This is a genomic window from Corallococcus terminator, assembly GCF_003611635.1.
Lineage (GTDB): Bacteria > Myxococcota > Myxococcia > Myxococcales > Myxococcaceae > Corallococcus > Corallococcus terminator.
Genome location: NZ_RAVZ01000008.1, coordinates 1 through 57671, shown reverse-complemented (window position 1 = coordinate 57671; position 57671 = coordinate 1). Strand labels below are relative to the sequence as shown.

The following is a 57671-nucleotide window of genomic DNA, read 5'->3' as shown; positions in this document are numbered from 1 at the left end:
CGATGCCCTGCTCGGCCTGCTTGCGGCGCTTGTTGCCTTCGAAGAGGAACGGCTTGGTGACGACGCCGACGGTGAGGCAGCCCAGGCTCTTGGCGATGTCCGCGATGATGGGCGCGGCGCCCGTGCCGGTGCCACCGCCCATGCCGGCCGTCACGAAGACCATGTCGGCGCCTTCCAGCACCGCGGCGATTTGATCGCGCGACTCCAGCGCGGCCTCACGGCCCATCTCCGGGTTGGCGCCGGCGCCCAGCCCCTTCGTGAGGGCCTGGCCAAGCTGCAGACGGGTGGGCGCCTTGCTGGCGGCGAGCGCCTGGACATCGGTGTTGGCGGCGATGAAATCGACGCGATCCAGCTTCGACAGAATCATGGTGTTGACCGCGTTGCAGCCCGCCCCGCCCGCGCCCACGACACGAATCTTCGCGGCCTGCTTGTTCTGCTCGAACTGGTCCATGTCGTTCCTCTTGGCGGAAGCACCCCAGCGCCGTCCGCGATGACTGCCGCCTTCGACAATCATCAGGAAGTCGGGCGCTTTGGCAAGTATTCCGCTACCAGCCTGTAGCGCCCTGCTGCGGTGTCGAGTCCTGACGCCCACTTACGCGCGCGGCGGAAGCGGTCATGCGTGCGCGTCGGTGGGTGAAACGCCCTCTTGACTCGCGCGCATGACTCGCCGTGGTCGGTTGGGCGTGCCTCGCGCGCCTGGGGACGTGTGAAGACGGGGTCCGGATGACGAAAAGGCCCGGCTCCCTCTACGGGAACCGGGCCTTCGCGTTCAAGCACGACGGTGAAGCGCTACGGGGCCGGACGCTCGATTTCGACCTTGCCCAGCTTCAGGATGTTGAACTCCACGCGGCGGTTGTTCTCCCGGCCCGCGGCCGTCTTGTTGGTGTCCACCGGCTTGGTCTCACCGAAGCCCTCGGACTCCAGGCGCTCCGCGGCGATGCCTTCGTTCACCAGGAACGTGCGCACGTTGGCGGCGCGGCGCTTGGACAGGTCCAGGTTGGCGGCGTCCTTGCCCTGGTCGTCCGTGTGACCCTCGATGCGCAGCAGCTCCACCTGCGGGTTGGCGCGCAGCACGGCGGCCACCTGCTTCAGCAGCGGGAACGAGCGCGGCAGGATGATGTCCTTGCTCGTGGCGAAGTAGACCTTCTCCAGGATGAAGATGCGCTCACCCTCGACGGTCACCTTGACCTTGCCCTTGTCCGGGCAGCCGTCCTCGTCATCCACGCCGTTGATGGTCTCCGGCTCCAGCGGGCACTTGTCCGCCGTGTCCGGGATGCCGTCGCGGTCGTTGTCCGGATCCGGGCAGCCGTCCTCGTCCTGGAACCCGTCCTTGTCCTCGGGCGCGTTCGGGCACTTGTCGTCCGGATCCATCAGGCCGTCACCGTCGGTGTCCACCGGCGCGGGCGGAGGCGGCGCGGGCTTCGTGTCCGGGCAACCGTCGGCGTCCTCGTAGCTGTTGAACGTCTCCGGCTCGTTCGGGCACTTGTCCGCCACGTCCGGGATGCCGTCGTTGTCGTTATCCGGGTCCGCGCAGCCATCCGCGTCCTGGAAGCCGTCGAAGTCCTCCGGACCTTCCGGGCACACCGGCCGGGGAGGCGCCGGGGCACGGTCAGGCGTGCTGTAGCTGAGGCCCGCGAGCACGCGGAAGGTGGGCGTGCCATAGCCGTGCGTCAGGCCCGGGCCCGCGCCCACGTGGGCGGCGAGCCCACTGGTGGCGCGGTACTTCAGCGCCGCCAGCAGCTCCAGGGGGATCTCCTCTTCATCCTGCTGCTTGAAGCCCAGCGCGCCCGCCAGCGTGGCTTCCACGGCCAGGGGCACCTTGCCCAGTTCGAACGGCACCTGCGCGCCCAACCCGTACGCCAGCGCGCTGCCGGTGTTCAGGTTGCGCAGTTGCTGCGACTTGCGCAGGTCCACGCCCACGTTGGCCAGCACCCGGAAGCGACGGCCGTACTCGGCCACCAGGCGCGGGTTCACGGACACGCCCGACCCGCCGAGGAAGTCCGAGGCACCGCCGGTGGGCAGTGACACGGGCACCGCCAGCGACAGGCCGTAGCTCTCACCTTCCAGCAGCCGCGCCTTCGGGATGAGGCGCAGGTCGCCGATGCCGCCACCGCTCACCCCGTTGGCGAAGGAGGGGTCCACCGCCGGCGAGTTCTCTGAGCCCTGGATGGTGATGGGCAGCACGACGCCGATTTCGAAGCGGTCGAGGAAGCCCACCGCGCCCATCAGGTCCACGCCCACCTGGCTCTTCACCAGGGAGGTGACGTACTCGTCCTTGCGGGGGTCGAAGAAGTTGAGCGGCTTGTCGGCGTAGTTGACCGAAAGCCCCACGTTCCACCCCAGGTGCCGCTGCACCTTCGCGCCGTGCATGCCGAGCACGTCCGACACGCCCGGACCCGGCTTGTACTGCTGCACGTCGATGGCCTGCGACACCGCCCCGGCCTGGGCCAGGGCTGCCGGGGCCGCGAAGAGCGCGGCCACGAACATGGCGACCGCCCCACCCGCGCGGGCCAGGAGCTGCCCGGCCTTGCGGAAGCGGCGCCCCACCAGGGGCAGGGCCAGCAGCATCAGCGCGAAGGGCGCCAGCGAGCCCGTCCCACCCGTGCTGCAGCCATGGCCCACGACGAGGAAGTCGTCGTTGGCGTCGAGCGGATCGGAGCCGCCCTGCACTTCCGTGCCGTCGTCGATGCCGCCCTGGTCGGTGTCCTTCATCGTCGGATCCGTCTCCGTGGCGTCGCGGCGACCGTCGTGGTTGGCGTCTTCCGCGCCGTCCTTCAGGCCGTCACCGTCCGTGTCCGGGTTCTTCGGATCCGTCTTCGTCGAAGGATCCGCGTCCGGCTTGAAGTTCGGAGACGTCTGGTCGGTGCCCGGAGGCGCGTTCTCGCGGGTGACGCCCAGCTCCGTACCGTCGTTGATGCCGTCGTTATCGCTGTCCGGGTCCAGCGCGTCGATGATGCCGTCGCCGTCCGTGTCGGTCAGGCCGTCGATGCCGTCCGGCACGCCGTCGTCGTCGGAGTCGGCGTCGAACGGATCCGTACCGGCTTCGTTCTCCCGCGCGTTGCTGATGCCGTCGCCGTCCGCGTCGCTGTCATCCGCGGGGTTGTTCGGATCCGTCTCCAGCACGTCCACGCGGCCGTTGTGGTTCGCGTCCTCGATGCCGTCGAACACGCTGCCACCGTCGGTGTCCTTGTTGAGCGGGTTCGTCTTCGTGTCGGGATCCTGGTCCACGACGAACTTCGTCGGGTCGGTGTCCATGCCCTGCGGCGTGGTGAGGCCCAGCTCCAGGCCGTCCGTCAGGCCGTCGCCGTCCGTGTCGATGCTGTTCGGATCCGTCTCCGTGGGGTCCACGAAGCCGTCGTGGTTGGCGTCCTCGTTGCCGTCCGTGAGGCCGTCGTCATCCGAGTCGTCGTCCAGCGGGTTCGTCTTCGTCGCGGGGTCCTTGTCCGCCACGAACTTCGTCGGGTCGGAGTCGTCGCCCTGGGGCTCGGTGAGGCCCAGCTCCACGCCGTCCGTCAGGCCGTCACCGTCGGTGTCCGCCTCGTTCGGGTCCGTCTCGTCCGCATCGACGAGGCCGTCGTGGTCCTTGTCCTCATTGCCGTCGGTGATGCCGTCGTCATCCGAGTCGTCGTCCAGCGGATCCGTCCCGCCGACCTTGACCTCGACGCCGTCGGGGATGCCGTCGCCGTCCGTGTCCGGGTTGTTCGGATCGGTGCCGATGATGGACTCCTCCGCGTCCGGCAGGCCGTCGTTGTCCGTGTCCACGGTTCCCGTCGAATCCACCGTGAAGGAGGTGGTCGCGGTCGAGCTCGTCTCCGTCCCGTCCGTGGACACCGCCGTCACCGTGTACGTGCCGTCAGACAGGGGGCCGGGCAGCGCCTGGCTCCAGTTGCCCGAAGCGTCCACCGGGATGGGGCCGTAGCTGGTCCCCTGGAAGGTAACCGTCACGCTCGTCGCGTTCGCGGACGTGCCCGTCACCGTCACCGTGGTGGCGGTGAGGGTCGAACCATTGGCCGGCGAGGTGATGGCCACCGTCGGCGACGTCACGTTCACCGTGAAGCTGGAGGTCGCGGTGGGGCTGGTGTTGCCCGCCGCGTCCTCGGCCACCGCGGTCACGGTGTACGCGCCGTTGGCCAGCGGGCCCGGGAGCACCTGGCTCCAGTTGCCCGAGGCGTCCACCGCGATGGGGCCGTAGTTGGTGCCCTGGAAGGTGACCGTCACGGACGTGGCGCCCGTGGACGTACCCGTCACCGTCACCGTGTCGGTGCCAACCGTGGAACCATTGGCCGGCGTGGTGATGGCGACCGTCGGCGCGGTCAGGTCCACCGTGAAGGTGGTGCTCTCGGGCGCGCTCTCGTTGCCCGCCGCGTCCACGGCCACCGCGGTCGCGGTGTACGTGGTGCCATCGGTCAGGGTCCCCGGGGTCGTGAAGGTCCAGTTGCCCGCCGCATCCACGGGGACGGAGTAGTCCGTGCCCTCGAAGGTCAGCGTCACGGACGTGGCGCCCGTGGAGGTGCCCGTCACCGTCACCGTGTTCGTGTTGACCACCGCGCCGTCGGCGGGCGCGGTGATGTCGACCGTGGGCGCCGTCAGGTCCACCTCGAAGGTGGTGTCGTCAGGCGAGCTCTCGTTGCCCGCCGCGTCCGTGGACACCGCGGTCACGGTGTACGTGCCATCGGTGAAGCTCAGGGGCAGCAGGTAGCTCCAGTTGCCCGCGCCATCCACCGGGATGGGGCCGTAGTTCGTACCGCCGTAGGTGAGCGTCACGGACGTGGCGCCCGTGGAGGTGCCCGTCACCGTCACGGTGTCGGAGTTGAGGACCGTGCCGTCCACCGGCGTGCTGATGGCCACCGTCGGGGGCGTCAGGTCCACCGTGAAGGTGGAGGTCGCGGGGGGGCTCTCGTTGCCCGAAGCGTCCTCGGCCACCACGGTCACGGTGTACGAGCCCTCGGTCAGGGGGCCGGGCAGCGCCTGGCTCCAGTTGCCGGAGGCATCCACCGCGATGGGGCCGTACTCCGCACCCTCGAAGGTGAGCGTCACGAACGTCGCGCCACCGCCGGTCGTGCCCGTCACCGTCACCGTGTCGGTGCCGACGGACGTGCCATTGGCCGGCGTGCTGATGGCCACCGACGGTCCGGTCAGGTCCACCGTGAAGGTGGAGGTCGCGGGCGTGCTCTCGTTGCCCGCCGCGTCCGCGGACACGGCCGTGACGGTGTACGACTGTTCGGTCAGCGTGACCGGAGGCTGGAAGCTCCAGTTGCCGGACGCATCCACCGCGATGGGGCCGTAGTTGGTGCCCTCGAAGGTCAGCGTCACGGACGTCGCGCCCGTGGACGTACCCGTCACCGTCACGGTGGAGGTACCAATCGTGGAGCCGTCGGCCGGCGTGCTGATGGCGACCGTCGGGGCCGTCAGGTCCAGGGTGAAGTTGGTCGTCGCGGTGGGGCTGGTGTTGCCCGCCGCGTCCGTGGACGTGGCCGTCACGGTGTAGGAGTCCTCGGCCAGCGGACCCGGCAACGTGTAGCTCCAGTTACCCGAGGCATCCACCGCGATGGGGCCGTAGCTCGTGTTGTCGAAGGTGAGCGTCACGAACGAAGCGCCACCGGAGGTCGTGCCCGTCACCGTCACCGTGGGGGTGTTGATGGTGGAGCCGTTGGCCGGCGTGCTGATGGCCACCGCCGGAGCCGTCTGATCCACCGTGAAGGTGGAGGTCGCCGTGGTGCTGTTGGTCGTGCCGTTCGTGGACACCGCCGTCACGGTGTACGTGCCATCGGCCAGGGGGCCGGGCAGCGCCTGGCTCCAGTTGCCGCCGGTCACCGTGATGGGACCGTAGTTGGTGCCCTGGAACGTGACCGTCACGCTCGTCGCGTTCGTGGCCGTGCCTGTCACCGTCACGTTCGGGTTGGTCGTCGTGGAGCCGTTGGCCGGGGTGCTAATGGCTACCGTGGGCGTCGCGGGGACCGCCACCGTGAAGGTGGAGGTCGCCGTGGAGCTGTTCGTCGTGCCGTTCGTGGAGACCGCCGTCACCGTGTACGTGCCGTTGGCCAGCGGGCCCGGGAGCGCCTGGCTCCAGGCGCCGCCCGTCACTGCGATGGGACCGTAGTTGGTGCCCTGGAAGGTGATCGTCACGGAGGTCGCGTTCGCGGCCGTGCCCGTCACCGTCACATTCGGGTTCGTCACCGTCGAGCCGTTCGCCGGGGTGCTGATGGCCACCGTGGGCCCCGCCACAGTGAAGGTGGAGGACGCCGTGGTGCTGTTCGTGCCGTAGGTATTCGTGGAGACCGCCGTCACGGTGTACGTGCCATTGGCCAGCGGGCCCGGGAGCGCCTGGCTCCAGTTACCGCCGGTCACCGTGATGGGGCCGTAGTTCGTGCCCTGGAAGGTCACCGTGACAGTGGTCGCGTTCGCGGCCGTACCCGTCACCGTCACCGTGGGGTTGGTGACCGTCGCGCCGTTGGCCGGCGTGGTGATGGCCACCGTCGGCGCCGGCACGTTCACCGTGAAGGTGGAGGAGGCCGCGGTGCTGTTCGTCGTGCCATTCGTGGAGACCGCCGTCACCGTGTACGTGCCATTGGCCAGCGGGCCCGGGAGCGCCTGGCTCCAGTTACCGCCGGTCACCGTGATGGGGCCGTAGTTGGTGCCCTGGAACGTCACCGTCACGGAGGTCGCGTTCGCGGCCGTACCCGTCACCGTCACGTTCGGGTTCGTCACCGTCGAGCCGTTGGCCGGGGTGCTGATGGCCACCGTCGGGCCCGCCACCGTGAAGGTGGAGGACGCCTGGGTGCTGTTCGTCGTGCCGTTCGTGGAGACCGCCGTCACCGTGTACGTGCCGTTGGCCAGCGGACCCGGGAGCGCCTGGCTCCAAGCGCCGCCGGTCACCGTGATGGGACCGTAGTTGGTGCCCTGGAACGTCACCGTCACGGAGGTCGCGTTCGCGGCCGTACCGCTCACCGTCACCGTGGGGTTGCTAACCGTCGAGCCGTTGGCCGGAGTGGTGATGGCCACCGTCGGCGTCGGCGCGCCCGTCACCGTGAAGGTGTTGGTGTTGCTCGGGGCGCTCTCGACGCCACTGGTCACCGTGACCGCATAAACGGTGTGCGCCGCCAGGCTCAGCGGTGTCGACGGCGTGAAGGTGAAGTTGCCCGCCGCATCGGACGTCACCGTCACGGCCTGCGGCTGGCCGTCGATGTAGATGCGGACGGTCTGATTCGGGCTCGGCGTCGTCCCCGTGATGGGGGGCGTGGTGTTCGACGTGGACGAACCATTGGCCGGCGTCAGCACCGTGGGAGCCGGGCCCATGGTGATGACACCCGGGTTGCCCGGCACCGAGCCGTAGGTCGCACCATCCGGAGCCGAGGCCGTGGGTTGGGTGCCCGCGAGTCCTCCCGCGACGGACGGGGGGCAGGAGTAGGAGCTGGCCTGCAAGTGGATGTTGCCACCACCACCACCGCCGCCTGTGCCGTGTGGCGACGCAACGAAGATGCTGTTACCGCCATTGCCACCCTTCGCGGACAGCGCGCCGGAGCAGGACAGGGCGCCCGTGAACCGCAGGGAAAGGGTACCGCCCGCGCCACCACCACCCGCCGCGTCGTTCTCGGAGGCGAGCGCCCCAACGCCGTCCGCCGTGATGCTGCCCGCTCCCGCGAGCGACGCGCCGCGCACGAACACGATGCCACCCGCATTGCCGCCGCCGGTGCCCGTGCCGTCATTGCCATGACCAGAACCGCCACCGCCTCCGAAGAGGGCGCGCGTCGCCGGGCTGAAGAGCATCCGGCCACCGGGCAGGCCACCCACCGCGCGCGCCGGGCCGGTGTCACCCGTCCACGTCCGACCACCGATGCCACCCGCACCGCCGTTGCCACCACCGCCGCCACCAGAGTTGTGGCACACACCACCACCACCGGCGTTGAGGGTGTTACCCCGGCCCGAGAGGGGCGCGGTCTGCAGGAACACCGTGGGCGGCTTGTAGCGGGCCGGCACGAGCCCCTCGCCCTTCATGGCCCCCTCGGGATTGGCCAGGTCCAATGCGGTGGCGGGGCAGTTATCGCCGTCACCGTTGAAGTAATCCGCGCCGCGGAATCCCGCGCCCGTGGCGGAGATGGTGCCGTTGTTCTGCACCGCCCCCGTGGCGAAGAAGATGGCGATGCCACCCACGTTGTCGTTGATGTCCGCGCTGGACCACGGCCGGGCCACGATGCTCGCGCCCGCGTTGATGGTCACCGTCGTGTACTCGGGCACTCGGATGGCCTGTGCCGACGTTCGAGTGGCCGTCGCGCTCGTGCCACCCGTGAACGCCGCCGTGAGCGGCGTGCCCGTGAAGGTCAGGCGCGTGCCCGTCAGCGCCGTCACACGCACGAATTGCCAGTTGCCCACCGCGTTCGCGTTGAAGTCGAACGGGCCCGCCGCGCCCGAGGTCACCGTGCCGGTGAAGCCCGTGGACTGGTACACCATGACCAGGTCGCCGACGGCGAAGCCCGTGGTGTCCGTCACGGCGACGAACGTCTGGGCCACGGGGGCATTGGCGGTCAGCCGGGCGTACGTGTTGACCACCGTGTTGGCGGCGTTGACGGTCAGCGCGCCGTTGTGGCCGTTGCCCAGGCCGAACGTGTCCGGTTCGGCCATCGCCGGCGGCGCCATGAACACGGCGCACAGCAGGGCCAGGAGGCCCGCGGCGGAGCGGCGAACTCCCGGAAGGGGCGTCAGCAACCGCATCATCTTTTGTGGAGTCATAAGGTCAGGGGCTCGCGGGAACAGCGGGATGGTTCCGAGGGCCTGAAGCCCCCCTAGCAAGCCGGGCGCCATCCTCTGTCGGATTTTCATTCCCACCAAATCCGGGCACTTGCGCGGCTTGCCCAGCGTCCTTACGAGCGGCGTCCGGAAGGTGGATCCAGATTCCAGAATCTGGAACTACTTCCCGCGTCGCTTCCTGACGCGTCAGCGTGCGCCGTTGACGCGTCCGCCCTACCCCCCACGTCCCCCCAGGAACGCGAAAGGGCCCCCCGAAGGGAGCCCTGACTCAGCGCGGCATCACGCCGGGTGTTGCTAGAAGATCTCTTCCAGCCACTCGCGCATCCGGCCCTTCACCTTCTTGTAGACGTTGCTGTCCTCGCGGTTGCGGAACATGCGGCGGTCCATGTGCCGGGCGCCGTAGACGACCAGGCCCACGCCCGTCGCGTACATGGGGCTCTTCACCACGTCCACCAGACCGCCGATGCCGCGCGGCATGCCCCGGCGCACCGGCAGGCCCAGCACCTCTTCGGCCAGCTCCGGCATGCCCGCGAGCAGCGTGGAGCCGCCCGTGATGACGATGCCGGACGCGAGCAGGTCCTCGTAGCCGCACTTCTGGATTTCGCGGTGGACGAGTTGGAAGATCTCCTCCACGCGCGGCTCGAGAATCTCCGAGAGGATCTGCCGGCCCAGGACGCGCGGCTGACGGCCGCCCACGCTGGGCACTTCGATCGTCTCGTCCTTGTTGATCATGGACGCGAGCGCGCAGCCGTACTTCTGCTTGATGCGCTCGGCCTCGTGCGCGGGGGTGCGCAGGCCGATGGCGATGTCGCTCGTCAGGTTGTTGCCGCCCAGGGCAATCACGGCCGTGTGGACAATGGAGCCGCCGGAGAAGATGGCGATGTCCGTGGTGCCGCCGCCGATGTCGACGAGGCACACGCCCAGCTCCTTCTCGTCCTCGCTCAGCACCGCCTCCGCGGAGGCCAGCGGCTGGAGCACGATGTCGGAGACATTGAGCCCCGTGCGGTTCGCGCACTTGACGATGTTCTGCGCGCTGGAGACGGCGCCCGTGACGATGTGCACCTTCGCCTCCAGGCGCACGCCGGCCATGCCCAGGGGCTCCTTGATGCCGCCCTGGTCGTCGATGATGAACTCCTGGGGCAGGACGTGGATGACCTCCCGGTCCAGGGGGATGGCCACCGCCTTCGCGGCGTCGATGACGCGCGCGATGTCCGCCTCGCGGACCTCCTTGTCCTTCACCGCGACGATGCCCTGGGAGTTGAAGCCCTTGATGTGGCCGCCGGCGATCCCCGTGTACACGTGGGAGATCTCCGCCCCGGCCATCAATTCGGCTTCCTCCACGGCGCGCCGGATGGACGACACCGTGGCCTCGATGTTCACCACGACGCCCTTGCGCAATCCCTTCGACGGATGCGTGCCGATGCCGATGATGTCGATCCCGCTATCGGTCAGCTCGCCGACGATGGCGCAGATCTTCGTCGTGCCGATGTCGAGGCCGACGATGATCTCCCCCGACTTCTGCTTCGCCATGAAACCTCCCAGGCCCCTTCACTCTCGTGAAGGAAGCATCCTCACTGCGTCGAGCCCCCGCTCCTGACGGAGTCGGACCCGCTCGAAAGCCTCACCGCCACCCAACCCGGTCGGGCACGGTTATCCAGGCGAATGATCTCGGCCGCAAGCCCCCTTGTGCTGAGCTCGCGACGAACGCGCGCCAGCCGCTGGAGCTTGACTTCCGTATCGCCCGCGCCGAGGCGCACCTCCTGCCCCGTCGCCGTCACCAGCGCAAGCCCGCTGTTCTCCAGGCGCACCTCGGACAGACGCTCGGATCGCCCCGGCAACAGCCGTGCATAAGCACGGGTTACATCCAAAGCCTCGCGGAAGCGCGCACGCACCGCGTCCGCGTCCGCGACGTACGCGTCGCGCTCCAACCCCGTGACGAGCGGCAGGTCCAGCCCGTCCCCCGGGGTGACGCGCTTGAAGGGCTCGCCCTCCTCGTCCAGCACGTACAGGTCGCCCAGCACCACCAGTGCCGCTGGCGCATGCTCCGACACCTCCACCGACACCCCACGCGGAAACCGCCGCGTCACCTCCACCGTGCGCACCCAGGGGTGCTGGCCCATGGCCTTCGCCAGCGCCGCCGCGTCCAGCGACCACAGGTTCTGCCCCGCCGCCAGCCCCGACAGCTTCAACAGCTCCGGGCGCGAGGCCCGCTCCAGCCCGGTGAACGTCACGGACTCCAGCGCGAAGCGCGGAGACACCCGCGCCCAGGCGCGCAGTTCGATGCTGCCCCACACCAGCGCCGCCGTCGCCACCGTCAGCCCCAACGCCTTCGCCACCCGGGGCCCATGCGAGCGCACGGCGCCCTTCACCGCGGTGTTGCGCGATGCGGCGTCCTGGTGCCGGCGTTTCTTGTTCTTACCGAAGGCCATGGGGAGGGATGCGCATGCTGCGTGCGGACACTGCTTGACGCCAGTTTTTGGCTACAGGCACGTCGCTGTAGCGGCCCGGACGGACACCCCGGCCCGCCAAGGGGCCGGAACTCCAGGGGACAGACTGCGACTCAGGCCTTGAGAGACGCGCCCCGGAGCAGCCGCTCACACAGCGCCGGGAAGTCGATGCCCCGCCCCGCCGCGATTTTCGGCAGCAGGCTGGACGCCGTCATTCCGGGCAACGTGTTGATTTCCAGCAGGAAGACGTCGCCCGTTTCCGTGACGATGACGTCCGAGCGGGAGCCGCCCGAACACCCCAGCGCCACGTGCGCGGCGAGCGACACCTCGTTGACGCGCGCATAGAGGTCCGGCGGCAGGGGCGCGGGGAACAGGTACTGGGTGCCGCTGCCGGCCTTGTACTTCGCTTCGTAGTCGTAGAACTCGCGGGCGGCCTTCACTTCGATGACGCCCAGGGCCTCGTTGTCCAGCACGCCGCCCTGCACTTCACGGCCCTTGATGAACTGCTCCACCAGCAGGGTGCCGGCGTGCTTCGAGGCGTCCTCGACGGCGGCCGCGTAGTCCTCGCGCGTCTTGCAGATGTGCACGCCCACGCTGCTGCCCTCGCGGCTGGGCTTCACCACCACCGGGAAGGGGAACGGCAGCCGGTCCGCCTGCGCCAGCGCCGCCTCCGCCGAAGCGAAGGCGCGGTAGGGGGGCGTGGGGATGCCGCGCGAGACGAAGATCTCCTTGGCGTACACCTTGTCCATGCCCACCGCGGAGGCCATCACGCCGCTGCCGGTGTAGGGGATGAACATGGCCTCCAGCAGGCCCTGGATGCAGCCGTCCTCGCCGAAGCGGCCATGCAGCGCGAGCCACGCCACGTCCACCTTCTCCGCGATGAGGCGCGCGGGCAGGTCCTTGCCCACGTCGATGTCCACCACGTCGTAGCCCAGGCCCCGGAGGGCGCCGGCCACCGCGGCGCCGGTGCGCAGGGAGACTTCGCGCTCGGAGGAGAGACCGCCGTACAGCACGCCCACGCGCTTGGCCTTCAACTCTTCCGGGGTGAAGCCACGGGAACCGAGGGTCATGGAAGGAACGCTCCGACGAACTTGACTTCGGGTTGCATTAAAACGCCCGAGGCTTCCAACACCCGCTCCTGCATCAGGGTGATGAGGCCCCGCACGTCGCGAGCGGCAGCGCCGCCCAGGTTGACGATCCAATTGGCGTGCAGCGTGGAAATCTGCGCGCGTCCCAGGGTGTGCCCCTTCAGGCCGACAAGTTCAATCAGCCGCCCGGCGGCGTCGCCCGGCGGGTTGGTGAACACGCTGCCGAAGTTGGGCTGACTCAAGGGCTGCGTGCGCTTGCGGTATCCCAGGTCCGCGTCCATCGCCGCCTTGCTGGCCACGACATCACCCTTGGGAAGCACGAAGCGCACGCGGGTGACGATACCTCCAGGCGGCAGCGTGGCGTGACGGTAGGTGTGGGGCACCTGCGCTTTCGTCAACCACCCCACGCCGTCCGCCGTGGCGACCTCCAGGGCCTCCACCACGCGGAAGCACTCGCCGTTCTTGGTGCCCGCGTTCATGGTCACCGCGCCACCCAGGGTGCCGGGAATGCCCGCGAGGAACTCCGCGCCCACCAATCCCTGCACCCGCATCACGTTGACGAGCCGGGCAATGGCCGCGCCCGTCCCCAGCGTCACCCGCCCCTCGGCCGGGCCGACGTCCAGCACCTCCGGGAACAAATCCGGGGGCAGCTTGAGCGTGATACCGGGCACGCCGCCGTCGCCCACCAGCGTGTTGGCGCCGCCGCCCAGCACCGTGACGGGGACACCCTCGTCGCGGGCGAAGCGCAAGAGGTCCACCAGCGCGTCCGCTGAACGGGGACGCACCAGGGCCTCGGCCGGACCGCCCACGCGCACGCTGATGAGCGGCGCCAGGGGTTCTCCCGGCTTCACGTCCAGGCCCGGCAGCCGCGCCAGGCGCGCCCCGAGCGGTGTGACGACCCCCGCCTCCATCCCCTACCCGCCCTTCGCCGCACCCATCAGGTTGAGCAGGTCCGGGCCCACCTGGGTGATGTCCCCGGCGCCCAGCGTCAGCACCAGGTCGCCTTCGCGCACGCGCTCCTGGAGCGCCTTGGCCACGTCCGCGCGCTTCTCCACGAACGTCACGTCGCGGTGCCCGTGCGCGCGGATGGCCTCCGCCAGCGCGTCCCCGGTGGCGCCCGGGATGGGCTCCTCGCCCGCCGCGTACACGCTGGTGACGAAGAGGACGTCCGCGTCGTTGAACGACGTGGCGAACTCCTTCATCAGGTCATGCGTGCGCGTGTAGCGGTGCGGCTGGAAGGCGGCCACCACCCGGCGCCCGAAGGCCCGGCGCGCGCCCGACAGCGTGGCCATCACCTCCGTGGGGTGGTGCCCGTAGTCGTCCACCACGGTGATGCCGCCCACCTCGCCGCGCACGGTGAAGCGGCGCTGCACGCCACCGAACTCGGCCAGTGCGCCGCGCACCGTCTCCAGCGGGATGTCCATCTCCTCCGCGATGGCCACGACGGCCAGGGCGTTGAAGGCGTTGTGCGCGCCCACCATGCGCACGCGGAACTCCCCCAGGTCCTCTTCGCGGCGGAACGCGCGGAAGGTCGTGGTGAAGCCGTCCAGCGTGATGCCTTCCAGCCGGTAGTCCGCCATGTGCGAGCTGCCGTAGGTGACGAAGCGCTTCTCGATGCGCGGCAACAGGGCCTGGACGTTGGGGTTGTCCAGGCACAGCACGTTGAGGCCGTAGAAGGGAACCCGGTTGCAGAACTCCACGAAGGCGGACTGGAGCGTCTCCAGGTTGCCGTAGTGGTCCATGTGCTCCGGGTCGATGTTGGTGACGACCGCGATGGACGGGTGCAGCTTGAGGAAGCTGCCGTCGGACTCGTCGGCCTCCACCACCATCAGCTCGCTCTTGCCCAGCTTGGCGTTGGAGTCGAGCACGTTCACCTTGCCGCCCACCACCGCCGTCGGGTCCAGGCCCGCCGCGGACAGCACCGTGGCCACCATGGACGTCGTCGTCGTCTTGCCGTGGCTGCCGGCGACGGCGACCGCGTACTTCAGGCGCATCAGCTCCGCGAGCATCTCCGCGCGAGGGATGACCGGAATCTTGCGCTGGCGCGCCGCCACCACCTCCGGGTTGTCCTTGCGCACCGCCGAGGAGATGACCACCACGTCCGCGTGCACCAGGTTCGCCGCGCGGTGGCCCTCGTACAGCGTGGCGCCCAGCTTCGCGAGCCGGCGGGTGATGTCGCTCTCGCGCAGGTCGGAGCCGGACACGCGGTAGCCCAGGTTGAGCAGCACCTCCGCGATGCCGCTCATGCCGATGCCGCCCACGCCCACGAAGTGCACGTGCGCCGCGTGGCGCGTCTTGTAGAGGCTGCCGGGCTTGTTGCTGACGGACTTGCTCATGCCTTGCTCCCGGGTGCCTTCTTCGAATCCTTGGCGTCCTTCTGCTCCTTGGGCCCCCGGTCGCGGCCCTGGGGTCCCCAGGCTTGCGTCGTCAGGTCCACGCACACGTCCGCCAGCTCCTTCGCGGCCGCGGGCCGGCCCAGGATGCCGGCCTTCTTGGCCATCTGCTTGAGCTTCACCGGGTCCGTCATCAGCCCGCGCAGCGTCTCCGCCAGCTTCTGGCCGGTGAGCTCCGACTCGCGGAACATCAGCGCCGCGCCCGCGTCCACCAGCGCCCGGGCGTTCACTTCCTGGTGGTTGTCCGTCGCGTGCGGGAAGGGCACCAGGATGCTGGCCTTCTTGCACACCGTCAGCTCCGCCAGGGACGTCGCGCCCGCGCGGCAGATGACCAGGTCCGCCTGGGCGTAGGCGGAGGACATGTCGTCGATGAACTCCACCACCGTGGCCTGCGCGCCGAAGCCCTTGTCCGCGTAGCCCTTCTTCACCGTCTCCAGGTCGTTCTTGCCCGTCTGGTGGACGATGGAGATCTGATCCTTCAGGTCGCCCAGCGAATCCAGCGCGTCCAGCATCCGGCTGTTGAGGCCGCGCGCGCCCAGGCTGCCGCCGAAGACAAGGACGGAGAACTTCTCGTGCGCCGCGCTGCTGCGCAGGTAGTTGTCCATCAGCTTGCGGCGGATGGGGTTGCCAATCATCTGCACCTTGGCCTCGGGGAAGAACGCTTTCGCTTCCTCGAAGGCGGTGAAGACGACCTTCACGATGCGGCCCAATATCTTGTTGGTGAGGCCGGGCAGCGCGTTCTGCTCCTGGATGGCGGTGGGAATCCCCATCATCCACGCGGCCAGCACCACCGGCCCGCTCGCGTAGCCGCCCACGCCCACCACCACGTCCGGCTTCTGGCGCGACAGGATGCGGAACGACGCGAGGAACGCCAGCGGCAATGCGATGAGGCCCTTGAGCAGGCCGATGAAGCCCTTGCCCTTGAGGCCCTGCACCTTCACGAACTCCAGCGGGTAGCCCTCCTTCGGCACGACGCGGGCCTCCAAGCCCCGCTCGGTGCCCACGAAGACGACCTCGTTGGCGTGGTGGCGCGTGACGACCTCCTCCGCCAACGCGATGCCCGGGAACAGGTGTCCTCCGGTGCCGCCACCCGCGATGAGCACCTTCACGCCGTCACCTCCCGCAGGTCCGACGAACCCGCCCGGATGGGCCGCGCGGCCCCCTGCGTGTTCGCGCTCAACGACAACAGCACGCCCGCGGAGCCCATCAGCACCACCAGCGACGTGCCGCCGTAGGACACGAACGGCAGCGTCAGGCCCTTCGTGGGCAACAGGCCCATGGCCACGCACATGTTCACCGTGGCCTGGAACGCGATGATGGAGCTGATGCCCAGGCCCAGGTACGTGCCGAAGGTCTCTCCGGCCGCGAGGCTCGCGCGGATGCCGCGCCAGAGGACGATGGCGTACAGGGACACGAGCAGCCCCACGCCGATGAGGCCCAGCTCCTCGCCCAGGATGGAGAAGATGAAGTCCGTGTGCGCCTCCGGCAGGAAGAACAGCTTCTGCCGGCCGTCACCCAGGCCCAGGCCGGTGATGCCGCCGGAGCCGATGGACATCAGCGACTCCGCCACCTGGTAGCCCACGTCATGCCGGTGGGCCCACGGGTCCATGAACGCGAGGATGCGCTTCATGCGGTAGGGGCTGGTCGCGATGGCCACGAAGGCCAGCGGCAGCGCCAGCAGCACCGACCCCACCAGGTAGCTGAGCTTCGTGCCCGCCGCGAACAGCAGCACGAAGAGCATGAACACCAGGAGCACGCTGCTGCCGAAGTCCGGCTGGAGCATGCACAGGAACACCAGGATGCCGCACAGCGCGAGGTGCGGCAGGAAGCCGATGGAGAACGTGGCCACCTTCTCCCGCTTCTTCGCGAGCGAATAGGACAGGTAGACGAGCCACGCGAACTTGGCCACCTCCGCCGGCTGGAGGCTGAAGCCCGGCAGGCGGATCCACCGCCGCGCGCCACCCGCCGTCGTGCCGATGCCGGGAATCGCCACCAGCACCATCAGCACGATGGCCACCAGCAGCAGCGGGTACGCCAGCCGCGCCAGCCGCCGCCAGCCCAGCTTCATCATCACCGCCATGCCCACGACGCCCAGGCCCGCGGCCACCAACTGGCGCTTGAGGAAGTACAGGCTGTCGCCCAGCTTGTCCTGGGCGAGCACCGCGCTGGCCGAGTACGTCATGACGAGGCCCAGCGAGACGAGCGCCAGCACGGCGCACAGCAGGATGGGGTCGAACCGCACGGGAACGGTCGGAGGAGAGGTCTTCATGAAGGTCAGAGCGCTCCGACGAGGCGCTTGAACGTGTCGCCCCGGTCCTCGAAGTTCTTGAACTGGTCGTACGACGCGCACGCGGGCGACAGGAGGACCGTGTCCCCCTCCGCCGCGAGCCCACGCGCCTTCGTCACCGCCGCGTCCAGCGTGCCGCACGCGTGCACCGGGGCGTCGTTGGCGTAGGCCCGCGCGAGCGCATCCGCGTCCTGGCCAATGGTGAGCACGCCCTTCACCTTCCCCTGCCCCGCCTCCACCATGGGCGCATACGGCGCGCCCTTGCCCTTGCCGCCCGCGATGAGCCACACGCCGCCCGCGAAGGCCTTGAGCGCCACCAGCACCGAGTCCACGTTGGTGGCCTTGGAGTCGTTCACCCACTCCACGCCGTCCAGCACGCGCACGCTCTCCAGCCGGTGAGGCAGGCCCGGGTAGCCATCCAGCCCCGCCTGCACCGCGTCCCGGGACACGCCGCCCAGCCGCGCGAGCAGCGTGGCCGCCATCGCGTTCTGCGCGTTGTGGGCGCCCCGGAGCGCGCGGTTGCGCAGGACGAAGTCCTCGCCGGAGAACTCCAGGCTGAAGCCACCCTCACGGGCCACCGCGAGCCCCGCGAGTCTGGGCGCATCCACCACCGGGCGACCCGTGACGCTGAAGCCATACACGGGCACGCGCGCGGAAGCGGCCAGCGTCATCACCGCCGCGTCGTCCGCGTTCACCACCGCGAAGTCGCTGCCGGCCTGCTGGTTCATGAAGATGCGCGCCTTCGCCGCCCCGTACTCGCCCTGGCTCGCGTAGCGGTCCAGGTGGTCCGGCGTGAGGTTGAGGATGGCCGCGCCGTAGGGGCGCAGCGTGTGGATGCCCTCCAACTGGAAGCTGGACAGCTCCACCACCAGCGCGTCCCACTCACCGGGCGCCATCGCGGCCTCCGCCAGCGGACGGCCCAGGTTGCCTCCCACGAAGGTGCGCTGGCCGCCCCGGGCGTACAGCTCCCCGGTGAGCGCCGTGGTGGTGCTCTTGCCGTTGGTGCCAGTGATGCCCAAGAGCCGCGTGACGCCGGCCTGCTCCAGGACGCGCCCCGCGAGTTCGATCTCACCCCACACGGGGACACCCGACGTGCGCGCGGCCTCCAGCTCCGGCAGCGACAGCGGCACGCCCGGGCTCACGACCACCAGGTCCTGGCGGGTGAGCAGCCCTTCGGGCGTGGCGCCGGTGACGAGCGTCACGCCCTTCGCGTGCAGCTCCTTCGCCACGTCGCCGAGCGCATCCTCGGAGCGGGCATCCAGCGCCGTCACCTTCGCCCCGTGCTGGAGCAGCAGGCGCAGCGCCGCGACGCCGCTCTTGGCCAGCCCGAACACCGCGACCTTCCGACCGGACAGCGAAGCGTTCATGGGCGGGACCGACCCCTTTTGGACTAGCGCAGTTTCAGGGACAGCAGGGCGACGCCACCACAGAGGATGGCGACAATCCAGAAACGCACGATGATCTTCGGCTCGGCCATGCCCTTGAGCTCGAAGTGGTGGTGCACGGGCGCCATCTTGAACACACGGCGGCCTGTCATCTTGAACGACGCCACCTGGATCATCACGCTCAGCGCTTCCGCGAAGAAGATGCCGTGGATGATGGCGGAGACCACCTCGTTCTTGGAGAACACCGCCAGCGCGCCCAGCGCACCGCCCAGCGCGAGCGAGCCGATGTCGCCCATGAACACGGACGCCGGATAGGTGTTGAACCAGAGGAAGGAGATGCCCGCGCCCACGATGCTGGCGCAGAACACCGCCAGCTCCGCGCCGCCCGGCACCTGGAGGATGCCCAGGTAGCGGTACAGCGGCGTGGCGGTGAGGCGCGCGACGCCGTTCACCGTCTCCGTGTCCGCGATGTGCAGCGTGGTGCCCGCCACGTAGCAGAGCACGCAGAACGTCACCGCCGACACGATGGTCGGCACGATGGCCAGGCCGTCCAGGCCGTCCGTGAGGTTCACCGCGTTGGACGTGCCCACGATGACGATCCACGCGAAGACGACGTAGAACCAACCCAGGTCCGGGTTGAACCAACGCGACGGCACGAACGGCAGCGTCAGCCGCGTGTCGATGAGCAGCGTGGGCCCGAACGAGCCGTCCGCATGCGTCCAGGTGCACATCAGACCGAAGACGGCGATGAGGAAGAAGACGGTCTGCAGCACCATCTTCTTGCGCCCGGCCAAGCCCTTGGAGTTGCGCTTGGACAGCTTGAGCCAGTCGTCCAGGAAGCCGATGAAGCCGTAGCCGAAGGTGAGCAGCATCATCACCCAGACGCCCCGGCTCTTCAGGTCCGCGAACAGCAGCGTGCCCGCCGCGATGCACAGCAGGATGAGCGCGCCACCCATGGTGGGCGTGCCCTTCTTCTTCTGGTGCGAGTCCGGCGTGTCCTCGCGCACGTTGCTCTGCCCGTGCTGCTTCAGGCGCAGGCGCGCGATGAGGCGCGGACCGATGAGCATCCCCAGGAGCAGGGCGAAGACGCCCGCGGCGATGATGCGGAAGGTCGGGTAGCGCAGGAAGTTGAGGACGCGCCCGGCCTCGGTGTTCTGGATGAGCTCGTACAGGAGGTACAGCACTTAGTGACTCCCTTTGGGGGCGGCCGTGCCCGTCAGGGCGGCCACCACGCGCTCCAGTCGCATGCCGCGACTGGCCTTCACCAGCACCACGTCACCCGTGTTGAGCCGGGGCGTCAACCACGCGACCAAGGGCTCCACGTCGGTGAAGTGCGCGGCGGATTCTCCCAGCTTCGCGTTCTGGAGCCCGCCCTCGGACCGGGGCCCGAAGAACGCCACCAGCGAAGCGTGCTTCGCGACGAGCGTGCCCAGCTTCGCATGCTCCTCCGCCTCGCCCGCGCCCAGCTCCAGCATGTCGCCCAGCACCGCCACCGCGCGTCCGCCCTGGGGCACCAGCGTGCCCAGCGTGACGAGCGCCGCCTCCATCGAAGCGGGGTTGGCGTTGTAGCAGTCGTCCACCACCGTCACGCCGTGCTGGCCGTCCACGATGTTGAGCCGCCGCGCGTACGGCCGCGCCGACTCCAGGCCCCGCACGCACTCCTCGGGGGAGTAGCCCAGCGCCAGCGCCGTCGCGAACGCCGCTGTCGCGTTCTGCGCGTTGTGCGGCCCCACGAAGTGCAGGCGCACCGGCCAGTCCTTCTGGGCGTAGCGGACCGTGGCCACCATGCCATCGCGGCCCAGCGTCTGGATGCCGGTGAGCCGCACGTCGGCAGCCTCCGCGCGGCCAAACGTCAGGTGCTTCGCGCCACTGCGCGCGGCCTGGTGCACGATGTGTTCGTCGTCCAGGTTCACCACCGCGGTGGCCTGGGGCAGCAGCTCCCGGAAGAGCTCGCCCTCCGCCTCGGCCACGCCCTGGAGGCTGCCCAGCCCTTCCAGGTGCTCCGGCTGGACGACGGTGATGACGCCCGCGTCGGGTTGCACCCGGCGCGTCAGCCGCTCGATTTCACCCGGCTGGTTCATCCCCACTTCGATGACCGCCGCCACGTGGGACGGCTCCAGCCGGAAGAGCGTCAGCGGGACACCAATCTCGTTGTTGAAGTTGCCTTCCGTCTTCAGCGCCGGGCCTCGCGTGGCCAGGATGGCGCCCACCATCTCCTTGGTGGTCGTCTTCCCGTTGGAGCCCCCCACCGCCGCCACCGGGATGCGGAAGCGACGGCGGTGCAGCGCGCCCAGGCCGCCGAGCGCGGCCAGGGTGTCCTCCACCTCGTACAGCGTGAAGTGGGCGGGCAGGGCTGGAAGCGCCCTGCCCTTCTTCACCACCGCCCCCGCGGCCCCGGCGCGCATGGCGCCGTCCACGAAGTCGTGGGCGTCGAAACGCTCGCCCTGGAGCGCCACGAACAGGCACCCCGGGGTGAGCGACCGCGTGTCGGTGCAGACGTCCGGAAACCCCGCGGGGACTGCATCCCCGCGGCGGGTCGCCCCGGTCGCCTGCACCACCTCATCGTCGGAGAATCGAGCGGCCATGAAGGGGGTGGCGTTCGGCCTTGAGGTCAGCCCGGGATGCGGTTGGCCAGCGCCTTCGCGGCGACCTCGCGGTCGTCGAAGGCGTGCTTCTCGGAGCCCACCGTCTGGTAGGTCTCGTGGCCCTTGCCGGCGATGAGGACGACGTCGTCGTCCTTGGCCAGGTTGATGGCCTTCTCGATGGCGACGCGGCGGTCCGCGTCCACGAGGTAGCCCTTCTCCCCGACCTTCGCCTTGCCCTCGGAGATGCGGCGCAGGCCGCCCTTCTCCAGGCCCGGAGTGACCTCCGCGATGATGGCCTCGGGGTCCTCCGTGCGGGGGTTGTCGCTGGTCACCAGCACCAGGTCGGCGCCCTCCGCGGCCACCGTGCCCATCAGCGGGCGCTTGCCCTTGTCGCGGTCGCCGCCGCAGCCGAAGACGACGATGACGCGGCCCTTGGCCAGCGTGCGCGCCGCTTCGATGGAGCGCTTGAGCGCGTCATCCGTGTGCGCGTAGTCCACGAGCACGGCCGGAGCGGGACCGCCCCGGTGGTTCTCCGCGCGGTCCATGCGGCCGGACACCTTGGAGACCAGCTCGATGCCGCTCTTCACGTCCGCACGGGAGATGCCCGCGCCCAACGCGATGCCCGCCGCCAGGAGGATGTTCTCCAGGTTGTGGGGCCCCAAGAGCTTGCTCTTCACCTTGATGTCGCCCGCGGGCGACTTCACGGTGGCTTCGATGCCCTTGAGCGAGAAGGTCGCGTCCGAGGCCGAAATCTCACCGGGCCCCAGGCGGCTGAACTTCCACGCCATGCGCTTCTGGCCACGCAGCTCGTTGTAGATGCGGCTGGCGAAGGCGTCGTCGCCGTTGACCACCGCGGTGCCCGTGGCGGCCAGGTTCTCCGCGAAGAGCTTGCGCTTGACCTGGAAGTACTCCTCCAGGTCCTTGTGGTAGTCCAGGTGGTCGCGCGACAGGTTGCTGAAGCCCACGGCCTTGAAGGTCAGCCCGTGCACGCGCTCCTGCGCGAGCGCGTGGCTGGAGACCTCCATGACCACGTTCTCCACACCGGCATCCACCATCTCGCGGAAGATGCGGTGCAGCTCCAGCGGATCCGGCGTGGTGTTGGCCAGCTCCGTCGTCTTGCCGCCGAACTTGTAGCCCAGCGTCCCGATGACACCCGGGGCAGAGGAGCCCGAGTACATGGCGGCCGTCGCGAGGATGGCCTCCAGGAGGTACGTCGTCGTCGTCTTCCCGTTCGTTCCGGTGACGCCCAGGAGCGTCAGCTTGTCGGCGGGGCGGCCGTAGAAGTTCGCCGCGATGAGGGCCAGCGCCTTGCGCGCGCTGCTCACCTTGAAGAACGGCACCTGCGAGGACTGCCCCTGCTTCTCCGACACCACCGCCACGGCACCGCGAGACACGGCCTCACCGATGAACTGGGCCCCGTCTTCCTTCAGGCCGGGCACGGCGATGAAGAGGTCCCCCGGCTTCACGCGCCGCGAATCCTGCGTCACTCCCGTGACGTCGACCGCGGAACGGCCGCCCGAGGTCTGCTCGGCTCCACACCCTGCGAGGACATCCGTCAGCTTCATCTCTTCCCCTTCACACGCATTGCTGATGCGGGGCCTGGAATGGACACGGCCTCATTGCCGCGTCGCCAGTTCCAGCGTCACCCGGGCCCCCTTCTCCACCAGCGCACCGGCGGGGGGGGTTTGAGACACCACTCGTCCACTGCCTTGCAGCTGTGGCTCCAACGCCGCGGCAAGCAACTTCACCACGGCTTCGCGTCCCGCCTGACCCTGGACGTCCGGCACACGTACCGTGCCGGGCTCCGGGGACTCGGTCACTGCTTCCGCCAGGACGGCCCGTACAGGGACGGCCTTCGCCAATGCCTTCGATGCCGGAGGGGGCACCGGAAGCGCGGCGGCCGCGGCCACCTCGGCGGGTGCCACCGTACGAGACGGTGGCACGGCCAGGTGGGCCATGGCGGCGGTAGCGATTTCCTTGAAGGCGGGGGCAGCCACGTTCCCCCCGTATACGTCCGTTTTCGGTTCGTCCACTACCACGAGAATCACGGCGCGCGGGGCCTCGGCCGGCACCATGCCCGCAAAAGACGCGATGCGTTTGTCGGAATACCCACGTGCCACGGGGTCCGCCTTCTGGGCGGTGCCCGTCTTTCCGGCCACGCGGTAGTCCTCCATGGCGCCCTTGGGAGCGGTTCCTCCCTTGACCATCACGCTTTCAAGCATGCCCACGACCTGCCGCGCCACCCTCTGGGAAACGACCCGGCGAAGCTCGGTGGGCTGGTTTTCCAGCAGCACCACGCCGTCCGGGTCCACCACCTTGGAGACCAGGTACGGGCGCATCAGCACGCCGTCGTTGGCCAGCGCGCCGTAGGCCGCCGCCAACTGAACGGCGGTGGAGGTCATGCCCTGGCCGAAGGATTGGGTGGCCAGCGAGATGTCCGATTTCGGAAACGGGATGATGCCCCGGCTCTCCCCGGTCAGCGCCAGCCCCGTGCGCTCCGCGAAGCCGAAGGCGTGGTAGGCGGCGACCATCTTCTCGCGGCCCAGGGCGTCCGCGACCTTCGCGGCGCCGATGTTGGAGGACACCTGGAGGATGCCCTGCGGCGTCAGCCACCCGTGCGGGTGGGTGTCGTTGATGGTGTGGCGACCGATGCGGAAGGCGCCGTTCTCACAGAAGGTCAGCGTCTCCGGGGTGATGACCTTCTCTTCCAGCGCGGCGGCCACCACGAAGGCCTTCATCGTGGAGCCGGGCTCGAAGGCGTCCAGCGCGGCGCGGTTGCGGATGGCGTTCTTCACGCCGTCTTCCGGCGTGTTGGGGTTGAAGCGCGGGTTGTTGGCCAGCGCCAGCAGCTCCCCGGTGCGAGGGTCCAACACCACCGCCATGCCGGCGATGGCCTTCGCGTCATCCACCGCCTTCGCGAGCGCCTTCTCCGCCACGTACTGGAGGTGGCGGTCCAGCGTCAGCGTCACCGCGGCGCCCTGGCGCTCCAGCGGATCCAACGCGCCCTGCACCATCAGCTTGCGGCCCTTGGCGTCGCGGAAGCCGGAGGTGCGCGAGTTCTGGCCGGACAGTTCGTCCTGGAACGCCAGCTCCAGGCCCTCCAGGCCGTTGCCGTCGGTGCCCACCATGCCGACGATGTGCGCGCCCAGCTCTCGCTGGGGATAGAAGCGCTTGGGCTCCTTGGTGAAGCCCAGGCCCGGAAGCCCCAGCGCCTTCACGGCCTCCACTTCCTGCGGCTTCGCCTGACGCTTCACCCACGCGAAGCGCCGGGCGCGGCCGATGCGCGAGGCGACGTCGTTGGGGTCCAGGTGCACGGCCTTCGCGAGCAGCCGCGCCGCCTGCCGCACGTCGGGGAGCATGGACGGGTCCACCCAGATGGAGTCCACCTCCACGCTCTGGGCGAGCGGCGTGCCGCGCCGGTCGAAGATGTCTCCGCGACGGGCCGGGATGTCGATGTGCCGGACGTACTGGTCCTGCGCCAGGCCGCGCAGCTTCTCCTGCTGGAAGACCTGGAGGTAGACCGCGCGGGCGAACGCGGTGCCCAGGAGCGCGAGGAACAGCCCGAACAGGAGCTGGACCCGCAGCTTGAGCCACTTCGCGTTCGATTCGGGAGCCCGCGCGCTCTTGAAGTCCCTCACCGCTGCGCACCCCGCTCCGCCACGCGCACGCCCGGCGCCGACGAACGGGCCTGCGCGGTGCGCGCATCCTTCACGCGGTCATCGGCCACGGACACCACCGCGCCGCTCCGGGGCATCGCCATGCCCAACTGCTCGCGCGCCACGCGCTCCAGGCGGCCCGGCGCCTTGAGCGTGGCCAGCTCCAGCTTGAGTCGGTCGTTCTCCCGGGTCAGCGAGCGGCTGTCGCCCTCCGCGTTGGACAGGCGGTAGCCCATGTCCACCACCAGCACGCGGCTCGTGACGTGGAGGATGCCCACGGCGGCGAAGAGCGTGAAGAGGAACACGGCGGGCAGCAGGTGCATCAGCACGCCCGCCAAGGACACGGTGTTGCGGGGGAGGGCCTTGCTCATCGGACTTTCTCCACCGCGCGCAGGTGCGCGCTGCGAGAGCGGGGGTTGGCCTCGACTTCCGCATCGGAAGCCGCGACGGCCTTCTTGGACACGAGGGCGAAGTTGCCCTGGCTGTTGCACACGCACACCGGGAAGCCCGGCGGACACGTGCACCCTCCCACCAGGGCCTTGAAGGCTTCCTTCACCTTGCGGTCCTCCAGGGAGTGGAAGGAGATGACCGCGGCGCGGCCGCCCACCTTGAGCAGCGTCGGCAGGGACGCCAAGAGCGCGTCCAGCGCCTCCAGCTCCCCGTTCACCGCCATGCGCAGCGCCTGGAACGTGCGGGTGGCCACGTGGATGCGGTCGGGCCACGCCTTGCGCGGCACCGCGCGCTTCACCACCTCCGCGGCCTCCAGCGTGCGCTGGGGCAGCGCGCGCTTGAGCTCCCGGGCGATGGGCCGCGCGAAGGGCTCTTCCCCGTAGTCGCGGAGGATCTGCGCCAGGTCGCGCTCGTCGGTGATGGCGATGAGCTCCGCGGCGGTGGGGCCGGTGTCGCCCATGCGCATGTCCAGCGGGCCGTCCTTCATGAAGGAGAAGCCGCGCTCGGCCACATCCAACTGGGGCGAGGACACGCCCAGGTCCACCAACACGCCGTCCACGGGCAGCAGATCCTGAGCAACTTGCGAAAGCTCCGCGAAGTTGCCCTGCCGGGCCTGGAAGCGCGCGTTGCCGCCCATGCGGGCGGTGGCCGCCGCGAGCGCCACCGGATCGCGGTCCACGCCCACCACCGTGGCGCCCCGGGCGAGGAGCGCTTCGGTGTGGCCGCCGCCTCCGAGGGTGCCGTCGAGGATCACCTTGCCCTCTTTCGGGAGCAGGACGTCCACCGTCTCGTGGAGCAGGACGGTCTGGTGGTGGAAGTCCACGGGGGTCAGGGGGCGGTCAGACGAAGGGAGCGCGCGCGAGCGAGAAGGCGGCCCGGGCATCGTTCATGTGCGGGTACAGCTCGAAGGTGTCGTGGGCGCCGGCCGCGCGGAAGATGGCGGCCAGGTACGGCGACAGCCCGGACAGCTTCACGTCGCCACCGGCGCGGCGGAACGTCTCCGTGCGGGCCATCAGCGGGCGCACGCCCCGGTAGTTCAGATGCGACACGTCCGCGAAGTCCACCACCACCTGGCGGATGCCCCGGTGCAGCTTGTGCATCAGGTCCTCGCACAACTGGGTGAGTTCCTCCTCGCCTAGCTCGCCCTCCAGCATGAGGGTCTCCACGCGCTCGGAAGCCGCCAGGGCCGCCCTGTTCCGTCGAACCTCCTGCAACTGGTCCATGCGCTGCCACCCTTCCGGAGCACTACTTGGCGAGAACTACCGGCTGCTGTCGACTTCCTGGCTACGGCTGGCGCAGTTCGCCCAGCACCCTCAACACGTCCTGGGAGGTGGCTTCCTGGCGCGCATCCGCCTGCGCCTTCGCCCAACCATCCAGGCTCCAAAGCTCGATCACCTTCACCATCCCCGCCCACACCACGTCCTTCTCCAGCTTCGCGTACGTCCTGAGCGACGGCGGGATGAGCAACCGGCCCAGCTTGTCCAACGGGCACTCCTGCGCGCTGGCCACGTACAGCCGCATCAACGTCTTGACCCCCGGCTCCATGGGGTTGCGCCGGGCGAGCGCGGTCTCCAACGCCTCCCACTCCCGCACCGGGTAGGCGTGGAGGCAGGGGTCCAGGGCCGTGGTGACGATGAGCCGCTCGTCGTAGGCGCCCACCAACGTCTCCCGGAGCTTCGCCGGGAGGCTGGTGCGCCCCTTCGCGTCGATCTGGTGCTCATAGACGCCTCGGAACACGCGGGACGATCCACCTTTTCAGCCCAGCACGGGTCGGACCACCACTCCTTCCCACTTCTTACCCCTCTGCGGCCGGCATACATACGCGCCCCCCCCAGGGGGGTCAAGAAACCGCAACAGGTTGAAACACCGCGCGCACGCCGCCGGACATCCCGGAGGGCACATGCGGGGCGGCCTACCCCTGGAGGCGGGGTAAACTTGAGTTTTTCCGCTCCCAGGCTGAGAGTGGTGGGCGCGTGAACACGAACGTTCGACTGAAGGTGGCCTACAAGACGCCGCAGTCGCTGGTCGGCGAGTACACCCGCAGCGTGGGCCAGGGAGGCGTCACCCTGGAGACGCGCAAGGCGCTGCCCCTGGGCACCCGCTTCACCTTCGAACTGCACGCGGGCGGCATGCCCCGTCCGGTGGAGGTGCTGGGCGAGGTCATCAAGGTGGAGCCCCGCCCCGGTGAGCGCTTCCAGCTCACCATCCGCTACGACGGTTCGGAGGATCGCAGCGGCCTGGACGCGGTGCTCCAGCACATCTTCGCCCAGGAGGAGCAGAACGGCCTGCGCCGCTTCCCGCGCCTGCCCCTGCACGTGCGCGCGAAGGAAGGCGACTCCCGGGCCCCGAACTTCTTCGTGCGGGACATCTCGCGCGGGGGCGTGGGCCTGGAGGTGGAGTCCCCCACCCTGCCCCGCGAGGTCCAGGTGGGCGTGCCCTTCCTCCTGGAGATGGACATGAAGGAGGGCCCACTGCTCTTGCACGGAGAGGTGGCGTGGACCTCGTCGCTGCCGCGCAAGGGGACGACGGAGGCCGTCACCCCGGGCTTCGGCGCGACGTTCGGCCGGCTGCGGCCGGACATGCTCCAGCGGCTGGAAGCGCTGATGGCGCTGGAGCACCTGCCGCCCGGTCCCTGGCGGGCGCGGGTCAGCTTCGGGCTGGATGCCGTGTCGCGGATGCCCTGAGCGCCGGGCATCCGCTTCAAACAGCGACTACAGCGGGTTGTACGGGTAGCCGCCCGCGTCTTCCAGGCCCGCGACGATGGTCTCGCGCAGCTCCGCCGGATCGTACGCCGAGAAGGCGTCCAGGGCGGCGAGCCGCTTGAGCTCCAGCGCGAGCACGTCGCCCTTGAGCGTGGCGCACAGCGCGCGGCGGGTGCGCTCGAAGGCGCGCGTGGTGGACTCCATCGCGTACAGCCGCACCAGCGCCACGCGCTGCGGATCCAGCACGCCGCTGGCGGCGGCCTGACGGGTGCGCGTCACCATGGAGTCCAGCGCGTAGGCGTCCATCACCACGTCCGCCAGCGCGGCCATGACCTCCTGATGCTTGTCCAGCTCCGTGCCGAACGCCTCCGCGGCCAGGCGCATGCCGTGGATGGCCAGGTGCTTGGCGCACTCGGCGGCGACCTCTTCGTTGGCCAGCGCGTCCTGACGGCCGGCGCGGGGACGCTCGCCCCGGTTCAGCTCCTCCGATACGGAACGGGCCTGGGCGAACAGCGGCAGGTCGCCCTTCACCGCGCGCTTGAGCAGCATGCCGGTGATGAGCATGCGGTTGATCTCATTGGTGCCTTCGAAGATGCGGTTGATGCGCGCGTCGCGGTAGGCGCGCTCCACCGGGTACTCCTCGATGTAGCCGGCGCCGCCGTGCACCTGCACCGCGTCGTCCACCAGGAAGCCCAGGGCCTCCGAACCGAAGACCTTCATGATGGAGGCCTCGGTGGCGAACTCCTCCATCGCGGCGATGACGTGCGCGTCGTAGTCCGCGTCCGAACGCTCCTTCGCGGCGAGCCGTCCGTCCACGAGCCCCGCGGTGCGGTACGTCATGCTCTCCACCGCGTAGACGAGCGTCGCCATGCGCGCCAGCTTCTCGCGGATGAGCGGGAACGTGGCGATGGGCGCCTTGAACTGCTTGCGCTCCTGCGCGAACTTGAGCGCGCTCTGCAACTGGAGCTTCATGCCGCCGATGACGCCCGCGCCCAGCTTGAGGCGGCCGTAGTTGAGGATGTTGAAGGCGATGCGGTGACCCTTGCCCAGCTCGCCCAGCAGGTTCTCCGCGGGCACCTTCGCGTCCTCGAAGTAGAGCGGACAGGTGGACGAGCCGCGGATGCCCATCTTGTGCTCTTCGGGGCCCACGGTGAGGCCGGGGGTGTCCTTCTCCACGATGAAGCCGGTGAACTTGTCGCCGTCCACCTGCGCGAAGACGACGAACACGTCCGCGAAGGCCGCGTTGGTGATGTAGAGCTTGGAGCCGTTGAGCACGTAGTGCTGGCCGTCCGCCGTGCGCACCGCCTTCGTCTTCGCCCCGCGCGCGTCGCTGCCGCTGCCCTGCTCCGTCAGCGCGTACGCCGCCACCCACTCACCCGTGGCGAGCTTCGGCAGGTACTTCGCCTTCTGGGCCTCGTTGCCGAACCAGACGATGGGCAGCGTGCCGATGCCGGTGTGCGCGCTGGACGTCACCGACCAGGAGCCCTGGAGGCTCATCGCCTCCGCGAGCAGGAGCGACGTCGTCTTGTCCAGGCCCGTGCCGCCGTAGGTCTCCGCGATGTCCACGCTCAACAGGCCCAGCTCGCCCGCGCGGCGCAACAGGTCGCGCAAGAGCGCGTTGTCCTTGCCCTCGATGCGCGCGGCCTGCGGCAGCACCTGCTCACGGCAGAACTGCAACGCCGTCTTGAAGAAGAGGCGCTGCTCCTCGGAGAAGCTCTCCGGCGTGAGGATGCGGGTGGCGCCCACCTCCTGGAAGAGGAAGGTCCCCCCGGCGAGAACATCCTGGGGACGGGCAGCGGGCTCGGTTGCGGCGACCATCTACGACCTCCGGGGAGGGACTTCGCCCTCCGTATCCAACGAAAATCCAAGGCGCGGCACTGTAGTAGAGCGCGCAACACGCGGGGGGTAGTAGCGGCACGGGCGCGCCACCTCAAGCGGATGCGGCCCCTGGGCGCCGCCACGCCCACAGCATCCCGAGCACGGTCGGTGGGCGGGAGGCTGCACTGTCCTCGATTACGGGGAACCCGCGTCCCGAGCCCCCGACGGTGCCGGTCGGGAGAGCGGATAGACGAGGCAGAGCGTGTCGAAGAGCGGCTCCTCCGGCGCGACATACGTACCGCCGAGCGCCCGCGCCACCTGCACCAGCTCCGTGCCGAAGGACGGCACGAGGCACACGTCCTCGGACGTGGTGAAGCGCCCCTTGAGCCGGGTGAGTTCCCGACGGAGCGTGGCGATGTCCTGGCTCCCGCCGCGCACCGGCACCGTGGGGCCGTTGCGGTCCGGCCCCGGCAACTTGCCCACGCTCGTCGTCAGCTCGAACCCGTCCGCGCGCTGGATGATGCGCAGCTTTCCGGGCGCCACCTCCGCCAACCACGTGCGGAACCCCTCCTCGTCGCGCAGCACCACGCGGTAGGCCAGCGGAGCGTCCGGGTGCTGGAGCCACACGGAGGCGGCCTTCGCCTGGAGCACCGCCAGGAGCTCGGATACCTGCACGAGGAACGTGTCGGCGTCTCGGATGACGAGGAGCACGTCCTGGCCCCGCACCCGCTCCCCCAACCGCGCGGCCTCCGGTTCACGGGCAGGCATGAAGGATTCCGCGCCCAGTCGCACCTCTTCGCCCGACATTTCCAGCCGGAGGCCGTCTTCAGGCAGGGGCTCACCGAAGGCCGGCGCGGACACGGGCGCGATGACCGCATCCGCCCACGTACCCGCGTCGCGGGGCGTCACGGGGGCGGCGGGCAGGGCGGCCACGGGCGGCTTCGCGGGGACGGACACGGGAGCAGGCGGCGTTTCGCGACAGCCGCCCAGCAGCAGGCCATACAGGATGAGCAGCAACGAAGTGACGTGGTGCGGGCGAGCGGGCGAGTGCACCGGAATTTTCCACTCGGGGCGTCTGAATGGCCTCATGATAGCTTCTCGCGGTTTTCCCGAAGGACTCCCATCAGGAGCCGATTCGAACGTGCCGCAGCCTTCCGCGGGCCTCCAGTTCGGAAAGTACAAACTGCTCGAGCGCATCGCGACGGGCGGCATGGCGGAGATCTACCGCGCCCGGATGACGGCGGTGGCGGGCATCACGAAGCCGGTGGTCATCAAGAAGATCCTTCCCGGCTACGCGGACGACAGCGCGTTCGTGTCGATGTTCATCAACGAGGCGCGCATCGCGCTGGGGCTGTCGCACGGCAACATCGCGCAGATCTTCGACTTCGGCGAGGTGGAGGGCGAGTACTTCCTCGCGATGGAGTGGGTGGACGGCCATCCGCTCTCGCACGTGATGCGCCGGGCACGGGACAAGGGCCTCTCCGCGCTGCCGCCGCCGTTGGCGGTGCTGGTGGCCATCGACATGCTGCGGGGCCTTGCGTACGCGCACACGCGGCTGGACGACAACGGCCGGCCGCTGCACATCGTGCACCGCGACGTCAGCCCGCAGAACGTGCTCCTGTCCTACGAGGGTCAGGTGAAGCTGGTGGACTTCGGCATCGCCAGGGCCCGGCTCGCCGGCCGCAGCGAGACGAAGAACGACGCGGCCAAGGGCAAGTACATCTACTTCGCGCCGGAGCAGGCCCGGGGCCAGCCACTGGACGCGCGCACCGACGTGTTCGCCGCCGGCACGGTCCTCTACGAGATGCTCTGCGGACGCCGGCCCTTCGAAGGCCCGATGCCGGAGGTGCTCCGCAAGATTTCCCAGGGTGACTTCGCCCGTCCGCGCGAATGGACGCCGGGCATCCCCGCCGCGCTGGAGCGCATCCTGCTCACCGCGATGGCCACCAGCCCGGAGCAGCGCTACCCCACCGCGCAGGCCTTCGCGGAGGCCCTGGCGCGGCAGCTCCACGTCACCGCGCCGGACGTGTCCCAGAGCGAGCTGGGCCACTTCATGGGCTACCTCTTCGAGCCGGAGCTGGTGGACGCCGGCCGGCCCGTGCAGCTTCCCCGGGAGTTCATCGCCAAGGTGGGCCGCTGGAGCGGCGTCGCGGAACCGCCCCCGGTGCAGACGCCGCCGGACGCGCCCCGGCACCCCACGCCCGCGCCTCACGGGGAACCCCGGGGCGACGTCATCACGCAGCCACTGCCCCCGCAGCCCCTGCCCTCGCAAGGCCCGTCGTCGCCTCCGCCGCTCGCGTGGCAACGCACGCTGCGCGGCTGGGCGTTGCGCGGCGCCCCGGTGCTGGGCGCGCTCTTGGCCATGTGGATGGGCCTGCTCGTGGGGGGCACCAATTCGTTCGCGGTGGAGCTCAGCTCCTCGCCCCCGGGCGCCACCATCCGCGTGGACGGCCGGGAGCTGAAGGAGACGACGCCCCTGCTCGTCACCCAGCTCCAGGCGGACGCCGAACACATGCTGGAGGTGTCGATGCCGGGCATGGTGCCCTGGAACCAGCGCGTGAAGGCGGAGCGCGGCACCACGCTCGCGGTCCACGCCCGCCTGACGCCGAAGCGCCCGGCCGCGGCGCGGTCCCTCGCCCGCCTCGAATCGCCCGACGCCCGCTACTCCTCCGGCGGGCCCTTCCTGCTCAGCGCCGACGCGCATGCCTTCCGCGTGCCGCCTTCCGCCGCCGCGCGCATGCGGTTGGATCCATCCCGCACGTACGGCCTGCGCGCGAACGGGCATGTGTCTCTGGGTGGACCCATGCCGGTGGGCCAGGCGGCCTATTTCCTGGAAGGCGGCGCGGCGCTGCCCGCCCGAGACAGCTTCGGCGTGGTGGGCGCGGACGAGGTGCTGGTGCAGAACGCCTCCGTCCTCTACGTGTTCCTGTGGGACGGCCGCCCGTACGACAACCGCGGCGCCCTCCACGTGCACGTGCGCGAGCAGGCCAGCGGCGCCATCACCACCCTGCTGCTGGACGCTCAGCGCCACGCGGTCTCCCTGCCGCCCCACCAGGGCTTCACGCTGCGGGAGCTGGATCCGACCACCACCTACCGCGTCGTCGTGCGCGCGCCCTCGGAACCGGCGCGCACGCGGGGCTTCGGCGGCGGCGCGGTGGAGCAGGTACTCGCGCTGCACGGCGACGGGGAGTCCCCCATCACCGCGCCCGGCACGCTGGAGGTGCTGGAGGTCAACCGGCCCACGGTGATCCGGGGCGCGCGCTGGCTGCGGCTCGCGTTCCCGGACGACGACCCGGACGACAACACCGGCGGCCTCACGCTGGAAGTCACGCCGGTGGCACCGCTGCACCAGTAGCGCGGGCTCCCGAGCCAGGGCGCCACGGGCCGCTACAGGGCACAGGCGAGCTGTTGCCGAAAAATTGATCATCCGGGCGTCGCCCCTACCCTGGGCCGCAACGGAGGACGCTCATGAAGAAGCTGACGGCGGTGCTGGCGCTTGGAATCGCGGTGGTGGCGACGGTGGGACTTTCCACCCGCGTGGATGCCCAACCCGGAAGCATGGCGGACGAGGGGCCGACCGATGCCCAGATCGACGCTGTCCTGGACGCCCAGGCGCACGAGGTGATGGGCAAGTTGTTGGAAGCACGGCGCAATGGCGCCCGGATGACAAAGCTTCCCCGGTAATCTCGTGGCATCCGGCGGGGCACGGTGCTACGACCGGCGCTCGCTTCGGTGCTCATCACACCCGCCCACGAGGGGGCCATGCCAGAAGGGTCCGCTGCACTCCAGCTCCAGGTTGGAGACCGGGTCGTCTACCCCAACCAGGGGGTCTGTCGCGTTGCCGCCATCGACGTGAAGGAGGTGGCGGGGCAGAAGCTCACGTTCGTCACCATGCGCCGGGAGGAAGACGGCGCCGTCGTCATGGTGCCGGAAGGCAAGATCATCTCCATTGGCGTGCGCAAGGTCGCGAGCGTCGCCGACGTGGAAGAGATCTACGCGTTCCTGCGCTCGGACAGCGACAAGGCCGACCTGGATTGGAAGCAACGCGCGCGCACCAACCTGGATCGCATGACCCAGGGCGGAATCCTGGGCCTGGCGGAGGTCGTCAAGGGCCTCCAGGTCCTGAGCGAGCTGCGTCCACTGCCCACCAAGGAGCGTGAGCTCTACGACAACGCCCGGCACCTGCTGGTGTCGGAAGTCGCCGCCGCGCTCGGCACCGCCGAGGCCAACGCGGAGGACTCCATCGACATCGTCCTCTTCCCGCCCGGTCGCGAGCGCCCCAAGCGCACCGCCGCCGAGTTCGCCCGGCCCGGAGGCGAAGAGGACGACATGGACCTCGACGGCGACCTCATGGGGCTGGAGGGCGGAGAGCTGGACCTGCCCTCGGACGAGGAGCCGCCGGCCGAGCCCGAGGAGGAGTCCTCCGAGGAAGGTTCGGAAGAAGAAGGCGAAGCCAGCGAGGAGGGCTCCGACGATGCGCCCAAGAAGCGCGGCCGTCCGCCCAAGGCCAAGCCCGCCGACGAAGGTGGCGAGCCCGCGGCGCCCAAGAAGCGCGGCCGTCCGCCCAAGCCGAAGCCGGAAGTGACGGCGGACAGCGCCGCTGAACCCGCCGCCCCGAAGAAGCGCGGTCGTCCGCCCAAGGCCAAGCCGCCCGAGGGTGCCGAACCCGCGGAACCCGCCGCGCCCAAGAAGCGCGGCCGCCCGCCCAAGGCCAAGCCGCCCGAAGGCGAGTGAACCGCTAAACCTTCCGGCCCTCCCGGCCGCCTGCGTCGCGTCCGTTGCGCGCGCCCGGCACCGCGAGGGCCTTCCCGCCGAGGTGACGCCCCGTGATTCGCGTCGTGACGCTGGACCCTTTCGACGACAAGCAGCTCGCCAAGTTCAACCGCACGCTCTACACGGCCTTCGGCGTGGGCAGCGAGCACAGCGGCGCCGCGGAGCTCCCCGCAGGCATGTCCGAACCCCTGGACGCGGAGAAGCTGCTGGATGAGGTGAAGGGCGTCCGGGCCTACAAGGACGACAAGGTGCTGCTGCTCACCTCGCGCAAGCTGAAGGACCGCGAGCTGCTCAGCGGCAAGGCCCCGACGACGGGCTTCGCCCGCTATGGCAAGGACCGGGCGGTGCTGACCATCGCGCCCTTCAAGGACCTGGAGAAGGACTTCAAGCCCATCGCGCGCCACGCGCTGCACCAGTTGGGCACGCTCTGGGAGCTGCACCACTGCCTGGATCCGCGCTGCTCGATGTACCCACCCTGGACGCCGTCCTTCAACCAGGGCGACCACATCTTCTGCACCTTCTGCCGCGAAAAGAGCGAGCAGAAGATCCGTCTTGCCAAGTCCTAGGCTCCTGCGCGCCCTGCCCCTCGCGGAGCTGGGGGGCCTGCTGCTCGTCGCGCTCCTGTGCCTCGTCTTCCAACTGAGGCTGCCGGGCCGGCTGCCCACGGACGCGGATGAGCGCGCCGTGGCGGAAGTGTTGGCCCGCGACGCGCGTCCCGGGGACGGCGTGCTGCTGTTCCCCTGGTGGACCGAGCGCGCCCGGCTCTTCGTGCCTCCCAACCTGCCCGTGCATGGCTGGCTCGACTCCGACAAGGCGGACCTGAGCGAACACCCGCGCCTCTGGGTGCTGGGCCAGCCGGAGCTGCCCCGCTCGGATGTCGGCGCGTTCGACGCGGCCTTCCTCCCCGGACGCAAGGCGCTGGGGGCCGAAGCGCGCATGGGCACGCTGTCCCTGCGCCTCTACGAGAACGGCCGCTACCGCCCCCGGCACTGGGTGGCCTCCGAGGCCGCGAGCCGCGCGCGCGTGTACCTGGAGCAGCCGAACGGGTCGCGCACGGACTGTCCCTTCGACGGGCGCGTGCACCGCTGCCCCGGCCCGCCGCACCTGTACGTCGCGCCGGAGTGGCACGAAATCCTCTACGAGCCCCGGCACTGCCTCTGGATGCACGCGCCCGGCGGAGCGCAGCGGCTGGTGGCGGAGTTCGACGGCGTCCCCTCAGGCATGGGCCTGCGCATGGAGGGCGGCATCATCTTCGAGTTCGCGCACCCGAAGGATCCACGGTTGAGCACCGCGTACCTGGGCGTGGACGACGCGGCCAGCGGCCAGCGGCTGCTGGACGTGCCCATTCCTCCGGGCCGCGAGGGCGTGCAGAAGGCGGAGGTGGTGTTGCCGCCCGGGCCCGCGCGTACGGTGAAGGTCTGGGTGCAGGCGGACAACGCGGAGTCGCGGCAGGTGTGCCTGGACGTGATGGCGCTGGAGCCGGCGGTGGGGGTGCGTCCATGACGGGCCGGGCGGCGACGCGCGATGAGAAGCTCGTGGCCTGGGTGCTGTGGGCGCTGGCGTTCGCGGCGCTGTGGAGCACCGAGGCCGCGGTGGGCTTCACGCGCGACGAGAGCGTCTACTTCGCGGCGGCGGAGGGCTACGCGAGCTGGTTCCGGCTGCTCGTGCGCGCGCCCGCGCAGGCGTTCACCGACAGCGCCATCGTGCGCGCGTGGGACTACAACCACGAGCACCCGGTGCTGATGAAGACGCTGTTCGGGTTGAGCCACATGCTCTTCCACGACGGCCTGGGCCTGCGCGACGCGGTGGCCTTCCGCATCCCCGCGTTCGCGATGGCGGCGCTGGTGCCCGCGCTGTGCTTCCTCTTCGGCAGCGCGCTGTACGGCCGCACCGCGGGCATGTTCGCCGCCCTCTCCTTCCTGCTGGTGCCCCGGCAGTATTTCAACGCGGAGCTGGCGTGCTTCGACATGCCGGTGGCCGCGATGTGGCTGCTCGTCGTGTACTGCTTCTGGCGCGCGCTGGAGGACACCCGCTGGGGCATCGCGTGCGGCGTGGCGTTCGGACTGGCGCTCGCCACCAAGCACAACGCACTGTTCCTGCCGTTCGTGCTGACGCCGTTCGCGCTGTGGAGAGCGTGGACCGCGAGCGAAGGCGCGCCGGAGGCCCGCGTGCGGCTGGGGCGCTTCGTGGCCCTGTTCGCGGCGGTGGCGGTGCTCTACGGCCTGCTGCTCGTCGCGCTCGGCGGGGGCGAGGCGTTCCAGAAGAAGTTCCTGCTGCTGAGCCCGCACACGCTGTTCTTCGTGGGGCTCGCGGTGGGCAGCGTGTGGCTCTTGCGCGACCTGGCTCCGGTGAGCCTGCCCGTCACGCGGGCCCTGGTGCCGGTGGCCGCGATGGCGGTGCTGGGCCCCGTGCTCTTCTACCTGCACTGGCCCTACCTGTGGCACGCGCCGGTGGACCGCACCGCGTGGTACCTGGCCTTCCACGCGACGCACAACCACTACGCCTGGTTCTACCTGGGCACGCTGATGCGCGGGCCGCCCTTCCCGCTCACCTACGTCATCGTGAAGACGGCGCTGACGGTGCCCACCAGCCTCTTCGCGCCCATGGTGACTGGGTTCCTCGCGCTCGCGGGCCGTGCGCTCTTGAGCCTGAGCGCGCGCACGCGCGACTGGGTGCGGATGCCCACCGCCACCGAAGCCCTGGTGGGCGTCAACGCGGTGACGTCCATGCTCGTCATCAGCCACCCGCAGGTGCCGCACTTCGGCGGCGTGAAGCACTGGTTTCCGTCCATGCCCTTCCTGGGCATGCTCGCGGGCGCGGCGGTGGCGCGCGGATGCTTCGCGCTGTGGGAGGTGCTGAAGACGCGGCGCCCTTCCCTGCCTTCGTTCGCGGTGACGGTGCCGGTGTTCGCGCTGCTGCTGCTGCCCGCGCTGCTGGCGCTCGTGCACGTGTTTCCGTACGGCACGGCGGCATATTCAGAGCTGGCGGGGGGACAGGCGGGGGCGGCGACGCTGGGCATGCAGCGGCAGTTCTGGTCCAGCCACGTCACCGGCGTGCTGCCGTGGATCAACGCGCATGCGAAGCCGGGCGCGCGTGTCTACCTGCACGAGGTGAACGGCTTCTCGTTCCGCGACTACCAGCGCAACGGCATGCTGCGTCCTGACGTGCGAGCGGTGAACAGCCCGTTCGACGCGGACATCGTCGCGTACCAGTACCACCAGGAGTTTCGCGAGCACGAGTTCCTCACGTGGCAGGCCTTCGGCACGCGCACGCCCGTCACCGGGCTGTACCTGGACGAAACGCCGCAGGTCATCGTCTACCAGCGCCCCGAATAGGCCCTCGCACCTGGATGACGCAGGAAGCCATGTGCACGACCGTGCACTCTGCAGGCTTGCGTGCATTCGCGGACATCGCCACGGACTGGAGGACGTGGGGCCGGAGTAGGCTTGAGGGTGTTGCGCCAATCCAAGCTCCCTGAGGAGGGACACATGACGCGCTGGACGGTCTTGGTGGCGGTGCTGGCGTTGGGCGCGGCCTGCAACGACGCGAAAACGCCCGACAAATCCACACGGGTCCAGTTGAAGAAGACGGGCTCGGCGACGATGGAGGTCATCCCCTCCGCAGGGCAACTGCCCTACTGCCTGCTGTACACGATGTCCGAGAAGGGCGTCATCCGGCAGCTCACGCTCACGCGCGAGAACCGCTCCATCCGCTGCGACGCGAACAAGCCCGTCGCGAACACCAGCTTCCGGATCCCCGTGCAGGAGGGGAAGGTGCGCGTCTACGTCTTCTTCTCCGACGAGCGCGTGCAGGCGGGCCCGGTGGCGCAGCAGCTCTACGACTTGCGCGACAAGGAGCGCGTCACCGCCATGGACATGCGCCTGCCGGGACGCGTCTTCGTGGAGACGCTGGAGTTCACCCCTGAAACGGGCGAACCGGAGGTGACCGGCGGCGTGGTGGGCGCGGGCGGCGTGGTGACGTCCGACGGTGGCACCGGCCCCGTGAGCGGCGGTGGCAGCATGGAGCTCGTGGAGCCCGTGGACGACTGACCCCGGACGCGACGAAGCCCGAGGGTGGATGACCCGCCCCCGGGCTTCGGTACCGCTTCAGTAGGTGGCATCCGGTGAGAGGTCCTCGTGCCGGATCAGTTCAGCCAGCCGCCGTTGTTGCTCTTCGCGCTGCTCCAGCCGCCGCGGTTGGCCAGCCGCTCACGCTGCTGCCGCTCCCGCTCCATCCGGGCCTGACGCTCGCGTTCCTGACGCTCGCGCTCCAGCCGGGCCACGCGCTCGCGCTCCTGGCGCTCCCGCTCCAACCGCGCCTGCCGTTCCCGCTCCTGCCGCTCGCGCTCCATGCGGGCCTGACGCTCGCGCTCCTGACGCTGGCGCTCCAACCGGACCTGGCGCTCGCGCTCCTGACGCTCGCGCTCCATGCGGCTCTGGTCCTGGCGGCTCACGAGCGAGGAGGCGCCGTGGACGTTCTGGGCCATCACCGGGCTGCTTGCGACGAGAGCCACCACCACCATCATCTTCTTGAGCATCGCGTTCATGACCGCCTCCGGGAACCGCTGTGTTGCTGCGTTCTGAACCTTCTGACGCAGGGGGTCCCCGGTTGATTCAACGTCTCCAAGCACGCGGGGCCACCCCGATTCCCCTCGGAGCGGCCCCTCGCGAAACAATCTGAAATCGGCCTGGAGTGAAGACGGCGTCAGTACGCCTCGCGGGCCATGGCCAGCAGGTCCGCTTCGGTGACAGCGCGCGGATTGCCCTGGTGCGAGGCATCCAGGAACGCCTTCTGCGCGATGTGCTCCAGGTCCTTCTCCTTCACGCCCGCGTCGCGCAGGCGCGTGGGAATCCCGATGGTCGCCGCCAGCTTGCGCACGCGGTCGATGGCGTTGCCCGCGAGCATCTCCTCCCGAGCGTTGGACGTGTCGCCCAGCGCGGTGGCGATGCGCGCCAGCCGCGCCGTGCACGCCGCGCGGTTGAACTCCATCACCACCGGCAGGACGATGGCGTTCGCCAGACCGTGCGGCACGCCGGAGATGGGCGTGAGCGCGTGGGCCAGCGCGTGGCTCGCGCCCAGGCCCTTCTGGAAGGCCATCGCGCCCTCCATCGCCGCCGCCATCATGTCCGTGCGCGCCGCCAGGTCGCGGCCTTCCTTCACCGCCGTCTCCAGCGAGCGGCCCACGCGCATCACCCCGTCGATGGCCACCGCGTCCGCGAGCGGATGGAAGCCGTTGGCGAGGTACGCCTCGATGCAGTGCGTGAGCGCGTCCATGCCCGTGGCCGCCGTCACCGCCGGGGGCAGGCCCAGCGTCAGCTCCGGGTCGATGATGGCCGCCTTCGGCAGCAGGTACGGGCTGAAGATGACCGTCTTGCGGCCCGTGTCCGCCAGCGTCACCACGCCGGAGCGCCCCACCTCCGACCCCGTGCCCGCGGTCGTGGGAATCGCGATGAGCGGCGGCAGGTCGTCGCGCACGTACTGGTCGCCGCCCTTCGCGTCGTCGTAGCGGCTGAGCGGCGGCTCGTGCGTGGTGAGCAACTGCACCAGCTTGCCCGCGTCCAGCGCGCTGCCACCGCCCAGGGCGATGATGCCGTCGCTCTTGTGCGCGCGGTACGCCTCCAGGCCCGCGAACACGTCACGCTCGGTGGGGTTGGGCTCCACGCGGTCGAAGACGGCGCAGTCCAGGCCCGCGGCCTTGAGCACGTCCGTCACGCGCGTGGCGAGGCCCGCCTTCACCACGCCCCCGTCCGTCACCAGCAGGGGGCGCTTCATGTTCACCCGCGCCGCGTGCGCGGGCAGTCGCTGGAGCGCGCCCGCGCCGAACACGATGCGCGTCGGCCAGGACATCTCCGTGACGCGAGGCTCCGAGGGAATGTCGAAATGCTTCATGGGACGGTCCTCCTTCAAATGAGTTCCAGGTAGCGCTCCAGCTCCCAGGAGGTGACCGCCCGTTCGTACTGGCGCACCTCCCACTCGCGGGTGCGCACGAAATGGTCGACGAAGCCATCGCCCAGCAGCTCCCGGGCGCGCTCGCTGTTCTTCAAGAGCGTCACCGCGTCCTTCAGCGTGCGGGGCAGCGGCTTCGTGTTCTTCGCCTCGTAGGCGTTGGACAGCACGGGCGCGGGCGGCTCGATTTCGTTCTCGATGCCCCACAGGCCCGCGGCCAGACTGGTCGCCATGCCGATGTACGCGTTCATGTCCGCGCCCAACTGGCGGTACTCGATGCGCATGGACTTGCCGCTGTCGCCGATGACGCGGATGGCGCAGGTGCGGTTCTCCAAGCCCCACGTCGCGGTGGTGGGCGCCCAGGTGTTCTCCACGCTGCGCTTGTAGCTGTTGATGGTGGGCCAGTAGAGCGCGGTGAGCTCCGGCATCAGCGCCACCTGCCCGCCAATGTAGTGCCGCATCAGCTTGCTCATCCCGTGCTTCTGGGACGGGTCGTGGAAGAGGTTGTCCTCGCCCTTCAGGTTCCACAGCGACTGGTGCACGTGGCCCGAACAGCCGGGCAGCTTGGGGTCCACCTTCGCCATGAAGCACGCGGCCACGCCGTGGCGCGCGCAGATCTCCTTCACGACCGTCTTGAACAGCGCGGCGCGGTCCGCGGCCAGCTCCAGCGTGTCGTAGCGGATGGCGGCCTCGAAGACACCGGGGCCCGTCTCCGTGTGGAAGCCCTCGATGTTGAGCCCGTACGCGTTGCAGCCGTCGATGATGGCGTGCACAAGCGGCGCGTTCATGGACGTGCGCAGCCACGAGTAGCCGAACATGCCCGGCGTCAGCGGCGTGAGGCCCTGGAAGCCCTTCTCATGCAGGCTCTGCGGGCTCTCCTTGAAGAGGAAGAACTCGTACTCGGAGCCGAACTTCGGCAGGAAGCCCAGCTTGCGCGCGCGCTGCCCCACCTTCTGGAGGAGCTGGCGGGGACTCGCCTCGAAGGGCGTTCCGTCCGCGTTCACGAAGTCGAGCAGGAACGCCGCGGTGTCCGGCTCCCACGGGATGATGCGCGCGGTGGACAGGTCCACCTTCGCGGGCGTGTCCGGGTAGCCGGTGTGCCAGCCCGTCACCTTCGTGTTGTCGAGCAGCTCATCGCCCAGGTCCCACCCGAAGACGACGTCGCAGAAGCCCATGTTGCTCTTCGCGGCGCTGAAGAACTTCTCCAGGGAGATGTACTTGCCGCGCCAGACGCCATCCACGTCCACCGCGCCCACCTTCACCTTGCGGACGTTGCGCTCCTCCATCCACCGGCGCGTGGACTCCAGGTCGCCCGGCTGACCGGACGCCGCGCGCTCCGTGGCCGGGCCCTTCTCCTTCGCACGGGCACGGCGGGCCATCGCCGGATGGGTGAGCACCTTGGCCTTGGGACGCGACGCCATCGGGACCTTCCTTTTCGTCATTCGGATTGCTTCGGTGGAGCGCAGCGGGAGGACGGCGCGGGCTTCAGGGCGACGGCAGCTTCGTCCACACGGCCTTCGTCTGGAGGTAGCCATCCAGCGCGAAGTGGGACAGGTCCCGGCCCCAGCCGGATTCCTTGTAGCCACCGAAGGGGGCCGCGTCGTCGAACTCGTTGAAGCAGTTGATCCACACCACGCCGCTCTTCACCTGCTTCGCCAGCGCGTGCGCCTTGGCCACGTCGCCCGTCCAGATGGACGCGGCCAGGCCGTAGGGCGTGTTGTTCGCCAGCGCCATCGCCTCCGCGTCGTCGCGGAAGCGCAGGCAGCTCAGCACCGGCCCGAAGATCTCCTCCTGGGCGATCTTCATGTCTGGCTTCACGTCGCCGAAGATGGTGGGCCGCACGAAGCAGCCCTTCGCCTTGAAGCCCTCGGTGTCGCGGTTGCCGCCAGCGAGCAGCTTCGCGCCCTGCTGTTTGCCGCTCTCAATGTAGCCCAGCACCATCTCCATCTGCTTCTGGCTCACCAGCGCGCCCATCTCCGTGGACGCATCCAGCGGGTCGCCCACCTTCAGCGCGCGCGCCTTCTCCGCGAGCTTCGCGACGAAGGGCTCATAGGCCTTCTCGTGCACCAGCACGCGGCTGCCCGCGTTGCACGTCTCACCCTTGTTGCCGAAGATGCCCCAGAAGCACGCCTCCACCGCGCGGTCGAAGTCCGCGTCCGCGAAGACGATCTGCGGGCTCTTGCCGCCCAGCTCCAGCGTCAGCTTCTTGAGGTTGGTCGCGGCGGACGCCTGAAGCAGCCGGCGCGCGGTGCGGCCGGAGCCCGTGAAGGAGATCTTGTCCACGTCCGGGTGCCGGGCGATGGCCTCGCCCGCGGAGTCGCCCAGGCCCGTCACGATGTTGATGACGCCCGGCGGGAAGCCCGCCTCCAGCGCCAGCGCGCCCAGCTTCAGCGCGGTGAGCGGCGTGTACTCGGAGGGCTTCACCACCACCGTGCAGCCGGAGGCCAGCGCGGGCCCCAGCTTCCAGCCGAGCATGCACGTGGGGTAGTTCCACGGGATGATGGTGCCCACCACGCCCACCGGCTCCTTGAGCGCGTAGGTGTGGAAGGGGCCGTCCACGGGCAGCACCTCGCCCATGATGGTGCTGGCCATGTCCGCGAAGTTCGCGAGCGTCGCGGCGCCCGGTGCCACGTCGCCCCGGATGGCGTCCTTGAAGGTCTTGCCGTTGTTCAGCGACTCGACGAGCGCGAACTCCTCGCGGCGCTCGAAGAGCAGGTCCGCCAGCTTGCGGATGAGCTTGCCGCGCTCGCGGCCGGTCATCTTGCTCCAGGGCCCGGACTCGAAGGCGCGGCGCGCGGCCTTCACGGCGCGGTCCACGTCGGCGGCGGTGCCCGCGGGCACGTCACACAGCTTCTGGCCGGTGGCGGGGTTGGTCACCGCGAAGGTGCCGCCTTCGACGGGGTCCACATGCTGCCCGTCGATGAGCAGCTTGAGCACAGGGAGCTTGGGAGTGAGCGATCGAGCGTCGGTCATGGCGAAGCCTCGGGTGAGCACGGCGCGCGGGCGATTTGGGAATGGCGGGCACCGGACACGGACGGCAGGACACGGTAGGAATGGCCCCATGACGCGGCAAGCTGCCCCCATGAAGAACGTCCTGCTCCTGAAAGCCGGCGACGCGGCGGAGTCCGTGCGGCTGTCCGTGGGCGACTACGATCGGTGGTTTCTGCAAACCATCGGACTGTCCGGCCAACGCTTCGACATCCTCCCGGTGCACCAGGGCGCGCCCCTGCCGAAGGACGCGCGCGGCTATGACGCCGTGATGATGACGGGCTCGCCCCTCTCCGTGACGCAGCGCGAGCCCTGGATGGAGCGCGCGGGCGCCTTCATGGTGGAGGCGGGCGAGCAGGGCATCCCCGTGCTCGGCGTGTGCTTTGGCCAACAGCTTCTCGCTGAACAGTACGGCGGCAAGGTGGCGCGAAACCCCCAGGGCCGTGAGACGGGCACCGTGGAGGTGACGCTCTCGAAAGAAGGCCGCGCGGATCCGCTCTTCACGGGCCTGCCGGAGCGCTTCGCCGTCCAGGCCACGCACGAGGACATCGTCGTCCAGCTTCCCGAGGGCGCCACCGTGCTCGCGGGCAACGCCAACACGGCGGCCCAGGCCATCGCCTTCCGCCCCAACGTGCGCGGCGTGCAGTTCCACCCGGAGATGCCCACGGACGCCATGCGCGCGGTCATCCTCGCCCGGGAGGACAAGCTGGACGCGCTCGCCCAGGAGCGCGGGGCGTCAGCGGGGGAGTTCGTTCCCCGGCTGCTGTCCGGCATCGCGCCCACGCCGCTGGCGCACCGGGTGCTGCTCAACTTCCTCCAGCACTTCACCGACTGAAAGCGAACAGACGCCCCGCGCGGATCCGGGCCGGGGCGAACGGCGCTCCCTAGCTTTGCCCCGTGTTCGAGGGCGGCGTTCCACGCACCGCCAGGGCGGGACGGGGGCGGCCATGAATCCGTTCGTGATGCAGTACCGGAAGATGAAGTGTCAGTTGAAGTACCTGGCCAGCTACCTGGACCTGGATCCGCGCGGCAACCAGGTGGTGCGGCGCACGGACTTCAAGCGCTGTCCCCGGCCGGTGCTCCTCTTACACGGCTTCTTCAGCACCCGCCGCGTCCTGGAGGTGCTGGAGCACCGCCTGCGCCGCGAAGGCTATTGCGTCTGGTCCATCCACCTGGGTGGCACCATGGACCGCTTCAACACGCACCGCATCGACGAGCTGGCGCGCAAGGTCCAAGGCAAGGTGGACCGGCTCTACGAGCGCCACCCGGAGATGGGGCCGCTCACCATCATCGGGCACTCGAAGGGCGGCCTCATCGGCACGTACTACGTGAAGCGGCTGGGCGGAGACGCCCGCGTGCGAAGCCTCATCACGCTGGGCACGCCACACCGGGGCACGCGCATGGCCTACCTGGGATGCGCGACGCTCGGCTGGTTCAGCCGCAGCATGTGGCAGCTCACCCCCGTGTCGCCCTTCATCAAGCGCCTGGGCGAGGGCGCCTTCCCGCGCCACGTGCGGCTGACGTCCATCTACTCGCGCGACGACGCGGTGGCGCTCTTCCCCTCCTCCCGGCTGGACGTGGATGGCCAGCCCAATGTCTTCAACGTGGAGGTCTCCGACGTGGCCCACGGCGAGCTGCTCACCCGCCGCGCCGTGTGGGAGGTCATCCAGCGCGAGCTGGCCCTGGGCTATGCTGACGAGGACGCGGTGCCCGCTGCATTGTCCACGGCCCCGCCCCGGCCGTCTACACGGAGGCCCTGCGGCTTGCGCGCTGGGACCTGGGCCGCGAATTCGACGCGTTCGACGACTACATGCGCAACAAGCGCTACCTGGAGCGGGGGCTTGGGCCCGACGACCGCGTCCCCCTGCTCTTTCTCACCCGCTGGCTCACGGAGCAGATGCTGGGCCTGGGCGAGGCCACCCAGGGACGCATCAAGCGCCCGCTGATGCAGGCCTGCCTGGACCGGGTGGAAGCCCGGCTGGCCGCCGCGCCCACGCTGCCCCAGGCCTGAGTCCGGCCGGACGCCTGGCCGCCCGGAGGCCCCTTCCGGGCGTTCCGGGGGCGTAGGAACCCGCAGTCTCCAGGTGTTTCCTCCAGGAGCTTGTCAGGAGGGAGGCGACTGCCCTAAGCCCCATCCCATGTCGCAGCCCGTGGACACCTCCCCCGAAGATCGCCGCAAGCGCCTGATGCTCCTCGCGGGGCTGTGGGTGGCCATCGCGTTGATGCTCTTCACGCTGCGCTCGGTGGTGATGCCCTTCGCGGGCGCGGCGCTCATCGCGTACCTGGTGCAGCCGCTGGTGGGGCGCATCACCCGGTGGAACCTGGGCGGCCGCTCCGTGCCGCGCTGGGTGGCCATCCTGCTCATCTATTCGGGCTTCTTCCTCGCGGTGTACCTGTTCTTCATCGCGCTGGTGCCGCAGTTGTACCGCGAGGTGGTGCGCATCAGCCGGGAGATGGCCAGCTTCGCCAGCGCGCTCACGCCGGAGCACGTGCAGTCGCTCGCGCAGCGCGCGGAGACGTGGCTCAACGTGTACGGCATCCCCGTGGCCCTGTCGGACCGGGCCATGGAGGGCGCGGCGGCGGGCACGTCCACGGGCTTCAGCCTCGCGTTGGACCTGGAGCAGATGCTCACCGACGCGGTGTCCCGGGGCACGACGCTCGTGCGCGAGAACATGTCGGACATCGTCAACGTGTCGCGCCGCATCGTCACCGAGGTGCTGGCCGGCGTGTTCATGCTGTTCTTCATCCTGATGGTCGCCGCGTTCTTCTCCATCGACGCGCAGGCCATCCGCCGCTACTTCGGCACGCTCGTGCCCGCGGAGTTCCTCCCCGACGCGAAGACGCTGGTGGCGAACATCGACCGCTCGCTGTCCGGCGTGGTGCGCGGGCAGGTCACCATCTGCCTCGTCAACGGGGGCCTCACGCTGGTGGGCCTGCTGCTGTTCGGCGTGAAGTTCGCCTTCCTGCTGGCCACCATCGCCACGCTCTTCAGCCTCATCCCCATCTTCGGCACCATCATCAGCTCGGTGCCCATCGTCCTCATCGCGCTGGCGGACGGCGTGCAGAAGGCGTTCGCGCTCCTCCTGTGGATCGTCGGCATCCACGCGCTGGAGGCGTACTTCCTCAACCCGAAGATCATGGGCGAGGCCGCGCGCATCCACCCGGTGGTGGTGGCCTTCTCCCTCATCGCGGGCGAGAAGCTCTTCGGCCTGTGGGGCGCCCTCTTCGCCGTGCCGGTGGCCTCCATCCTCGTGGCCTGCTTCGACTACGCGCGCGTCAAGGCCCAGCCCCCGCCGCTGGTGACGCCCGCGGTCCAGCAGGCCGTCGCCTCCCCGGACGCCGCTCCGGCGGCCTGATCCGTTTCACTGGCCGGGTGGGGTCGGGCCACCAAGCGTCCTCCGGTGAAAACCCCCTGCGGGTCCGCGCACATGCCCCTGGTCATCCCAGGGTCGAGTGACTACTTCCACGCACTCCTCCGCCTTTGAGGACCGCGTGATGCCCCCGAGCCCCCCCGACACCCCGGACTTCCGGAGCCTGTTCGAAGCCTCGCCCAATCCGTACCTGGTGCTGACGCCCGGGCTCCACATCGTCGCGGTGACGGACGCGTACCTGCGCGCCACCCAGACGCGGCGCGAAGCCATCCTCGGCCGCCACATCTTCGACGTCTTCCCGGACAACCCCGAGGACCCGACGGCCAGCGGCGTGAGCAACCTGCGCGCGTCCCTGGAACGCGTGGTCAAGACGGGCGCTCCGGACGCGATGGCGGTCCAGAAGTACGACATCCCGCGCTCTGGCTCCGTGGGCGACGGGTTCGACGTGCGCTACTGGAGCCCGCTGAATTCGCCCGTGTTCGGCGCGGACGGGAAGCTGAGCTACCTCATCCACCGCGTCGAGGACGTGACGGACTTCATCCACCTGAAGAACCAGGACGCCGAACAGAACCGCCAGCACGTGGCGCTCCAGGCCCGCGCGGGTGAGATGGAAGAGGAGATCTTCCGGCGCGCGCAGCAGATCCAAGAAGCCAACCAGCAACTGCGCACCGCGAACGAGCAGTTGGGTGAGCTGGACCGGCTCAAGTCGGAGTTCTTCGCCAACGTCAGCCATGAGTTCCGCACGCCGCTGACGCTGATGCTGGGCCCCACCGAGGACCTGCTCGCCGGCCGTTCGGGGACACTGCCGGACGAAGCCCGCAGGGAGCTGGAGCGCGTGCACCGCAACGCGGGCCGCCTGCTCAAGCTGGTGAACGCGCTGTTGGACTTGTCGCGCCTGGAGGCCGGCCCCAAGGAAGAGCGCTTCGTGCCCTCGGACCTGGCGGCACTGACGGCGGACGCGGCGAGCAGCTTCCGCTCCGCCATGGAGCGCACGGGCTTGCTGCTCACGGTGGACTGTCCCCCGCTGTCCGAACCCGTGTACGTGGCGCCGGACCTGTGGGAGCAGATCGTCCTCAACCTGGTCTCCAACGCGTTCAAGTTCACGCTCCAGGGCGGCGTCACCCTGCGCCTGCGCGAGCACGGCCGGAAGGTGGTGCTGGAGGTGGAGGACACCGGCGCCGGCATCCCCGCGCAGGAGCTGCCCCGTCTCTTCGAGCGCTTCCACCGAGTGCCGGGCACCGCGTCGCGCACGCACGAAGGGACCGGCATCGGGCTCGCGCTGGTGCAGGAGTTCGCCCGGCTCCACGGCGGCACGGTGGCGGTGCGCAGCACGGAGGGCCAGGGCGCCACCTTCACCGTGGAGCTGCCCCTGGGCCACGCGCACCTGCCCCCGGAGCGGATCCGCACCACGGCCCGTCCCCGCTCGGCGGCGCGCGAGGCCACGTCCGCCTACGTCCAGGAAGCGCTGCTGTGGAACGTCTCCAAGCCGCGTGAGCACACGCAGTCGAACCGCATCCCGACGCCGTCCCAGGGCATCCACGCCGTGCAGTCCATGCCCCGCGCGCGCATCCTGCTGGTGGACGACAACCGGGACATGCGCGACTACATCCAACGCGTGCTCTCCACCGACTACGACGTGGAGACGGTGACGGACGGAGAGAAGGCGCTGGAGTTCGCGCTGGCCCGACCGCCGGACCTGGTGCTGTCGGACGTGATGATGCCGCGCCTGGATGGCGTGGGCCTGCTCAGGGCCCTGCGCGCGGCGCCGCACACGCGAGAGCTGCCCATCCTGCTCCTGTCCGCGAAGGCCGGCGAGCAGGCCACCGTGCAGGGCCTGGCCTCCGGGGCGGACGACTACCTGGTGAAGCCCTTCTCCGCAGGGGAGTTGCTCGCGCGCATCGCCTCCAACCTGAGGCTCGCGCGCATGCGCCGGGAGATGGCCGACGAACGCGCCCGCGCCGAAGGGCTGGCCGAAGCGCTGCGCGCCCGGGATGACTTCCTCTCCGTGGCGGCGCATGAACTGCGCACGCCGCTGGCCGCCTTCCAGCTCCACCTGGAGCTGGTGGAGCGCAGCCTGGGCCGGGACGCGCCGACCAAGGCCCTGGAGCGGCTGAAGCAGGCGCGCGCCTTCATCCGCAGGCTGGCGCTGCTGGTGGACGTGCTGATGGACGTGTCGCAGATCACCAGCGGCCGGCTGAAGCTCACCCGTTCGGACGTGGACCTGGCGGACCTGCTGGTGGAGGTGACGCGCTTCGCGGAGGAAGAGGCGCGCCGCGAAGGCACGCTGCTCACCGTCTCCGTGAACGGGCCGGTGATGGGCCCCTTCGACCCGTCCCGCATCACCCAGGTGGTGCACAACCTGGTGGCCAATGCGCTGAAGTTCGGCCGGGGCAAGCCGGTGGAGGTGACGCTGCGACCGGACGGCGAGGTGGTGCGCCTGAGCGTCGTGGACCACGGCATCGGCATCAAGCTGGAGGACCGCGAGCGCATCTTCGAGCGCTTCGAACGCGCGGTGTCCACGCACCACTACGGCGGCCTGGGCCTGGGCCTCTGGGTGTCACGGCAGGTGGTGGAAGCGCACCAGGGCCGCATCGACGTGGAGGACACGCCGGGCGGCGGCACCACGTTCCATGTGACGCTGCCGTTGAAGGAGGCACAGGCCCCGGTGACCAAGGCCATCACCGGGTAGGCCCGCGGACCGCGCGCGGTGCCTGCTCTTACTGGCAGGCGCCGGCGCAGCGCGCGTTGCGGCACACCGGGATGCAGCGGCCACAGTCGATGCTGCCCGGGGGACACGTCCCGTCGCACCGCACGCCGGCGCAGTTGGGCCCTTCCGTGCGGTGGGTGACGGCGTTGCCTTCGCCACAGCACGCGCTCGCCACGCAATCCGTGTCGTCGTAGCAGACCTGGCTGGAGAGCACCGGGGGCGCATCGTCCAGCGGCAGGTCTTCCACGCCCAGGTCACACCCCGCCATCAAGCCCAGGGTGACGCCCGCGATGGCGCGGGCAAGGAAACGAAGGACGTGGGGACGACGCATGTGGGGCTCCCAGGCCGGGGTTACCGGTTCATCGAGCCCAGGAACTCCGCGTTCGCCGCCGTCGGACGCATGTGCTTGAGCACGAACTCCATCGCGTCGATGGGGGTGAAGGGGTGGAGCACCTGGCGCAACGCCGTAATGCGCACCAGGTCCGATTGAGACAAGAGGAGTTCCTCTTTGCGGGTGCCGGATTTGTTGATGTCGAGCGTTGGGAAGATGCGCTTCTCCATCAACTTCCGATCCAGGACGATTTCGGAGTTACCCGTGCCCTTGAACTCCTCGAAAATCACCTCGTCCATGCGGCTGCCCGTGTCGATGAGGGCCGTGCCGATGATGGTGAGGCTGCCGCCCTCCTCGATGTTGCGCGCGGCGCCGAAGAAGCGCTTGGGCTTGTGGAGCGCGTTGGCGTCCACGCCGCCGGAGAGGATCTTCCCGGACGCCGGCACCACCGTGTTGTAGGCGCGCGCCAGACGGGTGATGGAGTCCAGCAGGATGCACACGTCGTACTTCTGTTCGACCAGGCGCTTGGCCTTGTCGATGACCATCTCCGCCACCTGCACGTGGCGCGTGGCGGGCTCGTCGAAGGTGGAGGAGACCACCTCGCCGCGCACGCTGCGCTCCATGTCGGTGACTTCTTCCGGGCGCTCATCCACCAGCAGCACGATGAGGTAGACGTCCGGGTGGTTGCGGCTGATGGCGTGCGCGATGTTCTGCAGCAGCACCGTCTTGCCCGCCTTCGGGGGCGCGACGATGAGACAGCGCTGGCCCAGACCGATGGGACAGAACATGTCGATGATGCGCGTGGTCATCTCCGACGACTCGTGCTCCAGCTTGAGCTTGCGCGTCGGATACAGCGGCGTGAGGTTGTCGAACAGGATGCGCTCGCGCGCAGCCTCGGACGTGGGGTCCGCGAAGTTGACCGTGTCCACCTTCTGCAGCGCGAAGAAGCGCTCGCCCTCGCGGGGCTGGCGGATGGGACCCGTCACGGTGTCGCCAGGGCGCAGCGTGAAGCGGCGCACCTGCGACGGCGACACGTAGATGTCGTCCGGGGACGGCTGGTAGTCGCTGTCCGCGCTGCGCAGGAAGCCGAAGCCGTCGCTCAGGAGCTCCAGCACGCCTTCCGCGTGGACTTCAAAGCGCTTGTCGGCGATGCCACCCAGCAGCGCGAAGATGAGGTCCTGCTTCTTCAGGCCCTGGTAGCCGTCGATGCCCACGTCCTGGGCCATCTTCGACAGTTCGACGATCTTCATCCGCTTCAGGTCATTGAGCTTGATGACCTGCATCGGGGCGCCGTCGCGGTCGACTTCCGTGATGGCGGGGGACTCGGCGGACTCCTGCGGCGCGGGCGTCGCGGAGGCCGTGTCCTCGGGCTCCTCGGCGCGGATCTCCTGGAGCTCATCGTCGCGCACGGGACGGGAGATGGGCGTGAGCACCGGGCGGGGCGCTTCGACCACCACCTCGGGAACCTCCTCGGCGGGCGGCTCTTCCCTGCGGGCCGGGGTACGGCGCGCGCGGGGCGCGGGCTTCTCCGCCTCCTTCGCCGCCGCGCGCTTGCGGCGGGGCTTCTCCTCCGCGGCGACGAACGCGGGCTGGACTACCTTCTCTCGGGGGGAACGGGCTTTGGCCATGACGGTCAGCAGACGGAATGGGGGGGAATCGCCCGAAGGCTCGGGCAGGCTGTACGCGGGACGCTGTCCGTCCGCGCGGCGCTCGGAAGCACCTTCCAGGAGGGCAGCACCACCCGGGTCCCTGAAGGGGACCGGAGGGCGCGTGGGCCTGTGGTTGGGAAGAGACGGCGCGGGGGAACCCCTGCGCCAGGAACCGCTCTGGAAACTATTGACCCCCTCCAAAGCTGTCAAGGCATCCGTGCCTTGCACCACCCCGTTTTTTCAGGGGGTTGCACTGGAGGGAGGGGGTATTGCGAACAGGGAATCCGCTATGTAGCTGAAATTCGGGCCAACTTGGGGTGCGGAAGATCCCCTTCGCCCGATGGAACACGCATCCCCGGGTCCCGCTTCCCATCCGCCGGTGGAGCTCCCCGGGTACGGGGGACTTTCGGGTCCGGACCGGGCCCGCGCGGATGCCCCATGCCGGGAGGGTGCGCGGATCCAACGTAGGAGGTTGGCAACGCGCGACGGGGGGAGTCGTCCTGTCGGCCCCTCGTGGAGCGGTCCTGTCAGGTGGGCTCGCTAGAGTGGTCCTCCTCCGACGAGGGGCGTGCGCATCCTGGCCGCGTCGCCGAATTGGGGTAAGGACAACACCCCGTGGACACCTTCCCGAAAGCCGAAGCCCGCGCCCGAGCGCTCCGTCAGGAGCTGGCCCACCACAACCACCGCTACTACGTGCTGGACGCGCCGGAGATCAGCGACGCGCAGTACGACACGTTGATGCGGGAGCTGCAGGCGCTGGAGGAGCAATACTCCCAGCTCGCCACGCCGGACTCGCCCACCCAGCGCGTAGGCGGCGCGGCGGTGGAGGACTTCGGGCAGGTGGTGCACAGCGCGCAGATGCTGTCGCTGGCGAACATCTTCGATGACGAGGGGCTCACGGAGTTCGACGACCGCGTGCGCAAGCTGACGGGCCTCACGCAGGTGGGCTACGTGTGCGAGCCCAAGCTGGACGGTCTGGCCATCGCGCTGCGCTTCGAGGACGGCCGCTTCATCCAGGGCGCCACCCGGGGCGACGGCACCACGGGCGAGGACGTGACGTCCAACCTGCGCACCATCAAGAGCCTGCCGCTGGAGCTGTTCCCCAACGACGGCGTGAAGGTGCCGAAGCGGCTGGAGGTGCGAGGCGAGGTCTTCATCCGCAAGGAGGACTTCCGCAAGCTCAACGAGAAGCGCGAAGAACAAGGCGAGCCGCTCTTCGCCAACCCGCGCAACGCCGCCGCGGGAAGCCTGCGCCAGTTGGACCCGAAGGAGACCGCGGCCCGGCCCCTCTCCGTCTACCTGTACGAGTGCCTGCCCGGCGACGGCGTGCCCGCGTTCAAGTCGCACACGGAGAAGCTGGAGTACCTGAAGACGCTGGGCCTGCCCATCAACCGCTATCAGCCCGCGGAGGGCGCGGACGGTATCCGCCAGCGCTACAAGGAGTCCCTCGAAGGCCGCCACGCCCTGCCCTTCGAGGTGGACGGCATGGTGGTGAAGGTGGACGACGAGGATCTGCGTCGTCGCCTGGGCCAGGTGTCCAAGAGCCCGCGCTGGGCGGTGGCCTACAAGTTCCCACCGGAGGAGGAGTCCACGCTGGTGCAGGACATTGGCATCCAGGTGGGCCGCACGGGCGCGCTCACGCCGGTGGCGCACCTGAAGCCGGTGAAGGTGGGCGGCGTGATGGTGTCGCGCGCCACGCTGCACAACGAAGACGAGATGCGCCGCAAGGACGTGCGCAAGGGCGACACCGTCTTCGTGCGCCGCGCGGGCGACGTGATTCCGGAGATCGTCACCGTGGTGCTGTCCAAGCGCCCGGAGGACTCGCAGCCCTTCGCCTTCCCCACGAACTGCCCGGTGTGCGGTGCGGTGGCGGCGAAGGATGAAGACGGCGCCGTCATCCGCTGCACGGGCGCGTCCTGCCCCGCGCAGTTGGTGGAGAAGGTGCGCCACTTCGCCAGCCGCATCGCGATGGACATCGAGGGCCTGGGCGACAAGCTGGCCACCCAGCTCGTCACCGCCGGGCAGGTGAAGACGTTCGCGGACCTCTTCGCGCTGACGAAGGAATCGCTCCTCAAGCTGGAGCGCATGGGGGAGAAGAGCGCGGAGAACCTGCTGGCCTCCATCGAAGGGTCCAAGCACACCACCCAGCGCCGCTTCCTGTACTCCCTGGGCATCCGCCATGTGGGCGACTCCACGGCCCGGGCGCTGGCGGAGGCGTTCCCCCAGGTGAAGACGCTCTTCACCGCCAGCCTGGAGGACATCAGCCGGGTGAAGGACGTGGGCCCGGTGATGGCCCAGGTCATCCACACCTTCTTCCAGGAGCCTCAGAACCAGGCCACCATCCAGTCCCTGCTGGACGCGGGCGTGGCGCCGGCCCCTCCAGTGGTCTCCACCGGCGGGCCCTTCGTGGGCAAGACGGTGGTGCTCACCGGGACGATGGCCGGGATGGCGCGCGAGCAGGCCAAGGAGGAGGTCGAGCGGCGAGGCGGTAAGGTGTCTGGAAGTGTCTCACGCAAGACCGATTTCGTGGTCGCGGGAGAGGACGCCGGTTCCAAGCTGAAGAAGGCGCAGGAACTCGGGGTAAGAATCCTGGATGAGCAGGCGTTCCTCCAGATGCTAGAAGGGGACGCCAGAGCATGAGGCCCAAGGCATGAGCACGCAGCGCCGGGTGACCCTGCGCATCCAGGGCACGGTCCAGGGAGTCTCCTACCGGGAGAGCTCCCGCGCCGAAGCGCTGCGGCTGGGCCTGAACGGCTGGGTGCGCAACCGGAGCGACGGCTCCGTGGAGGCCACGGTGGAAGGCGAGCCCGCTGCGCTGGAAGACTTCATAAGCTGGTGCCACCAGGGCCCCCGCATGGCGCGCGTCACGCACGTGGCGCGCACCGACGGCGGAGCCACTGGCGAGTTCCGCACCTTCACGGTGGAGCGCACCTCATGACGACGCCCTACGCCTTCGCGTCCCTGGCACCCATGCTGGGCATCCGGGCCGGCACCAAGGTTTCCATCATCAACCCGCCCCGGGGCTTCGTGCAGAAGCTCAACCCGCTGCCAGAGGGGGTGGAGTTCCTCGTCACCGCCACGACGGGGCTGGACGTCATCCTCTTCTTCACCGGCGACGCCACGGAGCTGGTGCAGCGGCTGCCCGCGCTGTCGCGCGCCACCACCCTCAACGGCGGCATCTGGGTGTGCTGGGCCACCGCCGAGGGGCCGAAGACGCGCCTGTCCGAGGACTTCGTGCGGCACGCGGCGCTCGACATCGGGCTTGTCGACAACAAGATCTGCGTCATCGACGAGACCTGGACCGCCCTGCGGCTGGTGCGCCGGCCGCGCGGGAAGCTGGACAAGCCCGAGGGCCGCAAGCAGGCCCCCGCCCAGGCCTGAGGCCCCCATTGAAGCCCCTGGGTCGGCCCTGTTCCGGCCTGGATGCCCTGGGGGCGGGCCCCGGGGCCTTCTGCCCGACAGTGGATGAACGGCGCTTCTTGCCTTTACACACCTGGAGGGGCGTGGAAAACTCTCCGTGTTTCTGGGTGGTTGTGTGACGCCCCGCGTTGGCGGGACATCAGGCCCAGGCTGGAATTTCGACGGGTTGCGCTTCCGGTCTCCTCCGGATGTCCCTGCTGCTCCGGGGCCCCCAGACACCCCCCCAAGGTGGCCCACGATGGGCACCGACCGGGTGTGGAAGAGGGGGCGGACGGCACGGGCGTGGTGGAGACCTCGAGCGCTTGAAGAGAAGCAGCCCCGCCCGGCACGGTGCCGGTCGCAATGCGGGGCGATATGAACTCGGAGGAGCAGGCGGTGATGTCCTCGGCCCTCACCCAGACGATGCGTTCTCCCTCCGGTGATTCCGGTGGGCGTCCACACGTCGAAGGGCCACCAACCGCCGCTCCCCTCGCAGCGTGCTCGGAGGTGTGGCGTCTTGCCGCCCCCCGTCCGGTGAGGTCCCCCCTACCGCGCGCGCTTCCAGGATTCATCCATGAGCAGTGTGCTCGTCATCAATGCCGCGGGTCGGGAGACCCGGGTGGCGCTCGTCGAGGGCGGCCATATCGCGGAGTTCTACCTCGAGCGTAAGAAGGACAAGGGCGTCGTCGGAAACATCTACAAGGGCCGTGTCGTCCGGGTTCTCCCGGGCATGCAGGCGGCTTTTGTCGACATCGGGTTGGAGAAGGCCGCCTTCCTGTATGTCAGCGACGTCGTCTACGACCCCGACTTCGCCCGCGCCCAGTTCGAGCTGACCGAGGGAGAGCACGAGGACGCGCCGGAGGTCCCCACCGAATCCGAGGCCGACACCCTCGAGGCCGCCGCGGTCACGGTGCCGGACAAGGGCGCCCACACGCTTCCCGCCGGCACGGAGGCCTCCGCGGCCCCCGTGGAGCCGGCGCTGACGCACGACACCGCGCTGGCGCTGGACGTCCATGCGCAGCCGGCACCCCACGAGGCTGCCCCCGTGGCGCTGGAGACGGCGTCCGCGCCTGCTCCCTCCACCACCGAGCCCGCCGCCGAGGTCCAAGCTTCGTCCCAGGCCCCGGTGACGGAGGCCGAGCTTCCCCAGGCCTTCATCATCGAGGAGACGCACGTCTCGGTGTCCACGGCCTCCGTGGCGGTGCCGCTGACGGACGCCGGCCTCCCCCTGGAGGCGGCCCCCGCGGTGGTGCAGGAGACGCCCGCGGAGACCGTCACCGTCGCCACGCTCGCCGAGGGCAGCGTGACGCAGGTCGGTGAAGAGGCTCCCGAGGCCGCCGAGCCGCCGCCGCACGCCGCGGCCCTGGGCGACCTCATCCCCTCCCCCGCCGAGTCCGCCCGTCCGGGTGAGGTCTCCGGCGAGCGCCGCACGCCGCGCGAGGCCCGCGAGGCCCGCGAGCCGCGCGCCCGGGAAGGCCGCGAGAAGGACAAGGAGAAGGAGAAGGACAAGCGCCGCCAGGAAGGCCCTCCCCGCCGCGAGAAGCGCGACGACGACAAGGAGAAGCCCAAGCAGCGCAAGACGGACAAGATCGAGGACCTGCTGAAGGTCGGCCAGGAGGTGGTGGTCCAGATTTCCAAGGACCCCATCGGCACCAAGGGTGCGCGGCTCACCTCGCACATCTCCATCCCGGGCCGTCACCTGGTGTTCATGCCCACGGTGGACCACGTGGGCATCAGCCGCCGCATCTCCAACGAGAAGGAGCGCCGGCGGCTGCGCGACATCGTGGACCGGCTGCGGCCGCCCGGCACGGGCTTCATCGTGCGCACGGTGGCGGAGAACGTTCCCCAGGAGAAGCTGGAGAGCGACATCCGGTTCCTCATCGAGGTGTGGAACCAGGTGGTGCGCCGCAACGAAAAGCGCGGCGGACCGGGCCTGCTTCACCCCGACCTGGACCTCATCCTGCGCGCCACGCGCGACCTGTTCGCCCACGACGTGGAGAAGCTCGTCGTCGACGATCCGGAGGAGTACGAGCGCATCCAGGGCTTCGTCACCGCGCAGGACCCGGCGCTGCGCGACCGCGTGGTGCTGCACGAGACGGACGAGCCCGTCTTCGACGCCTACGGCATCGAGCAGGAGTTGCAGCGCGCCACCCAGCGCAAGGTGTGGCTGAAGAGCGGCGGCTACCTGATCATCGACCAGGCGGAGGCGCTCACCGCCATCGACGTCAACTCGGGCCGCTACGTCGGTAAGAAGAGCCTCGAGGAGACGATCACCAAGATCAACGTCGAGGCGGCCAAGGAGATCGTCTACCAACTGCGGCTGCGCAACATCGGCGGCATCATCATCTGCGACTTCATCGACATGGAGAAGGCGCAGAACCGCGACAAGGTCTTCAAGTCGCTGCAGGAAGCGCTGGGCCGCGACAAGGCCAAGACGAACGTGCTGCGCATCTCCGAGCTGGGCCTGGTGGAGATGACGCGCAAGCGCGTGCGCGAGTCCATTGGCCGCGTGCTGCACGAGGACTGCCCCTACTGCGACGGCAAGGGCTTCGTGAAGACGGCCACCACGGTGGCGTACGAGATCTTCCGGGAGATCCGCCGCGAGGCGCCGGGCTACAAGGACTCCACGCTCGTCATCAACTGCAACGCGGAGGTCGCGCGGCTGTTGCAGGGCGAGGAGCGCAACGAGCTGCGGCACCTGATGGACCGCTACAACAAGTCCATCCAGGTCAAGGCGCAGCAGAACTATCACCGCGAGCAGTACGACATCTACGGCCGGTCGGCCACGGGCCCCGAGCACAAGGTGGCCTCGTCCCCGGGCTCCGGTGACGGCGAGCTGGCGATGCAGCAGCGCCGCCCGGAGAACGCCTTCGGCGGTGGCGGAGGCGGCGGCCGGCAGGACCAGGGCCGGCGTGGACGCGACCGGGACCGCGGTGGCGGCGGTGGCGGCG

Annotated in this window: 42 protein-coding genes (1 of these 42 running past the window's edge); 16 read left to right on the top strand and 26 right to left on the bottom strand. The window is 69.7% G+C overall.

Translation table 11 applies throughout. The features are described from left to right. From ftsZ to mraZ, 18 genes are all read right to left on the bottom strand, one after another. Positions 1 to 451 carry the start of a cell division protein FtsZ gene (gene ftsZ, locus D7V88_RS02570; RefSeq protein ID WP_120538984.1) on the bottom strand. 779 nt of this gene lie to the left of the window's left edge, so the window shows 451 of its 1230 coding nt (coding positions 1–451); it begins with the start codon at positions 449 to 451; the stop codon falls past the left edge of the window. Between the two features lie 338 nt (positions 452 to 789). Then, on the bottom strand, positions 790 to 8712 hold the full coding sequence (gene agmC / locus D7V88_RS02565) for an adventurous gliding motility protein AgmC (protein WP_244237926.1): 7923 nt from the start codon (positions 8710 to 8712) through the stop codon (positions 790 to 792). Between the two features lie 327 nt (positions 8713 to 9039). Further along, positions 9040 to 10275, bottom strand: a complete 1236-nt coding sequence (gene ftsA, locus D7V88_RS02560; RefSeq protein WP_120532012.1) for a cell division protein FtsA — start codon at positions 10273 to 10275, stop codon at positions 9040 to 9042. A 41-nt stretch (positions 10276 to 10316) separates the two neighbouring features. Further along, the gene (locus D7V88_RS02555) at positions 10317 to 11174 is read right to left on the bottom strand and encodes a cell division protein FtsQ/DivIB (protein ID WP_120538983.1); all 858 of its coding nucleotides are present in this window, start codon (positions 11172 to 11174) and stop codon (positions 10317 to 10319) included. Positions 11175 to 11305: 131 nt separating this feature from the next. Continuing rightward, on the bottom strand, positions 11306 to 12262 hold the full coding sequence (locus tag D7V88_RS02550; RefSeq protein ID WP_120538982.1) for a D-alanine--D-alanine ligase: 957 nt from the start codon (positions 12260 to 12262) through the stop codon (positions 11306 to 11308). Continuing rightward, positions 12259 to 13191, bottom strand: a complete 933-nt coding sequence (gene murB / locus D7V88_RS02545) for a UDP-N-acetylmuramate dehydrogenase (RefSeq protein WP_120538981.1) — start codon at positions 13189 to 13191, stop codon at positions 12259 to 12261. The genes D7V88_RS02550 and murB overlap by 4 nt, the downstream gene beginning before the upstream one ends. Before the next feature lie 3 nt (positions 13192 to 13194). Next, a complete protein-coding gene (gene murC / locus D7V88_RS02540) occupies positions 13195 to 14616 on the bottom strand; it encodes a UDP-N-acetylmuramate--L-alanine ligase (RefSeq protein WP_120538980.1) in 1422 nt (473 codons plus the stop codon). Then, positions 14613 to 15782 (bottom strand): undecaprenyldiphospho-muramoylpentapeptide beta-N-acetylglucosaminyltransferase, encoded by a 1170-nt coding sequence (murG, locus tag D7V88_RS02535; RefSeq protein WP_120538979.1) that lies wholly within the window; start codon positions 15780 to 15782, stop codon positions 14613 to 14615. The genes murC and murG overlap by 4 nt, the downstream gene beginning before the upstream one ends. Then, a complete protein-coding gene (gene ftsW, locus D7V88_RS02530; protein WP_120538978.1) occupies positions 15779 to 16942 on the bottom strand; it encodes a putative lipid II flippase FtsW in 1164 nt (387 codons plus the stop codon). The genes murG and ftsW overlap by 4 nt, the downstream gene beginning before the upstream one ends. 5 nt (positions 16943 to 16947) lie before the next feature. Further along, positions 16948 to 18327, bottom strand: coding sequence for a UDP-N-acetylmuramoyl-L-alanine--D-glutamate ligase (gene murD / locus D7V88_RS02525; RefSeq protein ID WP_120538977.1), 1380 nt, complete (start codon positions 18325 to 18327; stop codon positions 16948 to 16950). Positions 18328 to 18350: 23 nt separating this feature from the next. Beyond that, a complete protein-coding gene (gene mraY, locus D7V88_RS02520) occupies positions 18351 to 19529 on the bottom strand; it encodes a phospho-N-acetylmuramoyl-pentapeptide-transferase (protein WP_120538976.1) in 1179 nt (392 codons plus the stop codon). Further along, positions 19530 to 20930, bottom strand: coding sequence for a UDP-N-acetylmuramoyl-tripeptide--D-alanyl-D-alanine ligase (locus D7V88_RS02515; protein WP_120538975.1), 1401 nt, complete (start codon positions 20928 to 20930; stop codon positions 19530 to 19532). A gap of 26 nt (positions 20931 to 20956) precedes the next feature. Beyond that, positions 20957 to 22495, bottom strand: coding sequence for a UDP-N-acetylmuramoyl-L-alanyl-D-glutamate--2,6-diaminopimelate ligase (locus D7V88_RS02510; RefSeq protein WP_120538974.1), 1539 nt, complete (start codon positions 22493 to 22495; stop codon positions 20957 to 20959). Positions 22496 to 22546: 51 nt separating this feature from the next. After that, positions 22547 to 24568: a PASTA domain-containing penicillin-binding protein gene (locus tag D7V88_RS02505; RefSeq protein ID WP_120538973.1), complete on the bottom strand. Its 2022-nt coding sequence runs from the start codon at positions 24566 to 24568 to the stop codon at positions 22547 to 22549. Next, on the bottom strand, positions 24565 to 24957 hold the full coding sequence (locus D7V88_RS02500) for a cell division protein FtsL (RefSeq protein WP_120538972.1): 393 nt from the start codon (positions 24955 to 24957) through the stop codon (positions 24565 to 24567). The genes D7V88_RS02505 and D7V88_RS02500 overlap by 4 nt, the downstream gene beginning before the upstream one ends. Next, positions 24954 to 25868: a 16S rRNA (cytosine(1402)-N(4))-methyltransferase RsmH gene (gene rsmH / locus D7V88_RS02495; protein WP_120538992.1), complete on the bottom strand. Its 915-nt coding sequence runs from the start codon at positions 25866 to 25868 to the stop codon at positions 24954 to 24956. Before rsmH ends, D7V88_RS02500 begins: the two co-directional genes overlap by 4 nt. A 7-nt stretch (positions 25869 to 25875) precedes the next feature. After that, positions 25876 to 26259: an STAS domain-containing protein gene (locus D7V88_RS02490; protein ID WP_120538971.1), complete on the bottom strand. Its 384-nt coding sequence runs from the start codon at positions 26257 to 26259 to the stop codon at positions 25876 to 25878. 61 nt (positions 26260 to 26320) lie between these two features. Then, the gene (gene mraZ, locus D7V88_RS02485) at positions 26321 to 26773 is read right to left on the bottom strand and encodes a division/cell wall cluster transcriptional repressor MraZ (RefSeq protein WP_120532026.1); all 453 of its coding nucleotides are present in this window, start codon (positions 26771 to 26773) and stop codon (positions 26321 to 26323) included. 236 nt (positions 26774 to 27009) lie between these two features. Here mraZ and D7V88_RS02480 point away from each other — a divergent pair, with 236 nt between their 5' ends. Then, positions 27010 to 27720, top strand: coding sequence for a PilZ domain-containing protein (locus D7V88_RS02480; protein WP_120538970.1), 711 nt, complete (start codon positions 27010 to 27012; stop codon positions 27718 to 27720). A 27-nt stretch (positions 27721 to 27747) separates the two neighbouring features. Here the strand turns inward: D7V88_RS02480 and D7V88_RS02475 are convergent, their stop codons facing one another. Further along, complete coding sequence (locus D7V88_RS02475) at positions 27748 to 29556, bottom strand: acyl-CoA dehydrogenase FadE (protein WP_120538969.1); 1809 nt, start codon at positions 29554 to 29556, stop codon at positions 27748 to 27750. 195 nt (positions 29557 to 29751) lie between these two features. After that, positions 29752 to 30609: a hypothetical protein gene (locus D7V88_RS02470; RefSeq protein ID WP_244237925.1), complete on the bottom strand. Its 858-nt coding sequence runs from the start codon at positions 30607 to 30609 to the stop codon at positions 29752 to 29754. 88 nt (positions 30610 to 30697) lie between these two features. Between D7V88_RS02470 and D7V88_RS02465 the strand changes: the two genes are divergently transcribed. The 7 genes from D7V88_RS02465 to D7V88_RS02435 all read left to right on the top strand — a co-directional run bounded on the left by D7V88_RS02465 (position 30698) and on the right by D7V88_RS02435 (position 38378). After that, on the top strand, positions 30698 to 32911 hold the full coding sequence (locus D7V88_RS02465) for a serine/threonine-protein kinase (RefSeq protein WP_120538968.1): 2214 nt from the start codon (positions 30698 to 30700) through the stop codon (positions 32909 to 32911). A gap of 113 nt (positions 32912 to 33024) precedes the next feature. Then, positions 33025 to 33240 (top strand): hypothetical protein, encoded by a 216-nt coding sequence (locus D7V88_RS02460; protein WP_120538967.1) that lies wholly within the window; start codon positions 33025 to 33027, stop codon positions 33238 to 33240. Positions 33241 to 33318: 78 nt separating this feature from the next. Beyond that, positions 33319 to 34290, top strand: a complete 972-nt coding sequence (locus tag D7V88_RS02455) for a CarD family transcriptional regulator (protein ID WP_120538966.1) — start codon at positions 33319 to 33321, stop codon at positions 34288 to 34290. 92 nt (positions 34291 to 34382) lie between these two features. Continuing rightward, entirely contained in the window at positions 34383 to 34895 is a 513-nt protein-coding gene (locus tag D7V88_RS02450; RefSeq protein ID WP_120538965.1) for a zinc metalloprotease, read from the top strand. Further along, positions 34882 to 35832: a hypothetical protein gene (locus D7V88_RS02445; RefSeq protein WP_120538964.1), complete on the top strand. Its 951-nt coding sequence runs from the start codon at positions 34882 to 34884 to the stop codon at positions 35830 to 35832. The genes D7V88_RS02450 and D7V88_RS02445 overlap by 14 nt, the downstream gene beginning before the upstream one ends. Continuing rightward, positions 35829 to 37664 carry an ArnT family glycosyltransferase gene (locus D7V88_RS02440; RefSeq protein ID WP_120538963.1) on the top strand — a complete coding sequence of 612 codons (1836 nt, stop codon included), beginning with the start codon at positions 35829 to 35831 and terminating at the stop codon, positions 37662 to 37664. The genes D7V88_RS02445 and D7V88_RS02440 overlap by 4 nt, the downstream gene beginning before the upstream one ends. A gap of 153 nt (positions 37665 to 37817) precedes the next feature. Next, positions 37818 to 38378, top strand: coding sequence for a hypothetical protein (locus D7V88_RS02435; protein WP_120538962.1), 561 nt, complete (start codon positions 37818 to 37820; stop codon positions 38376 to 38378). A 95-nt stretch (positions 38379 to 38473) separates the two neighbouring features. Here D7V88_RS02435 and D7V88_RS02430 read toward each other — a convergent pair whose 3' ends face one another. The 4 genes from D7V88_RS02430 to D7V88_RS02415 all read right to left on the bottom strand — a co-directional run bounded on the left by D7V88_RS02430 (position 38474) and on the right by D7V88_RS02415 (position 43248). After that, positions 38474 to 38875, bottom strand: a complete 402-nt coding sequence (locus tag D7V88_RS02430) for an ATP-dependent DNA helicase (RefSeq protein ID WP_120538961.1) — start codon at positions 38873 to 38875, stop codon at positions 38474 to 38476. Positions 38876 to 39033: 158 nt separating this feature from the next. After that, a complete protein-coding gene (locus tag D7V88_RS02425; RefSeq protein ID WP_120538990.1) occupies positions 39034 to 40218 on the bottom strand; it encodes an iron-containing alcohol dehydrogenase in 1185 nt (394 codons plus the stop codon). A gap of 14 nt (positions 40219 to 40232) precedes the next feature. Continuing rightward, positions 40233 to 41696, bottom strand: a complete 1464-nt coding sequence (locus tag D7V88_RS02420; RefSeq protein WP_208726069.1) for a glutamine synthetase family protein — start codon at positions 41694 to 41696, stop codon at positions 40233 to 40235. 64 nt (positions 41697 to 41760) lie between these two features. After that, a complete protein-coding gene (locus D7V88_RS02415) occupies positions 41761 to 43248 on the bottom strand; it encodes an aldehyde dehydrogenase family protein (RefSeq protein ID WP_120538960.1) in 1488 nt (495 codons plus the stop codon). A gap of 88 nt (positions 43249 to 43336) precedes the next feature. Between D7V88_RS02415 and D7V88_RS02410 the strand changes: the two genes are divergently transcribed. The 4 genes from D7V88_RS02410 (at position 43337) to D7V88_RS02395 (ending at position 49323) form a co-directional block, all read left to right on the top strand. Next, complete coding sequence (locus D7V88_RS02410; RefSeq protein ID WP_244237924.1) at positions 43337 to 44098, top strand: glutamine amidotransferase; 762 nt, start codon at positions 43337 to 43339, stop codon at positions 44096 to 44098. 112 nt (positions 44099 to 44210) lie between these two features. Then, positions 44211 to 45209 carry an esterase/lipase family protein gene (locus D7V88_RS45440; RefSeq protein WP_120538958.1) on the top strand — a complete coding sequence of 333 codons (999 nt, stop codon included), beginning with the start codon at positions 44211 to 44213 and terminating at the stop codon, positions 45207 to 45209. A 192-nt stretch (positions 45210 to 45401) separates the two neighbouring features. Next, positions 45402 to 46619 (top strand): AI-2E family transporter, encoded by a 1218-nt coding sequence (locus D7V88_RS02400; protein WP_120538957.1) that lies wholly within the window; start codon positions 45402 to 45404, stop codon positions 46617 to 46619. Between the two features lie 139 nt (positions 46620 to 46758). Beyond that, positions 46759 to 49323: an ATP-binding protein gene (locus tag D7V88_RS02395; RefSeq protein WP_120538956.1), complete on the top strand. Its 2565-nt coding sequence runs from the start codon at positions 46759 to 46761 to the stop codon at positions 49321 to 49323. A 28-nt stretch (positions 49324 to 49351) separates the two neighbouring features. Here the strand turns inward: D7V88_RS02395 and D7V88_RS02390 are convergent, their stop codons facing one another. Both D7V88_RS02390 and rho read right to left on the bottom strand, forming a co-directional pair. Then, complete coding sequence (locus D7V88_RS02390; protein WP_120538955.1) at positions 49352 to 49672, bottom strand: hypothetical protein; 321 nt, start codon at positions 49670 to 49672, stop codon at positions 49352 to 49354. A gap of 20 nt (positions 49673 to 49692) precedes the next feature. Continuing rightward, entirely contained in the window at positions 49693 to 51300 is a 1608-nt protein-coding gene (gene rho, locus D7V88_RS02385) for a transcription termination factor Rho (protein WP_208726067.1), read from the bottom strand. A gap of 636 nt (positions 51301 to 51936) precedes the next feature. On the opposite strand from rho, the gene ligA reads away from it, so the two are divergent. The 4 genes from ligA to D7V88_RS02365 form a co-directional block, all read left to right on the top strand. After that, positions 51937 to 53961: an NAD-dependent DNA ligase LigA gene (gene ligA, locus D7V88_RS02380; protein WP_120538954.1), complete on the top strand. Its 2025-nt coding sequence runs from the start codon at positions 51937 to 51939 to the stop codon at positions 53959 to 53961. 10 nt (positions 53962 to 53971) lie between these two features. Further along, positions 53972 to 54259 (top strand): acylphosphatase, encoded by a 288-nt coding sequence (locus D7V88_RS02375; RefSeq protein ID WP_120538953.1) that lies wholly within the window; start codon positions 53972 to 53974, stop codon positions 54257 to 54259. Continuing rightward, complete coding sequence (locus D7V88_RS02370; RefSeq protein WP_120538952.1) at positions 54256 to 54702, top strand: DUF3052 family protein; 447 nt, start codon at positions 54256 to 54258, stop codon at positions 54700 to 54702. Before D7V88_RS02375 ends, D7V88_RS02370 begins: the two co-directional genes overlap by 4 nt. A gap of 592 nt (positions 54703 to 55294) precedes the next feature. Then, on the top strand, positions 55295 to 57671 hold a 2377-nt coding region (locus D7V88_RS02365), incomplete at its 3' end, for an Rne/Rng family ribonuclease (RefSeq protein ID WP_120538951.1).

Bases quoted from the DNA above. Each gene is read 5' to 3' on its own strand.
- agmC (WP_244237926.1), bottom strand. From the start codon at position 8,712: ATGATGCGGTTGCTGACGCCCCTTCCGGGAGTTCGCCGCTCCGCCGCG.
- ftsA (WP_120532012.1), bottom strand. From the start codon at position 10,275: ATGGCGAAGCAGAAGTCGGGGGAGATCATCGTCGGCCTCGACATCGGC.
- D7V88_RS02555 (WP_120538983.1), bottom strand. From the start codon at position 11,174: ATGGCCTTCGGTAAGAACAAGAAACGCCGGCACCAGGACGCCGCATCG.
- D7V88_RS02550 (WP_120538982.1), bottom strand. From the start codon at position 12,262: ATGACCCTCGGTTCCCGTGGCTTCACCCCGGAAGAGTTGAAGGCCAAG.
- murB (WP_120538981.1), bottom strand. From the start codon at position 13,191: ATGGAGGCGGGGGTCGTCACACCGCTCGGGGCGCGCCTGGCGCGGCTG.
- murC (WP_120538980.1), bottom strand. From the start codon at position 14,616: ATGAGCAAGTCCGTCAGCAACAAGCCCGGCAGCCTCTACAAGACGCGC.
- ftsW (WP_120538978.1), bottom strand. From the start codon at position 16,942: ATGAAGACCTCTCCTCCGACCGTTCCCGTGCGGTTCGACCCCATCCTG.
- murD (WP_120538977.1), bottom strand. From the start codon at position 18,327: ATGAACGCTTCGCTGTCCGGTCGGAAGGTCGCGGTGTTCGGGCTGGCC.
- D7V88_RS02515 (WP_120538975.1), bottom strand. From the start codon at position 20,930: ATGGCCGCTCGATTCTCCGACGATGAGGTGGTGCAGGCGACCGGGGCG.
- D7V88_RS02510 (WP_120538974.1), bottom strand. From the start codon at position 22,495: ATGAAGCTGACGGATGTCCTCGCAGGGTGTGGAGCCGAGCAGACCTCG.
- D7V88_RS02500 (WP_120538972.1), bottom strand. From the start codon at position 24,957: ATGAGCAAGGCCCTCCCCCGCAACACCGTGTCCTTGGCGGGCGTGCTG.
- D7V88_RS02490 (WP_120538971.1), bottom strand. From the start codon at position 26,259: ATGGACCAGTTGCAGGAGGTTCGACGGAACAGGGCGGCCCTGGCGGCT.
- D7V88_RS02475 (WP_120538969.1), bottom strand. From the start codon at position 29,556: ATGGTCGCCGCAACCGAGCCCGCTGCCCGTCCCCAGGATGTTCTCGCC.
- D7V88_RS02460 (WP_120538967.1), top strand. From the start codon at position 33,025: ATGAAGAAGCTGACGGCGGTGCTGGCGCTTGGAATCGCGGTGGTGGCG.
- D7V88_RS02455 (WP_120538966.1), top strand. From the start codon at position 33,319: ATGCCAGAAGGGTCCGCTGCACTCCAGCTCCAGGTTGGAGACCGGGTC.
- D7V88_RS02440 (WP_120538963.1), top strand. From the start codon at position 35,829: ATGACGGGCCGGGCGGCGACGCGCGATGAGAAGCTCGTGGCCTGGGTG.
- D7V88_RS02435 (WP_120538962.1), top strand. From the start codon at position 37,818: ATGACGCGCTGGACGGTCTTGGTGGCGGTGCTGGCGTTGGGCGCGGCC.
- D7V88_RS02430 (WP_120538961.1), bottom strand. From the start codon at position 38,875: ATGAACGCGATGCTCAAGAAGATGATGGTGGTGGTGGCTCTCGTCGCA.
- D7V88_RS02425 (WP_120538990.1), bottom strand. From the start codon at position 40,218: ATGAAGCATTTCGACATTCCCTCGGAGCCTCGCGTCACGGAGATGTCC.
- D7V88_RS02420 (WP_208726069.1), bottom strand. From the start codon at position 41,696: ATGGCGTCGCGTCCCAAGGCCAAGGTGCTCACCCATCCGGCGATGGCC.
- D7V88_RS02415 (WP_120538960.1), bottom strand. From the start codon at position 43,248: ATGACCGACGCTCGATCGCTCACTCCCAAGCTCCCTGTGCTCAAGCTG.
- D7V88_RS02410 (WP_244237924.1), top strand. From the start codon at position 43,337: ATGACGCGGCAAGCTGCCCCCATGAAGAACGTCCTGCTCCTGAAAGCC.
- D7V88_RS45440 (WP_120538958.1), top strand. From the start codon at position 44,211: ATGAATCCGTTCGTGATGCAGTACCGGAAGATGAAGTGTCAGTTGAAG.
- D7V88_RS02400 (WP_120538957.1), top strand. From the start codon at position 45,402: ATGTCGCAGCCCGTGGACACCTCCCCCGAAGATCGCCGCAAGCGCCTG.
- D7V88_RS02395 (WP_120538956.1), top strand. From the start codon at position 46,759: ATGCCCCCGAGCCCCCCCGACACCCCGGACTTCCGGAGCCTGTTCGAA.
- D7V88_RS02390 (WP_120538955.1), bottom strand. From the start codon at position 49,672: ATGCGTCGTCCCCACGTCCTTCGTTTCCTTGCCCGCGCCATCGCGGGC.
- rho (WP_208726067.1), bottom strand. From the start codon at position 51,300: ATGGCCAAAGCCCGTTCCCCCCGAGAGAAGGTAGTCCAGCCCGCGTTC.
- D7V88_RS02375 (WP_120538953.1), top strand. From the start codon at position 53,972: ATGAGCACGCAGCGCCGGGTGACCCTGCGCATCCAGGGCACGGTCCAG.
- D7V88_RS02370 (WP_120538952.1), top strand. From the start codon at position 54,256: ATGACGACGCCCTACGCCTTCGCGTCCCTGGCACCCATGCTGGGCATC.